This is a genomic window from Kribbella sp. NPDC051770 (assembly GCF_040681455.1).
Lineage (GTDB): Bacteria > Actinomycetota > Actinomycetes > Propionibacteriales > Kribbellaceae > Kribbella.
This window is the reverse complement of sequence record NZ_JBFAYT010000011.1, coordinates 234,891-287,157: the sequence shown is the minus strand read 5'-3', so window position 1 is coordinate 287,157 and position 52,267 is coordinate 234,891. Positions and strand designations below refer to the sequence as shown.

The 52,267-nt window shown below is 70.3% G+C and carries 41 protein-coding genes (1 of these 41 running past the window's edge); 19 read left to right on the top strand and 22 right to left on the bottom strand.

Annotation, left to right across the window (positions count from 1 at the left end):
* From AB0M01_RS31635 to AB0M01_RS31625, 3 genes are all read left to right on the top strand, one after another.
* The coding region (locus AB0M01_RS31635; RefSeq protein ID WP_363675999.1) for a hypothetical protein at positions 1-2,373 on the top strand (2,373 nt) is incomplete at its 5' end.
* Positions 2,374-2,406: 33 nt separating this feature from the next.
* Complete coding sequence (locus tag AB0M01_RS31630) at positions 2,407-3,366, top strand: hypothetical protein (RefSeq protein ID WP_363675997.1); 960 nt, start codon at positions 2,407-2,409, stop codon at positions 3,364-3,366.
* Between the two features lie 128 nt (positions 3,367-3,494).
* Positions 3,495-4,379: a winged helix-turn-helix domain-containing protein gene (locus tag AB0M01_RS31625; protein ID WP_363675995.1), complete on the top strand. Its 885-nt coding sequence runs from the start codon at positions 3,495-3,497 to the stop codon at positions 4,377-4,379.
* A gap of 4 nt (positions 4,380-4,383) precedes the next feature.
* Here AB0M01_RS31625 and AB0M01_RS31620 read toward each other — a convergent pair whose 3' ends face one another.
* A complete protein-coding gene (locus AB0M01_RS31620) occupies positions 4,384-5,673 on the bottom strand; it encodes an MFS transporter (protein WP_363675993.1) in 1,290 nt (429 codons plus the stop codon).
* A 160-nt stretch (positions 5,674-5,833) separates the two neighbouring features.
* Between AB0M01_RS31620 and AB0M01_RS31615 the strand changes: the two genes are divergently transcribed.
* Positions 5,834-6,634, top strand: a complete 801-nt coding sequence (locus tag AB0M01_RS31615; RefSeq protein ID WP_363675991.1) for a hypothetical protein — start codon at positions 5,834-5,836, stop codon at positions 6,632-6,634.
* On the opposite strand, the gene AB0M01_RS31610 is transcribed toward AB0M01_RS31615, so the two are convergent.
* Positions 6,631-6,966 carry a sterol carrier family protein gene (locus AB0M01_RS31610; protein WP_363675989.1) on the bottom strand — a complete coding sequence of 112 codons (336 nt, stop codon included), beginning with the start codon at positions 6,964-6,966 and terminating at the stop codon, positions 6,631-6,633. The genes AB0M01_RS31615 and AB0M01_RS31610 overlap by 4 nt on opposite strands.
* 85 nt (positions 6,967-7,051) lie before the next feature.
* Here AB0M01_RS31610 and AB0M01_RS31605 point away from each other — a divergent pair, with 85 nt between their 5' ends.
* Positions 7,052-7,672 (top strand): hypothetical protein, encoded by a 621-nt coding sequence (locus AB0M01_RS31605; protein ID WP_363675987.1) that lies wholly within the window; start codon positions 7,052-7,054, stop codon positions 7,670-7,672.
* 64 nt (positions 7,673-7,736) lie between these two features.
* Here AB0M01_RS31605 and AB0M01_RS31600 read toward each other — a convergent pair whose 3' ends face one another.
* The 7 genes from AB0M01_RS31600 to tmk all read right to left on the bottom strand — a co-directional run bounded on the left by AB0M01_RS31600 (position 7,737) and on the right by tmk (position 17,081).
* Positions 7,737-9,251, bottom strand: coding sequence for an alpha/beta hydrolase (locus tag AB0M01_RS31600; protein ID WP_363675985.1), 1,515 nt, complete (start codon positions 9,249-9,251; stop codon positions 7,737-7,739).
* Positions 9,252-9,265: 14 nt separating this feature from the next.
* Positions 9,266-10,345, bottom strand: coding sequence for a regulatory iron-sulfur-containing complex subunit RicT (gene ricT / locus AB0M01_RS31595; protein WP_363676015.1), 1,080 nt, complete (start codon positions 10,343-10,345; stop codon positions 9,266-9,268).
* A 46-nt stretch (positions 10,346-10,391) separates the two neighbouring features.
* Complete coding sequence (locus AB0M01_RS31590; protein ID WP_363675983.1) at positions 10,392-12,083, bottom strand: thiamine pyrophosphate-binding protein; 1,692 nt, start codon at positions 12,081-12,083, stop codon at positions 10,392-10,394.
* 111 nt (positions 12,084-12,194) lie between these two features.
* Positions 12,195-13,070 carry a DUF4190 domain-containing protein gene (locus AB0M01_RS31585; protein ID WP_363675981.1) on the bottom strand — a complete coding sequence of 292 codons (876 nt, stop codon included), beginning with the start codon at positions 13,068-13,070 and terminating at the stop codon, positions 12,195-12,197.
* A 17-nt stretch (positions 13,071-13,087) separates the two neighbouring features.
* Positions 13,088-13,747: a DUF4190 domain-containing protein gene (locus tag AB0M01_RS31580; protein WP_363675979.1), complete on the bottom strand. Its 660-nt coding sequence runs from the start codon at positions 13,745-13,747 to the stop codon at positions 13,088-13,090.
* Between the two features lie 130 nt (positions 13,748-13,877).
* Positions 13,878-15,047: a DNA polymerase III subunit delta' gene (locus AB0M01_RS31575; protein ID WP_363675977.1), complete on the bottom strand. Its 1,170-nt coding sequence runs from the start codon at positions 15,045-15,047 to the stop codon at positions 13,878-13,880.
* Between the two features lie 3 nt (positions 15,048-15,050).
* Complete coding sequence (gene tmk / locus AB0M01_RS31570; RefSeq protein WP_363675975.1) at positions 15,051-17,081, bottom strand: dTMP kinase; 2,031 nt, start codon at positions 17,079-17,081, stop codon at positions 15,051-15,053.
* 94 nt (positions 17,082-17,175) lie between these two features.
* On the opposite strand from tmk, the gene AB0M01_RS31565 reads away from it, so the two are divergent.
* From AB0M01_RS31565 to AB0M01_RS31555, 3 genes are all read left to right on the top strand, one after another.
* Complete coding sequence (locus AB0M01_RS31565) at positions 17,176-17,451, top strand: type II toxin-antitoxin system prevent-host-death family antitoxin (RefSeq protein WP_363675973.1); 276 nt, start codon at positions 17,176-17,178, stop codon at positions 17,449-17,451.
* A complete protein-coding gene (locus AB0M01_RS31560; protein ID WP_363675971.1) occupies positions 17,448-17,855 on the top strand; it encodes a type II toxin-antitoxin system VapC family toxin in 408 nt (135 codons plus the stop codon). The genes AB0M01_RS31565 and AB0M01_RS31560 overlap by 4 nt, the downstream gene beginning before the upstream one ends.
* A gap of 118 nt (positions 17,856-17,973) precedes the next feature.
* Positions 17,974-18,567, top strand: coding sequence for a biotin transporter BioY (locus AB0M01_RS31555; protein ID WP_363675969.1), 594 nt, complete (start codon positions 17,974-17,976; stop codon positions 18,565-18,567).
* On the opposite strand, the gene AB0M01_RS31550 is transcribed toward AB0M01_RS31555, so the two are convergent.
* The 6 genes from AB0M01_RS31550 to AB0M01_RS31525 all read right to left on the bottom strand — a co-directional run bounded on the left by AB0M01_RS31550 (position 18,564) and on the right by AB0M01_RS31525 (position 26,797).
* Positions 18,564-18,929 (bottom strand): DUF4913 domain-containing protein, encoded by a 366-nt coding sequence (locus AB0M01_RS31550; protein ID WP_363675967.1) that lies wholly within the window; start codon positions 18,927-18,929, stop codon positions 18,564-18,566. The genes AB0M01_RS31555 and AB0M01_RS31550 overlap by 4 nt on opposite strands.
* Before the next feature lie 59 nt (positions 18,930-18,988).
* The gene (locus AB0M01_RS31545; protein ID WP_363675965.1) at positions 18,989-19,156 is read right to left on the bottom strand and encodes a hypothetical protein; all 168 of its coding nucleotides are present in this window, start codon (positions 19,154-19,156) and stop codon (positions 18,989-18,991) included.
* An 89-nt stretch (positions 19,157-19,245) separates the two neighbouring features.
* Positions 19,246-22,047 carry a glycoside hydrolase family 2 TIM barrel-domain containing protein gene (locus AB0M01_RS31540; protein ID WP_363675963.1) on the bottom strand — a complete coding sequence of 934 codons (2,802 nt, stop codon included), beginning with the start codon at positions 22,045-22,047 and terminating at the stop codon, positions 19,246-19,248.
* Between the two features lie 64 nt (positions 22,048-22,111).
* The gene (locus AB0M01_RS31535; RefSeq protein ID WP_363675961.1) at positions 22,112-22,570 is read right to left on the bottom strand and encodes a Fur family transcriptional regulator; all 459 of its coding nucleotides are present in this window, start codon (positions 22,568-22,570) and stop codon (positions 22,112-22,114) included.
* 11 nt (positions 22,571-22,581) lie between these two features.
* Positions 22,582-25,323: a type I DNA topoisomerase gene (gene topA / locus AB0M01_RS31530; protein WP_363675959.1), complete on the bottom strand. Its 2,742-nt coding sequence runs from the start codon at positions 25,321-25,323 to the stop codon at positions 22,582-22,584.
* Between the two features lie 199 nt (positions 25,324-25,522).
* Positions 25,523-26,797 (bottom strand): alpha/beta hydrolase, encoded by a 1,275-nt coding sequence (locus tag AB0M01_RS31525; RefSeq protein WP_363675957.1) that lies wholly within the window; start codon positions 26,795-26,797, stop codon positions 25,523-25,525.
* A gap of 202 nt (positions 26,798-26,999) precedes the next feature.
* Here AB0M01_RS31525 and AB0M01_RS31520 point away from each other — a divergent pair, with 202 nt between their 5' ends.
* The 5 genes from AB0M01_RS31520 (at position 27,000) to AB0M01_RS31500 (ending at position 36,553) form a co-directional block, all read left to right on the top strand.
* Complete coding sequence (locus tag AB0M01_RS31520) at positions 27,000-30,689, top strand: NPCBM/NEW2 domain-containing protein (protein ID WP_363675955.1); 3,690 nt, start codon at positions 27,000-27,002, stop codon at positions 30,687-30,689.
* A 295-nt stretch (positions 30,690-30,984) separates the two neighbouring features.
* Entirely contained in the window at positions 30,985-32,289 is a 1,305-nt protein-coding gene (locus AB0M01_RS31515; protein WP_363675953.1) for a cytochrome P450, read from the top strand.
* 169 nt (positions 32,290-32,458) lie between these two features.
* Positions 32,459-34,012, top strand: a complete 1,554-nt coding sequence (locus AB0M01_RS31510) for a GGDEF domain-containing protein (protein ID WP_363675951.1) — start codon at positions 32,459-32,461, stop codon at positions 34,010-34,012.
* An 18-nt stretch (positions 34,013-34,030) separates the two neighbouring features.
* Positions 34,031-35,590 (top strand): GGDEF domain-containing protein, encoded by a 1,560-nt coding sequence (locus AB0M01_RS31505; RefSeq protein ID WP_363675949.1) that lies wholly within the window; start codon positions 34,031-34,033, stop codon positions 35,588-35,590.
* Between the two features lie 54 nt (positions 35,591-35,644).
* On the top strand, positions 35,645-36,553 hold the full coding sequence (locus tag AB0M01_RS31500; RefSeq protein ID WP_363675947.1) for a hypothetical protein: 909 nt from the start codon (positions 35,645-35,647) through the stop codon (positions 36,551-36,553).
* On the opposite strand, the gene AB0M01_RS31495 is transcribed toward AB0M01_RS31500, so the two are convergent.
* From AB0M01_RS31495 to AB0M01_RS31485, 3 genes are read right to left on the bottom strand one after another with little or no spacing between them, the layout of a single operon-like run.
* On the bottom strand, positions 36,547-37,983 hold the full coding sequence (locus AB0M01_RS31495) for a class I SAM-dependent methyltransferase (RefSeq protein WP_363675945.1): 1,437 nt from the start codon (positions 37,981-37,983) through the stop codon (positions 36,547-36,549). The genes AB0M01_RS31500 and AB0M01_RS31495 overlap by 7 nt on opposite strands.
* 14 nt (positions 37,984-37,997) lie before the next feature.
* Entirely contained in the window at positions 37,998-38,780 is a 783-nt protein-coding gene (locus AB0M01_RS31490; RefSeq protein WP_363675943.1) for a class I SAM-dependent methyltransferase, read from the bottom strand.
* On the bottom strand, positions 38,777-39,565 hold the full coding sequence (locus AB0M01_RS31485) for a DUF2785 domain-containing protein (RefSeq protein WP_363675941.1): 789 nt from the start codon (positions 39,563-39,565) through the stop codon (positions 38,777-38,779). The genes AB0M01_RS31490 and AB0M01_RS31485 overlap by 4 nt, the downstream gene beginning before the upstream one ends.
* Before the next feature lie 211 nt (positions 39,566-39,776).
* On the opposite strand from AB0M01_RS31485, the gene AB0M01_RS31480 reads away from it, so the two are divergent.
* Entirely contained in the window at positions 39,777-40,622 is an 846-nt protein-coding gene (locus tag AB0M01_RS31480; RefSeq protein WP_363675939.1) for a hypothetical protein, read from the top strand.
* A 128-nt stretch (positions 40,623-40,750) separates the two neighbouring features.
* Here the strand turns inward: AB0M01_RS31480 and AB0M01_RS31475 are convergent, their stop codons facing one another.
* From AB0M01_RS31475 to AB0M01_RS31460, 4 genes are all read right to left on the bottom strand, one after another.
* Positions 40,751-41,503 carry a hypothetical protein gene (locus AB0M01_RS31475; protein ID WP_363675937.1) on the bottom strand — a complete coding sequence of 251 codons (753 nt, stop codon included), beginning with the start codon at positions 41,501-41,503 and terminating at the stop codon, positions 40,751-40,753.
* 2 nt (positions 41,504-41,505) lie between these two features.
* Entirely contained in the window at positions 41,506-42,486 is a 981-nt protein-coding gene (locus AB0M01_RS31470; protein WP_363675935.1) for an ABC transporter ATP-binding protein, read from the bottom strand.
* 400 nt (positions 42,487-42,886) lie between these two features.
* Positions 42,887-45,193 (bottom strand): sodium-translocating pyrophosphatase, encoded by a 2,307-nt coding sequence (locus AB0M01_RS31465; protein WP_363675933.1) that lies wholly within the window; start codon positions 45,191-45,193, stop codon positions 42,887-42,889.
* Positions 45,194-45,358: 165 nt separating this feature from the next.
* Positions 45,359-45,688, bottom strand: coding sequence for an anti-sigma factor antagonist (locus AB0M01_RS31460; RefSeq protein WP_184806773.1), 330 nt, complete (start codon positions 45,686-45,688; stop codon positions 45,359-45,361).
* A gap of 171 nt (positions 45,689-45,859) precedes the next feature.
* On the opposite strand from AB0M01_RS31460, the gene AB0M01_RS31455 reads away from it, so the two are divergent.
* The 5 genes from AB0M01_RS31455 to AB0M01_RS31435 all read left to right on the top strand — a co-directional run.
* A complete protein-coding gene (locus AB0M01_RS31455) occupies positions 45,860-48,166 on the top strand; it encodes a DEAD/DEAH box helicase (protein WP_363675931.1) in 2,307 nt (768 codons plus the stop codon).
* A gap of 40 nt (positions 48,167-48,206) precedes the next feature.
* A complete protein-coding gene (locus tag AB0M01_RS31450) occupies positions 48,207-48,617 on the top strand; it encodes a hypothetical protein (protein WP_363675929.1) in 411 nt (136 codons plus the stop codon).
* A 373-nt stretch (positions 48,618-48,990) separates the two neighbouring features.
* Positions 48,991-49,758 (top strand): ricin-type beta-trefoil lectin domain protein, encoded by a 768-nt coding sequence (locus AB0M01_RS31445; RefSeq protein ID WP_363675927.1) that lies wholly within the window; start codon positions 48,991-48,993, stop codon positions 49,756-49,758.
* A gap of 549 nt (positions 49,759-50,307) precedes the next feature.
* Positions 50,308-51,735, top strand: a complete 1,428-nt coding sequence (locus tag AB0M01_RS31440) for an extracellular solute-binding protein (RefSeq protein ID WP_363675925.1) — start codon at positions 50,308-50,310, stop codon at positions 51,733-51,735.
* Positions 51,735-52,267: the 5' portion of a sugar ABC transporter permease gene (locus tag AB0M01_RS31435; RefSeq protein ID WP_363675923.1), read on the top strand. The gene runs 391 nt beyond the window's last position; the window shows 533 of its 924 coding nt (coding positions 1-533); it begins with the start codon at positions 51,735-51,737; the stop codon falls past the right edge of the window. Before AB0M01_RS31440 ends, AB0M01_RS31435 begins: the two co-directional genes overlap by 1 nt.

Here is a 52,267-nt window from a genome sequence, read left to right as displayed (position 1 = left end):
ACCCCCGCCCGGGCGGCGACCGCGGCCGAGGATGCCGCGGAGCACGCCGGCAACGCAGCCAACGCGGCAGCGCTGGCGAGGGAGCACGCACAGGCGGCGGAGGCCGCGGCCGTCGCCGCACAGACCGCGGCCGAGCAGGCGGGCGCGATCTACACCGCGGCGCGCGAGGCCGACCGGGCCCGCCTGGAGGTGGCGCACGAGCAGGGGCTGGAGGCTGCCCGTGAGGCAGCGCGAATCATCCAGACCGACGGTCTGGACGTGCCGTCGTACGACCAACCGCAGGCCGACTGGCACACCCCGGCGGTGAACACCGCGCTCGCTGTGATCGCGAACCCGGGCACATCGCGCGAGGTGGCGGTGGCGAAGGGACGCGAGGTGGCGCTGGCCCTGGTCCGGATGCCCGGAACCTGGACCAGCGAGGCGGCGCGCGACGCCCTGGCCGGCAACGACGAGCAGCTCCTGACCTTCGTCCGTGGCGGCCTGGCCGAGGCGGAGGGGATGGACGATCGCACCACGCTGGCCGGGCTGGGCAGTACCGGGACACCGGCCATGCAGGCGGCGATCAAGTCCGCCGCACGCGGTACCGATGTCGAGGTCGCCGCCTTCCTGCGCAACGTGACCTACCCCGAACGCATCGACGAGGACACGCTGGCCGTGAACCGGATCCTTGCGGCGGCCCGGAAGAACGGCGACCAGCACACCGTCGACGCGGCGACACACGTCCTCGACGACGGTTCCGCGCTCCCGTTGCGGGAGTTCGTCAAGACCGGTCAGCACGCGGCCCGGGAGGCCGACGAGGAGATCAAGGTCAACCAGGTACTGGCCCGTGCCCCGGAAGGCAGCGAACTGCGGATCGCGGCCGACATCGCGCTGCAGGGACCGCGCGCCTTCCGGACCAAGTTCATCGAGCAGGGGCAGTACCAGGCGGCGTTACGGGACCACGACACCGCGGCGCACGAGGAGGCCGTCGCATCCCTGGTGACCCAGGCGGAGGAAGCGGCAACCCGTGCCCTGGAGAACTCGATGCGGGCCTGGCAGTCCGCCGCGCTGGCGGCCGGTGCGGCCGCGGAAGCGGCCGAGCATGCCGCCGCTGCCGAACAGGCGGCGCTCGACGCAGGTGCTCATGCCGCGGCAGCGGTCGCGGCGGCAAGCCGTGCGCAGGCCTCGGCGACCCAAGCGGCGGCCTCGGCGCGGACGGCGATCAGCGCCGCCGCGTCCGCTCACCGGTCCGCGGAGTCCGCGGCCCAGTCGGCGACCTGGGCACGCATCTCCCTGTCCAAGGCGCAGCGGTTCGCGAACCAGGCGATCGACAGCGCGAACGACGCCCGGCGGCTCGCCGAGGAGGCAGGCCGCAGTGTCGTCGAGGCGGCGGCGGAGTACGACCGGGCTCTCGGCGCGGCCTACCGGCTGATGACCGACGAGCTGATCTCCGAGGCGGAGAAGGCGACAGCGACGTGCCGCAACCCCCTGCTGCCCGGCGAGTTCACACCTCAGGGGTACAACCTGGACTGCCTGAAGGACATCGCGGACAACACGGTCGAACTCGTCGAGGACGGCTTCGACCCGAGTCAGCTGGCCTACAAGCAAGGGGTCTTCTGCGAGAACCTGTACGGGCGCGGCGGTCCGCTGTTCGACCGTTGCCTGGCGCACGTACTGAGCCCGACCTTCGAGACCGACGTGCTGACCGACGGGATCGGTGACCTTCTCGACACCATCCACGCGATGGTCGCGGCCCTCAGCTCCGTCCTGGAAAGCGTCGCCGTCTGGCGGCTCTGCAAGGGTCCGTGCAAGAAGCTCTACCGAATCCTGACCGACGACGTGCTGGAGTACGACACCTTCTCCGAGTGGTTGTTCTGGAGACAGGTCGAGGCGCGCGAGGAGAGCATCTCGGTCTCGCAGTGGCGAGACCTCGCGATCGGCAACTGGAACATGGTCCAGTGGTACTTCGAGAACAGCTGCTTCGCCCCGCCCTCGGGGATGCGCATCGCCGCTGCCCCGAAGTACCACCAGTGCGCGACGCAGAAGGCGAGGGCCGCGCTGTCGCAGGCCGGGTGGACTCCGCGGGTCTACGACGTCGGCGGCGGATTCACGGCCAGTCTCTCGATCGAGCGCATGGTGCACGTCATGACCCGGCACATGTGGCAGTACTTCGGTACCGACACCAAGGCGACCCAGACGTACTTCGCGCCGACCGACTCGATCGCCAGCGTGACCGGGTACCTCGACCGCGTCGTACGCCAGAATGCTCTCGGTATCCGTGACTACCTGAACGGAACCCGGAGCAGCTCACAGTTCACGTTGGTGATCGACGGCTACACCTATGTGCTGGGCATGCGCCGGGACGGCTCGATCGGGCAGTTCTACCGGAAGTGACCGACCGGGCGGATGAAGTCTCGACGATTGGTGGTGAGCGTCCACGTGGCTGACGCGCGACTGACGCTCGCGGGCGTGCTGCAAGCCCCGGCGGGTCACGGGACGCTCGTGGCGGTCGGCATGGGACCGGACGGGCCGGCCGCGGTGTGGTCGAGCCCGTCCGGGGCCGCCGACATCCTGGGCCGGCAGACGAGCCCGGACGGTGCGTCGTACCCGGCGACCAGGACGGCGACGTCTCCGTCCGCTGTCCTGGTGCGCCATGCCGCGGACGGCTCGGTGCTGCCAGTGGTGACTGTCGTCGACCGGTTCCCGCTGGCGCACCCGCTGGTGCAGCCGATGCCGGGCGGTGGCTATCTGGTCGTGGGGGCACGCTGCCGATGGACCGACGGCACGCCGGAGCACAACGCGTTCGTGTACTCCGCCGACGGCACCGTCGAGCGGACCGGAACGCTCGGCGACGGCGTGGAGCATCTTCAGCTGGATGGCGAAGGGAGGATCTGGGCCGGCTACTCCGACGAAGGGGTGTTCGGCGCGTTCGGGTGGAACGGTCCAGGACCTCGACCGCTCGGAGCAGCAGGGATCGTCCAATGGTCCGGACGGTTCGAGAAGCAGTGGGAGTCACCGCCGGACGACGTGTGGATCGACGCCTGCTACGCACTGAACGTCTCCGGGGACGCCGTGCTGGCCTGCACGTACGCAGACTTTCCGGTGCTGCGGATCCGGCGCGGTGAGGTCGAGGTGAGCACGGCCGGCGCGCACGGCCCGAACGGGATCGTGTCCTCGGGCGACTCCGTCGGCCTGATCGGAAGCTACGACGATCCAGGGCACGTCCTGGTCGGGCGGCTGGCGGAGGGGCGGCTGGAGTCGCCGCGGACGTGGAGCCTGAGCATGCCCGACGGCAGCGCGGTGCCCCCGGTCCGCGTCATCTGCCGCGGGCCGGTCGCGAACTTCTTCGTGGGGACTTCATGGTTGCGGTTCACCCTCGCCGGGTGACCGCCGATCAGAGGCGTGCTGTCGCGTCCGGCCGGATCTGACAGCGCTTTGAAAGCGCCTGCGGGTGGAATGTGTGGTGGCGCCGGGCTCCGGTGCCACCACACGTTTGCGTGCACCGGAGGCTGCCGATGCTGCGGATCCACTTCACCTCGGAAGATCTGATGCGGGTCCGGCTCGCTCCCGGAGCGGACCCGTGGTGGGAGGCGATGCTGAGCGCTCGCCAGATCGATCTGCTCGGTGGGCCGTTGGTGTACGACGAGTGGCGGTCGCAGGTGCGGTCGGCGTTGTGCTCGGAGGCGCGTGAGTACCTGCGCGTCGCGCCGTCGGGGAGGCTGGGCCTTCGTACGTCCGCCGGTGGTGGCGCCGATCTGATCGAGGGGCGGGACGCGGCGCTGCGGGCCTATCACGAGCAGGCGATCGCGCCGTACTGGAGTGTGTTGCGCCGCGAGGTCGACGCCGACATCGCAACCCGGGCACGGATCCTCACCAGCGCCGGTACGGCGGCTCTGCTGGCGTCGACGCATCCGTCGATCACGTGGCGGGAGCCGGTGCTGAGCATCGACTCCAGTGTGGAGCGAGACGTGTACCTGGCGGGCCGGGGGCTGACGGTGCAGCCGGCCTTCTTCTGCTGGCGTTCGCCTCTCGCGCTGTCCGGTCCGGGGTTCGCACCGGTGCTCGTGTGTCCGATTCCGCATCGGATGTCGTCGCTGCGGTCGTCCGGCACCGACGAGCACGAGCGGGCGCTCGCCGCGCTGCTGGGCCGGACGCGCGGAGCCGTGCTGGTCGCGCTCACGTACGGCGCGAGCACGAGCGAACTGGCGAGACAGCTCGGCGTCTCCAGGCCGTCAGCCTCCGAGCATGTCGGCGTACTGCGCGAAGCCGGCCTGGTCACGTCGCGACGGGAACGGACCAGCGTGTGGCACACGCTGACCCCGCTCGGCCATGCCGTGCTGGATGCCGGTACGGCGCCGCCGGACGCCGGTCAGCGTTCGCGTGTCCGGGCGCGGGCCTGACCCACTAGCCCGCGGCGCCGCGCAGCTCTCGTTCTCGAACAGCGTGCTCGTCCGTGCGGGCGTCGTACCGCCAGAAGTCCTTCAGCCAGGCGGCAGTGCCGATCACGCCGGCCACGCAGAGGATGCCGCCGCTGACGATCGACGTCCGCACCGACGTCAGGTCGGCCACCAGGCCGGAGCGGGACTGGCCGCCCAGCGGGCCGAGGGAGTACGAGAGCATCTCGATCCCGGCCAGGCGGCCGCGCATCTCGTCGGGGATGGTCTGGTTCCAGATCACCGCGCGGAACAGGCCGGAGATCATGTCGGCCCCGCCCGCGACGGCGAAGAACGCGATCGCGAACCAGATGTTCGGCGCCAGCCCGGCGATGCCGACCGACGCACCCCAGGTGATGGTCGCGAGCACCACCGCGCGGCCGTGGTGGTGGACGCGGCGGGCCCAGCCGCTGGTCAGCGTCGCGAGCATCGCGCCGACCGCCTCGGCGCTGTAGAGGAGACCGAGCAGTTTCGGTTCCTTCAGCACCTCGGTCGCGAACGCCGGGAAGAGCACGATCGGCATCGCCAGGAACATGCCGACCATGTCCACGGCGTAGGTCCCGAGCAGGTCGCGGCGCCGTACGGCGTACTTGATGCCGTCGCCGATCGCGCGCAGGCTCGGTGGCGTGCTGTGCTCGCTCGGCTTGTACGAGCCGAGCATCGCGAACAGCCCGGTCGCCACCACGAGCCCGGCCAGCTCCACCGCGAACGCCCAGGTCACGCCGGCCGTGCCGACCAGTACGCCGCCGAGCGCGGGCCCGGCGAGCTGGCCGACCTGGAGCGTCAGCGAGTTGAGCGTGACCGCGGCCGGCATGTCCTCGTGCCGGACGACGCGCGGGAACAGCGCCTCGCGCGACGGGCGCTGCAGCGACGACGCGATCGCGTTCAGCGCGCCGGCGACGTAGATCACCCAGACCTGCGGGCTGGCCAGCAGCGTGTTCGCGAGCAGGACGGCGCAGATCACCACCTGCGCGATCCCGGTCAGGATCAGCATCTTGCGCCGGTCGACGTGGTCGGCCAGCGCGCCGCCGTACAGGCCGAAGATCACCAGCGGGGCGATCGTCACCAGGCCCATCGCACCGACCGCGAAGTTCGAGCCGGTCAGCTGGTAGAGCTGGAACGGCAGCGCGACGTACCCGACCATGCCGCCGAGGAAGAAGACCGAGCCCGAGATCACCAGGATCCGGAAGTCGCGGGACGCCCGCCACGGGGTCAGATCGACTTTCAGGCGGGCCAGGCGCTCGCGGAAACTAGGTGCCACTGGCACATAGTGGCACCCGGTCGCGCGCCTCGACGAACCCTTTACCGCTCTACCGTCGGCTCTGGACGCGGTCTGGACCGGAACCGATCCGCCGCGTCCGGCGTCAACTACGACGGCGCGGGGGACGGCCCGGCGCCCGGAGCACACGACGGAGAACCAGATGATCTCGACCACGACGGTCCGCACCCGGGCCATCGCCCTCGTCGCCGCGGGCGCGGCCGCACTCGGTACGGCGCTGCTCGCGCCGGTCGCCGCGGACGCGAGCGTGACGACCGCCACCGCACCGGCGGCGGTACAGAGCGGGGTGCCGTACACGCTGAAGCCCGGGGAGATCCTGCGACCGGGGCAGTACCGCCGCTCGTGGAACAACAAGTACCTGTTCATCATGCAGAAGGACGGCAACGCGGTCCTCTACCAGGGCAAGACCGCCCTGTGGGCCAGCGGCACCAACGTCAAGGGCGCCTCCATCTCGCTGCAGCGCGACGGCAACCTGGTCGTCTTCCTGAGCACCCGGGCGCTCTGGACGAGCAGCACGTACGGCAAGAAGCCGTCCGGCCTCCAGGTCCAGGACGACGGCAACCTGGTGATGTACGACACCGCCAAGCACGCCTACTGGTCACGCTGGACGGTCATCGAAACCCTGAACCCCGGCCGCACCCTGAAGACCGGCCAGCTGCTCTACTCCCGCAACGGCATGTACCGCCTGCAGATGCAGTCCGACGGCAACCTGGTCCTGGTCAAGGCCGGCAAGACCCCCCTGTGGTCCAGCAAGACCAACAAGAAGGGCGCCTTCGCCATCATGCAAACCGACGGCAACCTGGTCGTCTACGTCGGCAAGACCCCCCTCTGGTCCAGCCGCACGAACAAGAAGAGCTCCATCCTCCAGATGCAGGGCGACGGCAACCTGGTCATCTACTCCGGCAAGACCCCGGTCTGGTCTACCCGCACCAGCGGTCGCTAGGACTCGAGCAGCGGTAGGAGCGCACTGAGGTCGGTGCGCTCCCCGCTGGCTCTGAGGCGGCCGCTGTCGCGGGCTTCGGGCCACTCGATGCGGCCGAGGGCGAGGTCGATCCAGAGGTCTGGCGGCATCTCTACGACGGCGCCTGGAGTGCCGCGGGTGTGGCGCGGGCCCTCGATGCACTGCACTGCGCCGTACGGCGGGACGCGGACCTCGACCGCGTGGCCTGGGGCCTTGGCCACCAGGAGTTTCAGCAACTGTTTGACCAGAAGTTTCAGGTCGGACCGGTCCGCTTCACCGGCGAGGTAGCGGCGTACCGCGGCATCGAGCTCCACGACGGGTCAGCGTAGCCGCGGTTTCACTGACGCCCCCTTCGTGGTCGATAATCGAGGGCGACGACAAAGGGATGCGGAGGTCCGGATGCTCACGCCCAGGCACCAGGCGCTGCTGGCGACGCTGGCCGGGATGACCGTCGGTGTCGCCGTGTTCGGCACCGTGCTGGCAGTCAACAGCGCGACGGGGGACGACTCCGCGCAGACCGTCGTCACCAGTCCCACGCCGACGCCTTCGCCGAGTGTGGGTGACGGGCTCCGGCCGGACGCGTTGCAGTTCGTCGCGGAGACGTTCGGGAGCGAGCGGTCGCCGGTGACCGCCGAGGTTCCCGCGGGCTGGAAGAGTACCCAGAGCGGCACGAGGCCCCGGTACGTCGACCCGACCGGCGTCTGGCAGGTCCGGTTCGACGCGCGCGGCAGCAAGCAGACGCCGACGGCGCTGCTCTCGGCGCGGCAGGGCAGCATCGACGAGCCGGACTACAAGGTGCTGAGCACCGAGAACGCGACGCTGGTCTACACGTACACGGACAAGGCACGCGGGCCGCGGATGGGGTTGTCGCGCTGGATCTCCGCGGGTGACAGCGGGCGGTCGGCGATGGAGATCACCGTCGGCGGCCGTCCCCAGGACGAGGCCGGGCTGCGCGCGGTGCTGGAGCACGCGACCGAGACCCTGCAGCTGCCTGCGGGCGGCGACGACCGCCCGAGCTAGCCGAGGGCGGCGAGCCTTCCCGACGCAGCGAGGACGGCGGCCCGCCCGGCTCAGCGCCGTACCGTCAGCACTTCAGGTCTGCCGCAGGCGGTGAACCCTGCAGCAGATAGCTCTCCACCGCCGTGTCCACGCACTGGTTGCCGGCCTTGTAACCCGTGTGCCCGTCGCCGTCGCGCGTGATCAGCACACCGCTGTCCAGCTCCCCGGCCAGACCGACCGCCCACGCGTACGGCGTAGCCGGGTCGCGGGTGGTCCCGATCACGACGATCGGCTTCGCGCCGGTCGCCTTGATCGCGTGCGGCTTGCCGGTCGGCTTCACCGCCCAGTTCGCGCAGGCCAGCGAACCCCACAGCAGGTACGCCCCGAACCGCGGCGACTCGGCCAGGTACTTCGCCTGCAGCGTCTTGGCCTCCGCGACCGACTTGATGTCCTGCCGGTCCAGGCAGTTCACCGCGTAGATCGCCTCGTTGGCGTTGGTCGTGTAGCCGCGCGGCGTCCGGTCGGTGTTCTCGTCGACGATCGCCAGCAGCCGCGCGCCCTTGCCCTCGAGCCCGTCCGCGACGGCTTCTTCGAGCCGCGGCCACGCCTCCTGCGAGTACAGCGGGTAGATCACGCCGAGCACCGCCAGCGCCTGCGTCACCTCGCGGTCGCCGCCGGTCGGGATCGGCTTGGCGTCGGTCTCGGTGAGCAGCTTGTCGACCGCGGCCAGCACCTCCGCCTTCGTCGTACCGAGCTCGCAGTTGCGGCCGGCGCAGTCGGCGGCGAACGCGTCGAGCGCGGTGTCGAAACCCTTGGCCTGGGCGATGTTGTTCTCCTCGGCCGTCTTGGCCGGGTCGACCGCGCCGTCCAGGACCAGCCGGCCGACGTTCTTCGGGAACAGCTCGGCGTACGTCGCCCCGAGGAAGGTCCCGTACGAGTAGCCGATGTAGTTCAGCTCGACGTCGCCGACCAGCCCGCGCAGCACGTCCATGTCGCGGGCCGCGTCCTCGGTGGAGACGTGCGGCAGCAGCTTGCCCGAGCGCTCCTCGCAGGCGTCGGCGAAGCCCTTCGACACCGTGTTCAGCTCGGTGATCTCGGCGTCGTCGTCCGGGCTGCCGTCGGTCGCGATGAACTTGTCCTGCTCCTCGGTGTCCAGGCAGCGCACCGGCGTCGAGTCACCGACACCGCGCGGGTCCCAGCCGACCACGTCGAACTTGCGCAGCAGCGCCGGCCCGAGCACGAACGACGCCGCGGCCGCGAACTGGACGCCGGAGGCGCCGGGGCCGCCGGGGTTGATGAACAGGGTGCCGATCTTGCCGGTCCGGTCGCGCGCGGGGATCTTGCGGGCGCGCAGCTCGATGGTGTCGCCGGTGGGCTTGGTGTAGTCGAGCGGGACGGTGATCGTCGCGCACTGGCTGCCGGAGCCGCAGCGCTGCCAGGACGGCGTCTGCTGGTAGAACTTCTCCAGCCCCGCGGGGATCGGCCCGGCCGGCCCGTTGGTCGGGTTCCCGCTCGTCGTCCCGCCGTTGTCGGCGTCCTGGGCGCGGGTCGCGACCCCGCATCCTCCGACCAGCGCCAGCACCAGCAGCCCTGCAACCACCCTGCACGTCTTCACTACGAGCCGTCTCCCGAGTTGTCGTCCGGTTCAGCGCTGGTGGACCCGGTGTCCGTCGACGGGTCGCTCAAACGCCGGCGCCGCCGGGGCTTGCGGCGGCGAGCGGGCTCGGCGGCCGGGGGCTCGTCGGCCTGCGCCGGTACGTCGCCCGCGCGCGGCTCCGCCGCCGGGGGTCGCTGCCGAGCGGCCGGCTGGTCCGCGGCCGGCTCCCGGCGTACCGGGGTCGGCAACTCAGCAGGCGCGTCCGGCGTAGTCGTGCTGCTCGCCTCGTACTGCTGCCGCGGCGAGCACACGTCCGCCCGGCTGCACGCGCAGCGCCGACCCGAAGCAGCGAGCCGTACGACGACCGTGTCGCTCGGGACGTTGTGCCCGACCACGACGCCGTCGCCGGCGGGCGTCTCCACCGGCGTACCGACGCTCGGCGCCTTGGCGTTGAACTCCTGGTAGAGCGGGTGCTCGTACTTCAGGCAGCACATCAGCCGGCCGCACGCGCCGGAGATCTTGAGCGGGTTGAGCGGCAGGTCCTGGTCCTTGGCCATCCGGACGCTGACCGGCTCGAAGTCCTTCAGGAACGTCGCGCAGCACAGGTCGCGGCCGCACGGCCCGATCCCGCCCTGCAGGCGCGCCTCGTCGCGCGCACCGACCTGACGCAGCTCGATCCTCGCGCGCAGTCCACGGGCGAGGTCGCGGACGAGCTCGCGGAAGTCGACGCGGTGCGGCGCGGAGAAGTACACGATCACCAGCTGGTCGACGTCCGGGCGCCGGTCGACGAAGTCGATCCCGACCACCTTCATCGGCAGCCCGTGCTCGCGGATCAGCCGTTTCGCGGTCAGCCGGGCGTCGGCGCGCCGGTCACGGTTCTGCTCGTCCCGCTCCAGGTCGGCGTCGGTCGCGACGCCCTCGCACCGCGGCAGCCCACCGATCTCCTCGGTCACGTACTGCGGCGCCCACACACACTCGGCGACCTCGGGTCCGTCATCGGTCGGAACCAGCACCTTCTCCCCGACCCGCGGCCGGTGCGGACCGGGGTCCAGGTAGTACAGCCGTCCGTACCGCTCGAACGACACCGCCATCACCATACCCACGCGGCCAGAGTAGGGCATTCACGGTTGAGGGCTGTTGAGATCAGGCGGCGCGGCCTCCTGCGGCGGCGGCGATGCGGGCCAGCAGCGGTGGGATGTCGTCGATGCCGGTGTGGACCTCCAGGAACACCAGCCGGTCCGGCGCGGCGTCGGCCTCGGCCAGCGCTTCGTCCAGCTCCAATGCCGTGCGGGCGGTGAGGAGCAGCGCCTGGTCGGCGGTCATCGCGGCGGCGACCGTGTGCCAGTTCCACGGCGCGATGTCGTTGTACGCCGCCCGCGGGCCGTTGATCGCGCGCTCGATCGTGTAGCCCTGGTTGTTGACCAGGACGACGATCGGGCTGACGCCGTACCGGACCATGCTGCCGAGCTCCTGGACGGTCATCTGCGCGGCGCTGTCGCCGGTGAGCAGGATGCCGCGGCGGCGGTCGTCGGCGAGCTGGGCGCCGAGCAGCGCGGGGAGCGCGTACCCGATCGAGCCCCACAGCGGCTGGCCGATGAACCCGGCGCCGGCCGGCAGCGGCTGGCCGGACATCCCGAAGAACGCCGTGCCCTGGTCGGCGACGACGAAGTGGTCGCCGCGCAGGAACGTGGTCACGTGGCTCCACAGCTCGTCCTGCGAGAGCAACCCATCAGCAGAGCTCGTGCGGGCCGTCGCCGACAGCGTCGGCGCGTCCGCAGCGGCCCGCGCATCCCCAGCGACCGGCGCTTCGACCGCGAACGGAGGCAGGTCGACGAACAGCTTCGCCAGCCCGGCCAGCGCCGCCTTCAGCGGTACGCCGGCGTACAGCGCGCTCCCCACCTTCGCGGCCTCGGGCTGCAGATCGATCACCCGGGTCGCGTCGATCTGCTGGCTGAAGAACCCGCTCGTCGTGTCGGTGAACCGCACCCCGGCCTGGATCAGCACGTCCGCCGACTCGACGGCCTCCCGCGTCCCCGGCCGGCTGAACGCCCCGAAGTACGTGCCCGCGAACCGCGGGTCCGACTCGTCGACGAGCCCCTTGCCCATCGCCAGGTCGGCGTACGGGAGGTTGCTCTCGGCAAGCAACAGGTCGAGCTCGTGCTGCGCGCCGTACCGGTCGACCAGGTGGTCGGCGAGCACGACCGCCGTCCGCGCCCTCCCGAGCACCACCTGCGCATGCCGGAGGAACCCCTGCAGCGCATCCTCGTCCACCTCCGGCTCGGCAACGACCAGCGCACCCTCAGCCGAGTCGATCGGAGCAGTCGCCACGTCAGCCGGGATCCGCAGGTACACCGGCCGCCGCTCCCGCAGCGCCGCCAGCAGCACCCGGTCGATCTCACCAGCGGCGTTCTCCGGCGTCAGCGTCGCCAACGCGCAACTGACACTCTCCGCCGCCCGAGCGAACCGCTCGTAGTCCCCGTCCGCAGCCGTGTGGTGTACCGAAGCCCCGGTCCGCTCGAACGCCGACTTCGGGCTCCCAGTGATGTGTACGACGGGCAGCAGCTCGGCGTAGCTCCCGGCCAGCCCGTTGAGCGCGCTGAGCTCGCCCACCCCCGAGGTCGTGAGCAGCGCGCCGATCCCCCGCATCCGCGCGTACCCGTCGGCCGCGTACGCCGCCCCGAGCTCGTTCGCCGTCCCGACCCACTCGATCGCCGGGTGCGCGACGACCTCGTCGAGCAGTTGCAGGTTGTAGTCCCCCGGTACGCCGAACAGATGTCGTACCCCGAGCTCGGCCAGCCGGTCCAGCAGGTACCCGGTCACCGTCGTCGTCGCCACAACCCACACTCCCCGTGAATCATTCGTTTGACTCATTCAAGAGTAGCTCTTGAATCGTCAACTACCCACGGAGGGGCGGGCCGGTGGCGAAGACTTGCCACCGGCGGTCACTCAGCGCTTGCTGTCCTTCACGGTCCGGTCCAGCGGATCCCCGTCCGGCCCGTACGCCGTGCAGTAGATGTTGCGGTCGCCGCTGTTCCAGCCGGCCCGCTCGGGGTACCAGCTGACCGGGTCCAGCTCGGAGTCGGAGACGTCGATCCCGACGTACGGGCGGAACTTCTCGTTGCAGGCCTTCTCGCCGAGCTCGCCGACCTTCTCGTCACCGGGCCAGTCCTGGGCCGGCAGCGTCACCACGGCGTACAGCTCGCCGTCGTGGTCGACACTGCAGGCCGCCCGGGTGACCTCGTCCTCGTCGGAGGTGTCGTCGAAGCACTCGCCGACCACCAGCGCGTCGATGTAGACACCCGGGGCGCTGGTCGAGCTGACCGGCGTCCCGCCGCTGGAGTACTCGTCGTCGGGCAGCGAGGCGCCGATCGCGATCAGCGCGAGCACGATCGCGGCGGCCACCGTCACGACGGTGCCCGCGATCAGGCCGATCACCGCCTGCGCGGTGCCCTCCTCGTTGCGCTTCTTGATCTGGACCAGCGCGGCGATCCCGAGCCCGATCGCGACCGGCGCGGCGATCGTGAAGATGATGCTGCCCAGCCCGGTGGCCAGCGCGGCCGTGGCCAGGCTGTTGGTCCGGCGCACCTGCCCGGGGTAGCCGTAGCCGTACGGCACCGGCGGCTGCCCGTACGCCGGCGGGTACTGCACCGGCGGGTACTGCTGCTGCTGGAAGTGCGGCTGCTGAGGCGCCGAGTACGGCGGCACGAACGGCGCCGGCCCAGGCTGCTGCACGGGCGGCTGCTGGGGCTGACCGTACGACGGGAAGCTCCGCGGCCGGTCCTGCGGCCGGTTCGGGTCGTGCGGGTACGGCGGGTGTGTCATGGTCTTCTCCCCCAGGCCTAGCGCTGCGCCCCGCGCATGGATCCCACCAGGCGTTCCCCGCCCACCATGCACAGCACGTTGCCATCAGCAACAGCTTGATCTTCCAGCACCACGTAGTACATGTCCAGGTCCGAGCGCTCGTACGGCGTCCTGACGAACTCCTGGAAGGCGGTCGCGCAGTGCTGGGTCGCCGAGGTCTCCTTCTGCTCGGTCGACAGGCCGGTCATCGCCGCGGTCACCTTCGCGTACGCCTCGCCGGAGTGCGACGCGCCGCAGTCGGCGATGGTCACCATCCGCAGCGTCTCGGCCGACAGGTCGGCGTGGAAGCACTGCATCACCCGGACCTCGGCGATCGGGACCGACCGGCCGATACCGGCCTGGCGTTCGCCGTACAGGCCGAGCGCGGCGGCGACGCCGATCGCGATCACCCAGCAGCCCGAGAGCGCCAGCGCCGCCTGGGCAATCCGCCGGCCGCGGGTCCCGGCTCGGCGGGTCCGGCGCAGCGCCACGACCGCGAGCGGGACCGCCACCGGGATCAGCCCGGGCAGGCTGAAGGCCAGCGCCGCGACGGCGAAGCGGTCCAGCCGTCGTTGCGTCGGCGTCGGCACACCGTCCAGCCACGACTCAGCCGACGGCAGCGACCGCGCAGGCTCGACAGGCCGAGGCGGTTGGGTCATCCAGTTCCTTTAGCGAGGGCCAACGGCTGATTTCCCCAGCCAGCCAGCACATCGCCCGCACCCCTACCTTCGTTACACCGAGTCCGCAACCCAGACCCGTGTCTCACGCCTCGAACACGGTGCCCGGAAGTCAGCCTTCGAACAGGCTGATGGTCATCGCTTCCAAGGCCAGCAGCGGCGCCACGTTCGTTTCGATGGCCTCGCGGCAGGCGGCCAGGGCGCCGATCCGGCGGACCGTCTGCTCGGGCGTGGTCCGGTCGGCGAACTGGGTGATCGACTTGTGCAGCTCGGCGTTGATCAGGTCGCTGCCGGCCCGGGTCTGGACCACCAGGACGTCGCGGTAGAGCGCCATCAGGTCGACCAGCGACCGGTCGAGCACGTCGCGTTCCCAGCGCTTCGCGCGGGCCTTCTGCTGCTCCTCCAGATCCTTGACCGCGGCCGCGGCCTCGCGTGGCTTGGCGCCCTTGGTGCCGACGCCGAGCGCCTGCTCGAGCTCGGCGCGCTCCTTCTCGTCGACGGCCGCGGCGCTCGCCTTGGCCTCCTCCTTGGCGGCCTCGGCCAGCTGCTGGGCCGCCTTCAGGCAGGCCCCGAGGTCCCGCAGCGCGAACGGCACCTCGAGCACCTTCGTCCGCCGCTCGCGCACCGACTCGTCCCGCGCCAGCGCCCGGGCCCGGCCGATGTGGCCCTGCGCGGCCCGCGCCGCGAACCCGGCCAGCTCGGCATCCACCCCGAGCTTGCGGCTCAGCATCTCCGCGACGGCCGCGACCGGCGGCGTCCGCAGCACCAGCAGCCGGCAGCGCGACCGGATCGTCGGTACGACGTCCTCGACGGTCGGCGCGCACAGCACCCAGACCGTCCGCGGCGCCGGCTCCTCGATGCTCTTCAGCAGCGCGTCGGCCGCCTGCTCGGTGAGCCGGTCGGCGTCCTCGACGACCATCACCTGCCAGCGCCCCTGGGTCGGGCTCATCGCGGCCCGGCGGATCAGCTCGCGGATCTCACCGACACGGATCGAGAGCAGCTCTGTGCGGATCAGGGAGACGTCGGGGTGCGCGCCGCTGAGCGCCGTACGGCACTCGTTGCACTCGCCGCAGCCGTCGTTCGGGCACTGCAGGGCGGCGGCGAACGCGCGGCCCGCGTTGGACCGGCCGGAGCCGGGCGGGCCGGTGATCAGCCAGGCGTGGGTCATCCCGGCCGTCGCCGCGCCGCCCTCGCCGCGCAGTCGAGCCGCGGCACCCGCGACCGCCCGCTGCAGCACGTCCACCGCAGGCTCTTGACCGACCAGGTCGTCCCACACCGTCATCTGTCAGCTCTCCTGATCGGCGGCCGGTACATGGTCGGGCGTGGGGGTCGCTCCGACGTTCGGGAGCAGCGGCAGCAGGCGGGCCTGGATCTGCCGGGCGATCTGCTCGCGGTCCTGCGTGGCATCGAGGACCAGGTAGTGCTGCGGCTCGGCGGCCGCCAGCTCCAGGAACGCCGACCGGACCCGCTCGTGGAAGTCCGCGGACTGGGCCTCGATCCGGTCGCGTTCCTCGAAGCGGCCCAGGCCGCTGCGCGGGGGCAGGTCGAGCAGGATGGTCAGGTTCGGCCGGAGGTCGTCGGTGGCCCAGCGGTTCACCCGCTCGACGTCCGACAGGTCCAGGTCGCGCCCGGAGCCCTGGTAGGCCAGCGCGGAGTCGACGTACCGGTCGGTGATCACCACCGAGCCCGCCTTGAGCGCCGGCTTGATCACCGAGTCGACGTGCTCGGCCTTGTCGGCGGCGTAGATCAGCGCCTCGGCCCGGTGCGAGATGTCTCCCGTGGCCGGGTCGAGCACGATCTGCCGCAGCGTCTTCCCGAGCTCCGTCGCGCCGGGCTCGCGGGTGAGCAGCACGTGCTGCCCGCGCTCCTCGAGCCACTTCACCAGCAGCGCGGACTGCGTCGACTTCCCCGCGCCCTCGCCGCCCTCGAGCGCGACGAACAGCCCGGTGGTCGGGTAGACGCCCGGCGTCTTCCCGAAGCTCTTCCGGACGTCCCGCCAGAACGGTACGCCGGGCCGGTCGTCCATCTGCTTCCAGGCGACCAGCCCGATCACGCCCGCGAGCACCGCCGCGATCAGCATCGTCAGCGCGGCGCCGTTGTAGCTCACCGACCGGCCGCCGACGCTCCACGTCTGCCGCCCGATCGCCCCCGCGACGAACGGCGCCACCGCGAGCGTCAGCGCGAGCACGGTCCGAACCGCCGACTGCACGAACGCGAACGTCCGGCCGCGGACGTTGTCCGGGACCTCCAGGCCGAGCAGCGTGTACCCCGAGACCCAGGAGGCGCCGGCGCAGAAGCCGAGCACGATCGCGATCATGGTGGCGATCTCGAGCTGCTGGATCAGCGCCAGCCCGGCCAGCCCGATCCCGGACCCGACCAGCCCGGCCGCGAACAGCCGGCGCCGGGACAGCCCGGAGAAGATCCGCGGCGCGAACCCCATCCCGAGCGCGAGCCCGCCGAAGACGGCGCCGAACAGCACGCCGTACCCGGGATCACCGGCGTCCAGGTCCTCGACGTACGTGCGGCCGAGGCCGATCACCACCGCGCCGGCCGCGAAGGCGCCGGAGATGCCGACGACCAGGCCGCGGACCACCGGCGTACCGGTGACGTAGGACCAGCCCTCGACCATCGTCCGCCACAGCGTCGGGTGCTCCTCGTGGTCGTGCCGGCCGGCCCGGCCGATCTCGGCGACCGAGATGATCGCGAACCCGGAGACCGCGAAGGTCAGCGCGTTCACGTAGACGGCCAGGTCGATCGCGACGTCGCCCAGACCGCGGCCGACCAGCGTGATCGCGGTGAAGATCACCGCGGCCGGCAGGGCCGTCCCGTACGTCGTGACCAGGCTCAGCTGGTTGGCCGCCTCGAGCCGGTGCCGGGGCACCAGGTTCGGCACGCTGGCGTCCTTGGACGGACCCCAGATCAGGCTGACGATCTCGATCAGCACGGTCGCCACCAGCACCCAGGTCAGGGTGCCGACGATCGGGATGCTGACGAAGAACGCCGCCCGGATCATGTCGCCGAGGATCATCGTCCAGCGCCGGTCGAGCCGGTCGGCGACCCACCCGGCCACCGGCCCCATCACCAGCGCGGGCAGCACCCGCAGGAACAGCACCCCACCGATCGCGAAGTTGGCCGCCTGGTAGTCGTCACCGGCGAAGTTCTTGGCCATCGCGGTCAGCGCGAGCAGCCCGATCCAGTCCCCGAGGCTGGACAGCCCGAAGGCGATCCAGAGCCGCCGGAACGCCCGGATCCGCAGCACCGCCCGGACGTCGTGGGCCGGTGCAGGATCGGTCAGCGGGTCGTATACCTCCGGCACGACACAGAGCCTAGTCGGCCACACCGACGAGATGTTCGCTGAGGGGAGCGTGCGGGACTACCGAGTGTAGAACACCGTGTTCTACACTCGGTGCATGGACAGTATCCCCGTGCGCGAGCTCAATCAGCACACCAGCGCCGTACTGGCCCGGGTCGCCAACGGTGAGTCCGTGGAGATCACGGTCAGCGGCCGGCCCGCAGCCCGCCTGGTGCCGATCGATCACGCCACCAGCACCCGGAGCGAGCTGATCCGCCGTGGCCGGTTGATCCCCTCCACCATCTCGGCGCCGGTGGTCATGCCGCCGGGTGAGCCGGATCTGTCGACCGATTCCACCGACATCGTCTCGGACCTCCGCGAGGAGCGTCTGTGATCTTCCTGGACTCGGCCGCGATCGTGAAACTGATCCGCCCGGAGGCGGAGAGTGCGGCCCTGGTCGCGTGGCTGACCGCCCAGTCCGACACGCAACTGGTCGCGTCGTCACTGGTGCTGACCGAGGTCCCCCGGGCCCTCCGCCGCTCAGACCCCGGCCGGCTCGCCGCCGTTCCCACGGTGCTGGCCCGGCTCGACCGGGTGCCGATGGACGACACCGTGCTCGCCACCGCGGCCGCCTACGCGGACCCGATGCTGCGGACCCTCGATGCGATCCACCTCGCGAGCGCCCAGACCCTGGTCCTGGAAGGCCTGGCGCTGACAGCACTGGTCACGTACGACAAACGCCTGCTCGCGGCAGCCGCGGAGGTCGGGCTGGAGACAGCCGCTCCCGGCGCCTCCTAACCGGAGTGATCACCGACACAGGTGTGGTTGTCGCGGCAGGGAGCTGAGGCAGACTGAGGCGTCCGTTCTGTACCTGGCCGCCCGGTTCACCTGGGCGGCCGACCGATGTGGAGGCTTCGTGACCACCGCCGTACCCCTGCCCGCTCAGCGCCCGCTCGTGCTCGCCGACGTCCTGGGCCGGTCCCGGGCCCGTGACGTTGCGCTGGTCGTCACCGCGGCGCTGTTCACCGCCGCGCTGGCGCAGATCGCGATCCCGGTCCCGGGGTCGCCGGTGCCGATCACCGGGCAGACGCTGGCCGTCGTGCTGACCGCCGCCGCGCTCGGCCCGTACCGCGGGCTCGCCGGTCAGGCGCTCTACCTGGTGCTCGGCGCGATCGGGCTGCCGTTCTACAGCGAGGCGTCCGGCGGGTTCGAGGTGATCAGCGGCGCGACCGGCGGCTACATCGTCGGCTTCCTGCCGGCGGCGTACCTGATCGGCCTGGCCGCCAAGCACCAGCTCGACCGGGCGCTGTGGAAGGCGCTCCCGCTGTTCGTTGCCGGTCAGGCGATCATCTTCGCCGTCGGTGTGCCGTGGCTCGCCGTCACCGCGCACCTCAACGCGAGCCAGGCGATCGCCGCCGGTTTCACCCCGTTCATCGTGGGCGGCTTGATCAAGGCCGCCGTCGCCGGCGCGATCCTGCCCGGCCTCTGGAAGCTCACCAAGCAGAGCTAGGCCGAGACGGCGATCGGTTCCCGCTCGTCCTCGAACAGGCCCTCGGGTGGGTCGATCAGCGGCAGGTCCGCGATCGGGTACTCGCTGTGCTCGCGCCGGCACGGTCCGAACGGGCCGTCCGGGTCGAGCAGGAACGTCATGTGGTGGTCGGCGTGGTCGCGCCACCACATCGACATCCCGGTGTCGCCGTCCTGGCGCAGGTACTCCCAGGAACGCCACAGTGCGTCGAGGCGGCACATCGCCTCGAAGTGGCGGTACCACTCCGGGCACCACACGTGGGAATGCCCGAGCTTGCGGGCGTAGGCCTTCACCAGGAACTGCGACACGAAGGCCGCGAGATGCGGAAAATACTGCTCGGACATCGATCGCTCCAGGGGTTCCGCTCCCGCCGTCTCGCGACGGCGGGAGCGCGGCGGAAGAGTCAGCGGCCCTTTTCGAGCTTCTCGATCTTCTTGTTCAGCTTGCCGAGCTGGTTGGCGCTGTCCTTCATCTGCCGGCTGCTCGCCGACAGCCCGGACTGCCGCATCTCGGACTGGAACTCCTTGAGGTTCTTGTACTGCTCCTTCAGGTCTTCCAGCGACTCCGCCATGCTCGTTTTCCCTTCCCAGCAACGGTTCGTGCCGGTCGGCACGCCCACTCGGACGTGAGCACGACCGTTGCTGGTTCCAGGACTCCGAACTATTCAGTCTCAGTCGAAAAGCTGAACTTCAGCGACAGCGAAGCCGGTGCCGTCAGCAACTTGTACTTGTCCGCGAGCGCCGGGCCGCAGGAGTTCGACCCGATGCCGGCCTGGGCCAGGTCCAGCGTCACGTACGTCGTACCGCCGGGCTTCACGTCGACCGTGTGCTTGGCGTCGGCCAGGTCCTGGGTCGTCCAGTCGCGGACGGTCAGACCGAACAGCGTCGGTGCCGCCTCGACCCGAAGGGTGCCCTCGGCACCGTTCAGGACCGCCCAGCGGGTGTCGATCCGGTGCCCGTTCTCCTGCGGGCGCACGTACGGCGTCTGCAGCTCGGCCACGGTCGCCGAGTACCGCCCGACGGCGGCCGCGCTGCGGGTGTCGACGTACGCCTCGTTCGGTCCGGCGCCGAACCACTCGACGGACGCGACCGTCGGCAGCTCGAAGGTGACGCCGAGCCGCGGCAGCGTCGCCGGGAACTGACCCTCGGGCGTGACGCTGAGGTCGAGGTGCAGCCCGTCCTCGAGCTTGCTCCACACCCAGGTCGAGACCAGGCCCCACTGCAGCGCGGGCGGCGCGGTCCGGGTGACGACCTTCCAGCCGGTCTGGTGCGTGGTCGCCGAGACGACCCGGTGCTGCACGCGGTGCAGGCCCTGCTCGCGCCACGCCTCGGCGACGCCGGGGATCGTGTCGTTGTCGGTCGGCGCCCGCCAGACGTCGAGCCGCGCGTTGCGGATCGCGCCGACGGTGATCCCGGCGGCGGTCGCGACGCCTTCCGGAGCCGAGCACGAGCCGGACGCGGCCGGAGCGCTCGACGCGGCCGGCTCGTCCAGCCGCACCTGCCCCCACGCGACCCGGTGCCCGGCCTCGGCCCACGGCGTACCGTCGGTCAGCGTGGCGTTGACCGTCACCCAGGTCTCGGCCTGATCGGCCGACTCGGGCAGCTCCACCGTCACCGTCTCGCCGGGCGCGATCGCCGGCACCGGCAACGAACCCTCGGCGACCTGCGTGCCCTCGACCTCGACGACGTACCGGAACGTCAGGTGGCTGGTGTCCAGCACCTCGTACCGGTTGGTGATCGCCACGTTCTTGCCGTCAGCAACGATCCGGAGCGGCTCGATCACCTTGACGTACTCGAGCATGCCCGGCGACGGCGTCCGGTCCGGGAAGAGCAGCCCGTCGCAGACGAAGTTGCCGTCGTGGATGGTCTCGCCGAAGTCGCCGCCGTAGGCGTAGAACTCCTGCCCGTCCTCGGTCTTGCGCAGCCCGTGGTCGATGAACTCCCAGATGAAGCCACCCTGGCAGCGCGGGTACTTCTCGAACAGCTCCCGGTAGTCCAGCAGCCCGCCCGGCCCGTTGCCCATCGCGTGCCCGTACTCGCAGAGGATGAACGGCAGCCCCCGGTACGACGAGGTGTCCGCGCCGATCTTCGCGACGTCCTCCGGCGAGGTGTACATCTGCGAGTAGATGTCGACGAACTCCGCGTGCGTGTCGCGCTCGTAGTGCACCGGCCGCGACGGGTCGAGCTCCTTGGCCGCGTCATACATGGCCTTGAGGTTGTCGCCCATCCCGCACTCGTTGCCGAGCGACCAGATCACGATGCTGGCGTGGTTCTTGTCGCGCTGGATCATCCGCTGCATCCGCGCGACCAGGTCGGGGCGGAAGCGCTCGTCCATCACCGGGTTCGGCAGGTTCGGCGGCTGCGGCTCGTAGCCGAAGCCGTGCGTCTCCAGGTCGCACTCGTCGACGACGTACAGGCCGTACTCGTCGCACAGCGACAGGAAGTGCGGGTGCGGCGGGTAGTGGCTGGTCCGGACCGCGTTGATACCGGCCCGCTTCATGATCAGCACGTCGTCGAGCATGTCCTGCTCGGTCAGCGCGCGGCCGCGGTCGGGGTGCGTCTCGTGCCGGTTCACGCCGTTGAACAGGACCCGGTTGCCGTTCACGGTCAGGACTCCGTCGGCGATCGCGACGGTCCGGAAACCGATCCGGATCCGGACCTCGCCGCCCTCGGTGCGCACGACGCCGTCGTACAGCTTGGGGCTCTCGGCGCTCCACGGCTCGACCTGCGCGACCACGGTCTGCTCGCCGGTCGCCAGCTCCAGCCCGAGCTCCGGTACGACGACCGTCCCGGCCACGTCGGAGTCGACCTTCAGCGTCCCGCCCGGTCCCTCGTACGACGCGTGCACGAACACGTCGGTCGGCGCGGTCGGCTTCAGCGCCAGCAGGTTGACCTCGCGGAAGATCCCGGACAGCCACCACATGTCCTGGTCCTCGACGTAGCTGCCGGCCGACCACTGGTGCACGCGGACGGCGATCCGCGCCTCCGCACCCGGCGTCACCAGCTCGGTGACGTCGAACTCGCTGGGCAGCCGGGAGCCGGACGACCAGCCGACCAGCTCACCGTTGACGTGCAGCGCGAACCGCGAGTCGACTCCCTCGAAGCGGAGCACGATCCGCGTCCCGGCGAAGTCGGCCGGCACCGCGACGGTCCGGACGTAGTCACCGGTCGGGTTGTCGGTCGGCACGTACGGCGGGTCCAGCGGGAACGGGTAGTCGATGTTCGTGTACGCCGGGGCGCCGTAGCCCTGCAGCTGCCAGTGACCCGGGACGCTGATCGTGTCCCAGCCGCTGGTGTCGGGGTCCTTCAGGTCGTCGGGGGCCTCGGCCACGCTCGGCGAGAGCCGGAAGCTCCAGTCACCGGTCAGCGCGACCCGGGCGGAGTCGTCGTCCAGCCAGGCCCGCGGGGGCAGGACACCGGCGGCCGGGGCGAAGTCTTCGACATAACTGTGGTCGTAGGTCACGAACGACGAGCCTACGACCGATCTGTTCACGAATCCACACCGATGAACAGATATGGACAGGAAATCAGCCCGCGCAGTCCTGACAAACCCCGACCAGCGCGACCTGCTCGGGCGCGAGCTGGAAACCCAGGTCGCGCTGGAGCTTGCGGCGGGCCGGGTCGAGGGTGTCGCCGGGCGCGTCCAGCACCGTGCCGCACTCGGAGCAGCGCAGGTGCAGGTGCCGCGGGGCGAGCTCGCCGGACAGGTGGTACGTCGTACCGGCGCGGCCCAGGTGCACGTGCGTGACCAGGCCGAACTCGCCGAGCGCGTCCAGCGCCCGGTACACGGTCGCGCGGTGGATGCCCGGCCGGAGCTCCTCGGCCCGCTCGCCGATCTGCTCGGCGCTCAGGTGCTCGTCGGTCCCGGCCAGCACCTCGACGACCGCCAGCCGGGCCGGGGTCACCCGCTCACCGCGCTCGCGCAGCCGTCGCGCGGTGACCTCGGCCGGCCCCTGCGGGCCGCTGTCTTCTCGGGTTGGCGCCATGGTCCAGTCTCTCAGGACTTCTTGGCGGCGGCCTTCTTCGTGGTCTTCTTGGCCGCGGCCTTCTTGGTGGTGGTCTTCTTGGCCGCCGTCTTCTTGGCGGTGGTCTTCTTCGCCGCCTTCTTGGCCGTCTTCTTCACCGGGCCCCGGGCCCGCTTGTCGGCCAGCAGCTCGGCCGCCCGGAGCAGCGAGATGCTGTCCACCGAGTCGTCCTTGCGCAGCGTCGCGTTGGTCTCACCGTCGGTGACGTAGGGACCGAAGCGGCCCTCCTTGACCACCACCGGCTTGCCCGACTCCGGGTCCTCGCCGAGCTCCTTCAGCGGCGGCGCGGCGGCCCGCCGGCCACGCTGCTTGGGCTCGGCGTAGATCTTCAGCGCCTCCTCGAGGGTGATCTCGAAGATCTGGTCCTCGGTCTGCAGCGACCGCGAGTCGGTGCCCTTCTTCAGGTACGGCCCGTAGCGGCCGTTCTGCGCGGTGATCTCGTCACCGGACTCCGGGTCCTTGCCGACCACCCGCGGCAGCGACAGCAGCTTCAGCGCGTCGTCGAGCGTGACCGTGTCCAGCGTCATCGACTTGAGCAGCGAACCGGTCCGCGGCTTGGCGCTCTTCGGCGCGTCGTCGGGCAGCACCTCGGTCACGTACGGGCCGAACCGGCCCGCCTTCGCGACCACCTGCAGCCCGCTGTCCGGGACCGCGCCCAGCTCGATCTCGACCCCGGACGGCTGACTCAGCAGCTCCTTGGCCTTGTCGACGGTGAGCTCGTCCGGCGGCAGGTCCTCCGGCACGTTCGCCCGGGTCTCGTCCGGACCCTCGACGTACGGGCCGTAGCGGCCGACGCGGACCACGATGCCGCTGTCCGGCGGGCCGACCGGGAAGGTGGACATCTCCCGGGCGTCGATGTCACCGAGGTCGCTGACCATCGACTGCAGGCCCTCGAGGTCGTCGTCGCCGAAGTAGAACCTGCCGAGCACGCCCTCACGCTGCAGGTTCCCGGCGGCGACGTCGTCCAGCACGTCCTCCATCGAGGCGGTGAACGCGTAGTCGACCAGGCGGGTGAAGTGCTCCTCGAGCAGCCGGACCACGGCGAAGGCCAGCCAGGCCGGAACCAGCGCGTTGCCCTTCTTGTACACGTAGCCGCGGGCCTGGATGGTGCCCAGGATCGAGGCGTACGTCGACGGCCGGCCGATCTCACGCTCTTCCAGCTGGGCGATCAGCGTCGCCTCGGTGAACCGCGACGGCGGCTTGGTCTCGTGCCCGGAGGCGAGGACCTCGGTGGCCGGGAGCACGTCGCCCTCGGACACGTCGGGGATCTGGGTCTCCCGGTCGTCGGTCTCGTGCGACGGGTCGTCCGCACCCTCGACGTAGGCCTTCAGGAAGCCGTGGAACGTGATCACCCGGCCGGACGAGGTGAACTCGCACTTCTCCCCGGTCGAGGCGGTCGCGTCGATCTTGATCGAGACGCTGTTGCCGGCCGCGTCCTTCATCTGGGACGCGATCGTGCGCATCCAGATCAGCTCGTACAGCCGGTACTCCGCGCCGGACAGCCCGGTCTGCGCCGGGGTCTGGAACTGCTCACCGGCCGGGCGGATCGCCTCGTGCGCCTCCTGGGCGTTCTTCACCTTGGAGGTGTAGACCCGCGGCTTGTCCGGCAGGTACGTCGCGCCGTACAGCTCGCGGACCTGGGCCCGGGCCGCGGTGATCGCGGTGTCCGACAGCGTGACGCTGTCGGTACGCATGTAGGTGATGTTGCCGTTCTCGTAGAGCCGCTGCGCGATCTGCATCGTCTGCGAGGCGGACATGCCGAGCTTGCGGCCGGCCTCCTGCTGCAGCGTGGTGGTCCGGAACGGCGCGTACGGCTTGCGGGTGTACGGCTTGGACTCGATCGAGCGCACGGTGAACTGCGACTCGCGCAGCGCCGCGGCCAGCGCGGTCGCGGTCGGCTCGTCGAGGTGGACCGTGTTCTGGCTCTTCAGCTCACCGGTCGACGCGAAGTCGCGGCCCTGCGCCACCCGCCGGCTGTCCACCGAGACGAGCCGCGAGGGGAACAGCCGGGGCGTCTTGCCCTCACCGGCGTCGAGCGTCGCGTCCAGGTCCCAGTACGACGCCGAGCGGAACGCGATCCGCTCCCGCTCGCGGTCGACCACCATCCGGATCGCGACCGACTGGACCCGGCCCGCCGACAGCTTCGGCATGACCTTCTTCCACAGCACCGGGGAGACCTCGTAGCCGTAGAGCCGGTCCAGGATCCGGCGCGCCTCCTGGGCGTCGACCAGCGCGTCGTTGATCTGCCGGGCGCTGCCGACCGCGTCCTGGATCGCCTTCGGGGTGATCTCGTGGAAGACCATCCGCTTGACCGGGACCTTCGGCTTCAGCTCGTCGAGCAGGTGCCACGCGATGGCCTCGCCCTCGCGGTCCTCATCTGTCGCGAGGTAGAGCTCGTCGGCCTCCTTGAGCAGGTCCTTGAGCTTGCGGATCTGCTGCTTCTTGTCCGCCGGTACGACGTACAGCGGGTCGAAGTGGTCGTCGATGTTCACGCCGAGCCGGGCCCACGGCAGCCCCTTGTACTTGGCGGGGATCTCGTCGGCCCCCTTCGGCAGGTCCCGGATGTGGCCGAAGCTGGACTCCACCACGTACCCGGACCCCAGGAAACCGGCGATCATCCGCGCCTTCTTCGGCGACTCGACGATCACCAGCCGGCGCCCGGTGCCCGCCGAAGCGGTTCCGGACGATGTCTTGGTTCCTGCTGCCCCTGCCACTGCGCTCCTTGCTGTCCACGTCCTCTAGGACCGACCAACGTCTGCGGCCGGACTGCTCATTCCCCGTGAGCACAACCCCGAGCACCGACCCTGCCCGAAGACAGAGTACGGCCGACAGCAACGCATTTCTCAACGCACGGTAACCGGTCGCGCCGCCACGCGCCGCATTCAGGTGACCGAAAGCACGGCCGGGAGCGGCTCAGCGGACGAATCCCACGGCGGGGAACTGACCCGATTCCTTCCGCAGCAGCGACTGCGGGCGACCGCGCAGACTCTGGTCGAAAAAGGCCGCGAGGTAGTCCCGCTGAGCGGACACCGCCTCGGTCTCGTCACCCTTGCCGACCAGCTTGCCGACGGCGATCGGGATCAGTTCGTCGTCGCCGTACACGTGGTGGAAGAGCTGCGCGAAGACGAACCGGAAGTCGCAGAACGCGAAGTGCTCCGACCCCTTCAGCTGCAGGTTCAGCTTCCAGCCCTGCTGCGCCTTCCAGAACGCCGCCCAGGAGGCGTCGTAGTTCGGCGCCTTCGGGTCGAGCCGCTGGCTGGTGTCGGAGCCGAAGAGCAGGAACGGCCGCTTCAGGCCCTTGCGCGCGACCTCGCCGACCAGCTGGTCGTCCTTGCTGTCCGACAGCGTGCCGTCCAGGTCCGCGCCGGCCAGCACGCGCCGGTCCTGCAGCATCGTGTTGGCGGTGGTGTAGCCGCCGAGCGAGTACCCGAACATCCCGGTACGCCGCAGGTCGAGGCTGTTCCTGAGCCCGTGCGGCAGCTTGCGCTGCTCGGCGTCCGGGTTCCGGCCGGCGGTCAGCTGCTCGAGCTGGTTCAGCACGAACCGCGTGTCGGCGGTCCGGGTGTCGACCACGTCGTGGATCAGCTCGGCGGTCGGCGCCTGGTCCGGGTCGTGGCCGGGCACGAACCGGCCGTCGGGGAACTCGACCGGCGTCTCGCCGGTGTGGTCCATGCTGACCACCACGTAGCCGCGGCTGGCCAGGTCCTCGGCCTGCGAGGTGTTGAGGAACCGGCTGAACGGGTATCCCGGCGAGAAGACGACAACCGGGTGCTTGCCGGACCGGGCCGGTACGCCGACCTTGGCGTGCGTCTGCGTGTTGGCGAAGTCGAGCACGGTGCCGGGCAGCCAGAACGCCTCGGACCACTGGCGGCCGACGTACTCGGCGGTCTTCTTCGGCATGTACTTCGCGAGCGGCGCGTCGCGGCCGATGCCGGCCGCCGGGTACCAGACGCTGACCATCAGTTCGCGCTTGCCGCTCGGCGCTGTCGAGTCGGCCCGGGCCCGGTCGACCAGGTGCAACTCGGTGGTGCCCAGGTCGTAGCGGCCGGTCGGCTCGGGCAGGTCGAAGGTCGTCGGGGTGTAGACGGGGTCCTGGGCGGTCCGGGCCTGCGCGGTCAGCGGGACGGAGAGCAGAGCGAGAGCCAGGACGCCGAGCACCGCGTGGTTGATCCTTCGACAGTTCGCCATGCGCAACATCGTCGCCTCACGCACAGTCACCGAGGATCCACCGTCCGATGGAGGACCTGTCTCAACTTCATGACAGCCGAGCTAGTGACAGCGCGACGGTGATCGGTTATCAATGGCAAGACTGTTCATAGTTGCTTGAAGTGAGGCCATCTTGAGCATCTTTTCAAACCTTAAACGTTCAGCACTGCTGACGGCGACGAGCTTGGCTTTGGTCGCCGGCGCGCTGGTCAGCACACCAGCGGTCGCTCGGGAGGCCGGGACGTCGCTGGGCACGGTGACCGCCTTCGCCGCCGACAACGCGACGTACACGCTGACCGCGGGCACCGCGAAGGTGCGCGTGGTCTTCGTGAAGGACGACGTGTTCCGGCTCTGGCTCGCGCCGGACGGCGAGTTCACGGACCCGGCCAACACCCCGCCCACCGACCCGGCCGCACCCGCGTCGAACATCGTCGCGAAGACCGACTACGCGAAGGCGAGGACCAGTTGGCGTGACCGCGGCAGCTACTACTCGCTGACCACCGGCAAGATCGAGGTCCGGGCGAACAAGTCGCCGCTGCGCTTCTCGCTCTACCGGTCGAACGGCCAGCAGGTCTGGTCCGAGACCGCGCCGCTCTCGTGGACCGACACCGCGGCCAGCCAGTCGCTGAGCCGCGGCGCCACCGAGCAGTTCTTCGGCGGCGGCATGCAGAACGGCCGCTTCTCGCACCGCGACCAGACGATCACCGTCTCCCGCGACTTCAACTGGGAGGACGGCGGCAACCCGAACGCCTCTCCCTACTACATGAGCACCGCCGGGTACGGCGTACTGCGCAACACCTTCTCCCCCGGCAGCTACTCGTTCACCGAACCAGTGGTCACCCGGCACGACGAGAAGCGGTTCGACGCGTACTACTTCGTCGGCGACCTCAAGACCTCGCTGGACCGCTACACCGAGCTGACCGGCCGGCCCTTCATGCCACCGGTCTACGGCCTCGAGTACGGCGACTCCGACTGCTACAACCGCGGCCACTACGCGACCGACCCGGACACCAGCAACGACTGGAAGGTGCACCCGGACAAGACCACCACGCTGGACGCGGTGAAGGTCGCCCAGAAGTTCCGCGACGAGGACATTCCCGGCGGCTGGATGCTGGTCAACGACGACTACGGCTGCGGCTACTCCGACGACACCGACTCCGAGCAGGTCGACGGCACCTGGTGGGGCAAGCGGGAGATCGCTCCGCTGAAGCAGACCAGCGAGGAGCTGAACAAGCGCGGCATCCAGATGGGCCTGTGGACGCAGTCCTCGCTGGACCGGCAGCCGGCCGAGGTCGGCGAGGCAGGCGTCCGGGTGCGCAAGCTGGACGTCGCCTGGGTCGGACCGGGCTACCGGTACGCGCTGAGCGCCTGCGACACCGCGCACGACGGCATCGAGCAGTACAGCAACGCCCGCGGCTTCGCCTGGATGGTCGAGGGCTGGGCCGGTGCCCAGCGCTGCGCGGTGCAGTGGACCGGTGACCACAGCGGCTCGCTCGACGCGATCAAGTGGCAGATCCCCGCCATCACCGGTTCCGGCAACTCCGGGATCGCCTACAGCGCGGGCGACATCGACGGCATCTTCGGCGGCTCGCCGACCAGCTACACGCGCGACCTGCAGTGGAAGGCGTTCACGCCCGCGCTGATGACGATGTCCGGCTGGGCGACCCCGGCGTACAAGCAGCCGTGGACGTACGGCGAGCCGTACACGAGCATCAACCGCAAGTACCTGAAGCTGCGCGAGCGGCTGTTGCCCTACTTCTACTCGTACGCCGCGGAGGCGCACCGCACCGGCGCACCGCTGAACCGCTCGCTGGTGCTGGAGTACCCGACCGACCCGAACACCTGGGGCGACGCGGCGAAGTACGAGTTCCTGGCCGGCAAGGAGTTCCTGGTCGCGCCGATGTGGAACGCCGACGAGGTCAAGAGCGGTATCTACCTGCCCAAGGGCCGCTGGATCGACTACTGGACGGGCAAGGTCTACCAGGGCCCGACGACGGTCAACGGCTACCACGCGCCGCTCGACACGCTGCCGCTGTTCGTGAAGGCGGGCGCCGTCGTACCGATGTGGAAGGCCGGGATCAACACCGCCACCGAGCAGGGCTTCGGCGACCGGCTCACGGTCGACGTCTACCCGGAGGGCAAGTCGTCGTTCGACCTGTACGAGGACGACCGCGTCACCCGCAACTACAAGGAGAACAAGTCGGCCACCCAGAAGCTCGAGGTGACCGCACCGACCGCCGCCCGCGGTGACGTGACGGTGAAGATCGGCGAGAGCCGCGGCTCGTACGCCGGCAAGCCGAGCGCACGTCCGTACGAGCTGACCGTGCACACCGGCACCGCGCCGCGGGACGTCACGCTCGACAACCGCAAGCTCACCAAGCTGGTCAGCAAGAACGCCTACCTCGCGGCCTCGTCGGGCTGGTACTACGAGAACGGCGTCGTGCTGGTGAAGACCACGTCGATCTCCACCGGCAAGTCCGCGACGGTCCGGCTCGCGCAGACCACGTCGGTCGGCGGCGGCAAGGTCGTCACCGACACCTTCGGTACGCCGGAGCTGAGCAGCCCGTCGCTGTGGAACGCGCCCGGCCAGGCCACCGAGGTCACCGCTTCCTTCACGAACGCCGGTACGGCGACCATGCGCGACGTGCGACTGGTCCCGAACCTCCCGGCGGGCTGGACCGCCACCGGCACCAGCACGTTCGCCAAGGTGGACCCGGGCAAGACCGTCACCACCAAGCTCCAGGTGACGCCGGCCGCGTCGGTGCAACCGGCGAGCTTCACCCTCCGGCTCGACGCGACCTACCGGGTGCACGACGCGTCGTACCACAACAGCACGGTCGCCACCGCGCAGTTGCCGTACGCATCGTTGTCGCAGGCCGCCAACGTCGTCGGTGTCAGCGACGCGAACACCTACGCCCAAGGCAACTTCGACGGCTCCGGCAACAGCTTCAACGGAGAAGCACTCGCCGCCGCCGGCTTCACGCCGGGCGCCAAGGTCACCGTCCAGGGCGCCGAGTTCACCTGGCCGACCGGAGCTCCCGGTACGGCGAACCTGGTGAAGAACCAGCCCGCGCCGATCCTGGTCAGCGGCACCGGTTCGCACCTGGCGCTGCTCGGCGCGGGTGCCAGCTTGAATGCCAAGGGCAACGTCACCGTCATCTACACCGACGGCACCGAGTCCCAGGCACCGCTCCAGCTACCCAACTGGTGCTGTCAGGACCCGACCACCGGCGGCGCCAAGCAGGCAGTGTCCGTGAAGGGCCGGTACACGGCGAGTGGTCTGGCGAACACGACCACCGACTACCGGGTCTTCTACACCGCTGTACCGCTGACCGCCGGCAAGACCGTCAAGGCGATCAAGCTGCCCGGCGGTGGCCTCGGCTTCTTCGCGGCGACGCTGGCCGACAAGCCTTTGCCTCCGGCACCGACCGGGCAGCCGTGGATCAGCGATCTGGAGTGGACCGACTCCACCAACGGCTGGGGACCGGTCGAGCGCGACAGGAGCAACGGTGAGGACGGCGCCGGCGACGGCGGTCCGCTCACGCTGGCCGGGACGCAGTATGCAAAGGGCCTCGGGACGCACGCGCCGTCGTCGGTCAGCGTCCGGCTCGGCGGCAACTGCAGCAGCTTCAGCGCGCAGCTCGGGATCGACGACGAGATGGAGGACCGTGGCAAGGTGAGCTTCAAGGTCGCCGTCGACGGTGTGGTGAAGTACACATCGGACCTGCTCACCGGAAACTCGCCGACGGTACCGGTCACCGTCGACGTGACCGGCGGCCAGAACCTGACACTGCAGGTGACCGACGCGGGTGACGGTGTCACCAGCGACCACGCCGACTGGGCCGACGCCCGGCTGACCTGCAAGGACTCCTGACCGAAGGGGCAACCGCCCCGAGCGCAACCGACTTTCGGCTGGACTTTCCCTGAGACCACCCCCGGAACCCACCTGCCCGCCAGTAAGGGGGAACAACAGGTGGGTTCCGGTGGCAACAGGGCCCTCCGGCATGACACGCTTCGTGCTGGCACGGCCGTGGCCCCCTCCCATGGTGGTGCCAACGCCACCATCCGAGTGGTGCCAACACCATCAGTTCTGGTCCTGGTGACGGCTACTTTCGAGACAGACGAAAGCCGTTGCCGGGCAGCTGTTCCAGAGAGGGCGCGTGGGAGTCATGGTTGCGACATACCTGAAGAAGTGGGTCGGCAGCCGGCTGCTGAGCAGGACCAGCCGCAGGGGTGGTCTGGACCTGTCGAAGATGAAGATGTTCCCCCGCCAGGTGTCGTTGCCGCTGCGTCGCGAAGGGCTCGACCCGGCGCCCGAGATGGAACGGATCCGCGAGACCGAGCCGGTGCACAAGCTGGCCCACCTGTTCGGGATGAACGTCTGGATGGTCAGCGGGTACGCCGAGGCCAAGGCGGTGCTGGCCGACAGCACGAACTTCAGCAACGACATCCGGCCGCTGATCGCCTCGGACCCGAACAAACCGTCCGAGGGCATCGGCGGCCTGGGCTTCACCGACCCGCCGGACCACACCCGGCTGCGCAAGCTGCTGACGCCGGAGTTCACCAAGCGCCGGCTGGCCCGGCTGGAACCGGCGATCGAGAAGATCGTCAACGACCAGCTCGACCTGATGGAGGCCAAGGGCCCGGTCGCCGACATCGTCGCCGACTTCGCCTTCAACGTGCCGTTCCTGCTGATCGCCGACCTGCTCGGCGTCGAGGAGGACGACCGCGACCGGTTCCGCGCCCTCGGCCCGGCCCGGTTCGACCTGTCCGGCGGCGGCATCGGCGTCTTCGGCTCGGCCAGCGAGTCGCGCGACTTCCTGTTCGAGATCGTCCGCAAGCAGCGCAAGGACCCCGGCGACGGGCTGATCGGCTCGATCATCCGCGAGCAGGGCGACACCATCGACGACATCGAGCTCGGCGGCCTGGCCGACGGTGTCTTCCTCGGCGGCTACGAGACCTCGGCCAGCATGCTCGCGCTCGGCACGCTGGTGCTGCTGCGCGACCCCGACAACTTCGCCCGGATCCGCAACGAGCCGGGCGCCGTCGACACGATCGTCGAGGAGCTGCTGCGCTACCTGACCGTCGTCCAGGTCGCGTTCCCGCGGTTCGCGCGGCACGACCAGGAGCTGTTCGGGCACCAGGTGAAGAAGGGCGACCTGGTCGCGGTGTCGCTGTCCGGCGCCGACCGGGACAAGGAGATCTTCGGCCCGAACGCCGAGAGCTTCTGGCCCGAACGGGTCCCGGCCGCGCACCTCGCGTTCGGCCACGGCATGCACCGCTGCGTCGGCGCCGAGCTGGCCCGGATGGAGCTGCGGGCCGCGTTCACCGCGCTGGCGCACCGCTTTCCCGACCTGTCGCTGGCGGTCGCCGAGGAGCAGCTGCGGTTCCGCGACTTCTCGATCGTCTACGGCGTCGAGTCGCTGCCGGTGCAGCTGCACGCCACGGCCGGCGCCCAGCAGGCCGCCGGCTGACGTAACGTTTCACTTCTCGCGGTGACACACCGGATTCGTAAGACTGCGTCAAGTCAGGTGCGGGTAATCGGCTGACCTCGTGACAGCGCGCTGACTCGGGACCACAATGGGCGGTCCGGCTCGACCCTGCGAGCTGGTCCAGACCAGGAGGGCCTGCAGCACCATGGGGATGGACGGGGGTCCACACACAGCCCGGATCGCGGCGGCGATGACGCTGGCGCAGTCCGGCGGCCACCACGCCGCGGCCGTCGAGATCGAGGCGATCCGGGCCGGTCTCGGCCCGGAGCCCAGCTACGCGCTGGCCGCCGCGGAGTACGTCCGCGGCGTCACCGCCCACCACGCCAGCGACGCCGACGAGGCGCTGGCCGCGGTCGAGGCCTGCCTGCAGGTCGCCCGCGCGATCGACGAGCCCGGCTGGGAGGCAAACGCCTTCCCGATCAGGATCATCAACCTGGCCCGCAGCGGCCGCGGCGGCGACACCGTCGCCGACCTGGTCGCGGCCGAAGCAGCACTCAGCCGTACGACGGACGCCGGGCTCGCCGCGTGGGCGCACACCGGCCTCGGGTACGCCTACGACGTGCTGCGGCTGTTCGAGCTGTGCATCCCGCACTTCGAGGCCGCGACGCAGACCGACGCCGACGTGTTCGAGCTGGCCGAGTCCGAGGCGATCGACCGGCTGAACCTCGCCGAGACCTACCTGCGCTGGGCGCACGAGCTGGAGCGGCTCGGCGATCCGTCGTACCAGCAGGAGATCCAGGAGCGGCTGGCCTCGGCGGCCTACTGGGCAAGGGATGCAGAGCGCGTCATCGTCGACGACGAGAACCAGGAGTACTGGCGGCTCAGCGCCCGGCTCTGGCTGGCGGCTGCGGTGACAGCGGACGACCCGGCGGCGGCTGCGGTGGAGCTGGCCGACTGCCGCGACCAGATTTGCAAGCTGGGCGAGACAGAGCGGCTGGCGATCGCCGGGGCCTACCTGGCAAGGGCTTTCGAGCTTGCGGGCGAGCTGGAGAAGGCGCAGGCGGCTGCTGCTCGTGCTGTCGACGACCTGATCCCGCTGGCCGACCCGGCGACCCAGATGCTCGTGCTGCAGACCAGATCGGAGCTGGCGGCGGTCGCTGGTGACCCGGGAGCCCTTGCAGGGTTGGATTACGCGCACTCGGTCGCCCGGGCCTGGTGGAAGGAACGGCGCCGCGCGCTGAACGCCGTACGGTATGCACTCGACGCGCACGACCTGTCCGCGCGGCACGACGCCGAGTGGCACGCGGCCCGGCAGGACCCGCTGACCGGGATCGGCAACCGCCGGGCGATGGACGAGCGACTCACCGCGGCCCGCGACTCGCAACGCGCGGTCACCCTGCTGGCCATCGACGTGGACCGGCTGAAGATCGTCAACGACACCTTCGGGCACGCCTGCGGGGACGAATTGCTGCAGGTTGTGGCAAACCTGCTGGTAGAACAGGCCCGGTCGACCGACGCCGTGATTCGATCGGGCGGCGACGAGTTCTTCGTGGTGCTCGACCAGCCGGACGCGAAGGGCGGCTACCAGCTGGCCGAACGGATCCGGGCGGCGGTGGCCGGCATCGTGGCCGGGACCGGCAAGCCCTGGCTGGCCGAGCTCGGCCTGAGTATCGGGTACGCGGCGACCGCCGAGGGAGTACCCGTGGACCGGCTGGTCCCGCTGGCCGACAGCCGGCTGTACGAGGACAAACGCCGTAACCGGTAGCTGAGAGTGGAGGGGTGGGTGCGGGAGACGTCGGGGGTGACGGCCCGGATCGCAGCGGCGATGGCGCGGGCCCAGTCGGGCAGCCCGGCCGAGGCGATGCAGGACATCCGCCGGCTGCTGACCGAGCTCGGACCGGAGCCGACGCCGGAGCGGGCCGCCGCGGAGTACGTCCGCGCGGTCGCCGCGCACCACGGCACCGACGCCGAGGAGGCGCTGGACGCGGTCGACGGCTGCATCCGGATCGCCCGCACCATCGACGAACCCGGCTGGGAGGCGAACGCGCTGGCGCTGCGGATCGTCACGCTGATCCGGACCGGCGAGGGCGGGGACTCGGTCACCGACCTGGTCGCGGCCGAGAACGCCCTGTCTCGCACCCACGACGCCGGACTCGCCAGCTGGGCGCACACCGGCCTCGGCTACGCCTACGACCTGCTCCGCCTGTTCGAGCTGTGCATCCCGCACTTCGAGGAGGCCGCGGCGACCATGAGCGACCCGCTCGGGCTGCCGGAGGCCCCGGTGATCGACCGGCTCAACCTGGCCGAGTCGAACCTGCGCTGGGCCCACGAGATGGAGCGACTCGGCGACCCGTCGTACGACGAGCAGATCGCGCTGCGGCACTCCGAGGCACGGCGCTGGGCCGCCGACGCGAACCAGGCGATCGTCAGCGCCGACCTGCTCGGCTACTGGCCGATGGCCGGGCGGATGTGGCTGGCCGCGAGCAGCTGGGACGCCGAGCCAGCCGAGGCCGCGGTGATCCTCAAGGACTGCCGCGACCAGCTCGCCAAGCTCGGCGACCTGGAGCTGACCGCGATCGCGGGCGCCTACCTGGCCAAGACGTACGCCGCGCTCGGCCGGCTCGACGACGCGATCGAGGCGGCCGCACAGGCCGGCGTGGACCTGCCGCCGACGTCGGACCCGCCGGTCGAGGCGCTGGTCCGGCACACCGCCGTACAGATCGTGGCGGACTCCGGTGACTCCGGTGCGGCCGCTGGTCTGCAGTACGCGCGGGCGATCACCAGAGGCTGGTGGGCCGAACGCCTCCGCGGCCTGTACGCCGTACGAAGTGCTCTGGCGACGCACGAGCTGTCGATCCGGCACGACGCCGAGTGGCGCGCGGCCCGCGAGGATCCCCTGACCGGCGTGGGAAACCGGCGCGCGCTCGACGAGCGGATGAGCGCCGCGCTCGACTCCGGCCGCTCGATCGCCGTGATCGCGATCGACGTCGACAACCTCAAGGTGGTCAACGACAGCCACGGCCACGCCTCCGGCGACGAGGTCCTGCGCCGCGTCGCCCAGCTGCTCACCGAGCAGTCCCGCGCCGAGGACGTGGTGGTCCGGGCCGGCGGCGACGAGTTCGTCGTCGTGCTCGACAACCCCGACGAACGCGGCGCCCGCGAGCTGGTCGAACGCATCCGCACCGCCGCCGAACGGATCGCCGCGGGCGCCGCCGAGCCGTGGTTCGCGATGCTCCGGCTCAGCATCGGCCAGGCCTCCAGCACCGACGGCGTCGCGATCACCGACCTGCTCCCCGAGGCCGACCGCCGGATGTACGCCGAGAAGCGCAACCGCCGCCGCTGACCGTTAGCTGTCAGGCCCCACCGGCTCGCGTGCGCGAGACCTAGCGTGGTGGACATGCCGCTGCCCGCCCGCCTCGCCGCCGACGTGCTCGAGGAGTTCCGGCTGGTCGCGTACTTGCTGCACCGCCACCCCCAGTCGCCCGACTACGTCCGGTGGCTCGCTGACCGCGTCTGCTCGAACGTGTCCGGCTTGTACGAGTGGGCGGAGGTGAAGGACGCGCTGGACGAGGTCGTCCCGCTGACGGCGGCCGTGCAGGCGTTCCTCGACCGCGGGCTGCTGCCGTCCCAGATCTCGACCGCCGCCGAGGCGTTCGCCGAGGCGGCCGCCCGGATCGAGCGCATCGAGTCGTCGGGCCGCACCGAGTTCGCCCAGGGCCGGCAGGCCGGACTGAAGGCAGCGGCGATCCGGGTCCGGGACTGGCACCAGGACGACCTCCGCCGGGACCCGTTCTCGACCGTGGGCCCGCTGCTCGACAAGCCCGCCGTCCCGCGCACCCCGGTGACCGCGACCTGGACCAAGGCGGCACGCCACGCGATCCGTACCGACCGCGACCCGGTCGAGAGGATCCGGCGGATCCTGTCCACGACGCTGGATCACGGTGGCTCCGCGGACAGAGGCCTCGCCCGCCGGATCGCGTGGCGGCTACCGACCGGCCCCCAGATGGTCGCCGACCGCGACGCACTGCGCCGGCAGCTGCTGCGGCTGCGGAAGCTCGAGCAGACGATCCGGCTGGACTGGGACCCGACGCCCGAGCGGCTGCGGACCCGGGCCGAGGTCGCTGCCGGGCTGCACCAACTGGCCACTTCGCTGGCGCCGACCGGAGCGCACGGCAGCAGCTACGGAATGGGGTTCGCCGCCGGCTTCGGCCGGGCGCAGGCGGTGGTGCTGGAGGTGGCGGACGAGGTCCGTGGCGTCTGGCTGCCGGGACTGACTGCGAAGGACGTGGCCTTCCCCGGTCAGTAGTCCAGAAACCCTTCCACCACGAGGTTTCTGATCTGCGGCAGGTAGTCGGCGTGCAGGTCGTCGCGGTCGAGGATGGTGGCCAGCGCGTCGAGGATCTGGCCGGTGGACAGGTCACCGTCGCAGGCGCCGACGAAGCCGGCCAGGACGGTGTCGGCCTGCTCCGCGCGGCGCATCCCGCGCTGGCGGCGCAGGACGATCGTGGCCGGGTCGTCGGCACCGGGTGGTCCGGCGGTCTCCTGGACGACGTCGTCGGCGACCTTCAGGTGCAGGCCGGTCAGGTCGGCGGGCAGCCCCTCCTGGCGCTCGAAGCGGTGCAGGACGTGCGGGCCGATCGGCTGCTCGATCTCGTACGGCCAGGGCTCGGCGTCCGTCGTACCGGGGACGTTGTGCAGGTTGATCCAGCCCATGCCGATCGCCTCGACCTGCTGGTCGTCCAGCCAGGCCAGCCACTCGTCGTACCGCTGCGTGTACTCCGGCCGGCCGTGCAGGCCCGCGTCGCGCAGCCACAGCTCGACGTACTCGGCCGGGTCGAGCTGCTCGCGCTGCACGGCCCAGCTGGACCGGTCGCCGGTCCAGCTCGCGATGCGGTCCTGCCAGTCCTGGCCGCGGACACAGGTCCAGTTGGCCAGCAGCTGGCACCAGCCGCCGTCGGTGAGATGCTGCGGCGCCTGCCGGACCAGCTGCTCCACGACAGCGTCACCAGCAAACCCGGTCTCCCGATAGGTCAGCTTGCCGTCGCTCGGCGGTGCGATCACGTACGGCGGGTTGCTGACGATCAGGTCGAACCGCTGACCCGCCACCGGCTCGTACAGCGACCCGTCCCGCACGTCCAGCTCGACCCGGTTGAGCGCAGCCGTCCAGCGGGTCAGCTGCAACGCCCGTGGGTTCACGTCGGTCGCGACGATGTGGTTCGCCCGGTCGGACAGGTGCAGTGCCTGGATGCCGCAGCCGGTGCCCAGGTCGAGCGCGCTCTCCACCTTCAGCGGCACGGTGAGCTTCACCAGGCTGAGGCTGGCCGGGGCGATGCCCAGCACGTAGTCGGACCGCATCGGCGCTCGCCGGCCGTCCAGCCCGGGGGTCGGGTCGGCGACGACCCACCAGGCGCGGTCGTCCTCGGCGTACGGACGGATGTCGATCGCGGCGAGCACGTCCTCGCCCTGCGCGATCACGATGCCCAGGGCAAGCAGTTCGGCCAGGATCGCCTTGTCCAGCAGGGCTCCTGGCACCGGGCGCTGCAGCAGGAACAGCCGGATCAGCGTGTCGAGCGCGTCGCCGCCACTGGTCTGCCGGAACGCCAGGGTGGTCTCGTTGCGGGCCAGCGCCTGGTTGGCCCGGGCACCGAGCCGCTCCGCGACTCCCTCGACGGTGTAGTCCGCCGCCTCGAACAGTCCACGCAGCCGGTCCACCAGACCACTCGACAGGTCACTCATGGTCCCATCCTCGCTCAAGCGGCGCGGGCGGTGCTGAACAGGAGGGTGCCCGACTCGACGAAGTCCTCCGGTTCCAGCTCGGCCAGAGCGCGCTCGGCCGCCGCCACACACGCCGTACGGCGCTCGGCCGGCAGCAGGTCGAGCCGCCTTGCCATCGACCCGATCACCAGCGAGTGGGCCAGGAACTGCTCGGCGGTGACCTCGCGGCGGAAGCGCTCGACGGTGACGTCGACCTCGGCGAACCGGGAGGCGGTCAGCGCCTTCGCCAGCTGCTCCGGGTCCGATGTCACGCCGTTCGACGGCAGCTGCGGCGACGGGTCCTCCGGAGCGTCGTGCTGGTTGATGACTCGCACCCACACGTCGTACGCCGGGTGCGGGTCGCGCGCGGACCAGGTGACCGCGCCGAACGAGCCGCTGGTCGCCAGCGCTCGCCGTACGGCGCCTAACGCGAGCGGCAGGTCAGGCAGGTGGAACAGCACGAACGGCATCACCACCGCGTCCAGCGAGCCGTCAGCGAACGGCAGCGCCTGGACGTCGGCCACCACGCGCCCGTAGCGGGCCGGGGCGCGCCGGATCATCGCCTCGGTGACGTCTGCGCCCAGCACCTGCGCCTGCGGCGCCAGCGTGGCCAGGTGGTCGAGCAGGCGGCCCGGACCGCAGCCCAGCTCGGCCACACGGCGCGCACTGGTCAGCGGCAGCCTGTCGGCCAGCTCCCGGGCGTGGACGGCGAGCACGTCGGCCCAGCGGCCGTCGTACGCCTCCGCGATCCGGGCGTAGTTGCTCTGGACCGCGGTCACAGGAAGTACGGCGTCGCCGTGCGGAGGACCTCGGCGAGCTTGGCGCGGACCAGCTCGCGGTGCGGGACCTGGTGCACCGTGTCGCCGATCCGTACACCCTGGTCGACCAGGACGTACAGGGCCCGCAGCGTGCGCATCGTGTTGGTGATCTCCGGGCGGACGCCGTCCGGCGGCGGGTTGCCCAACGCGCGGGCCGCCGGGTCGAGCCAGGCCGTCACGTCCGTCTCGACCAGGTCGGGGCGGGTCAGCGTGGCGGCGAGGGCGTAGCCGAGGCGGTCGTCCTCCAGGTCGCGCAGCACGAAGTCGGTCGGCGTCAGCAGCCGCCCGATCCCGAGCCGGAGCATCTCCACCGGCTCGACCGCCGGGACCCGCCCGAGCGTGCCGAGCAGGTCGGCGCCGTGCGCGATGGCGTGCAGCCAGCCGAGCTTCGCGTCGTACCCGCGCAGGTCCTCCTCCGCGACGTACCAGCGCTCGAACGGCGGCACCCAGCTCGGCTCGAACACCCCGACCGACACGATCGAGTCCAGGATCAGCGGCGCGAACGTGCGCGCCTGGATCTCCGGGTCGCCGAACCGCCCGGCCATCTCGTCACCGAGCTCCCGGAGCAGCTCCGGCGCCAGCACGCCCTTCCCGATCCAGGTCGCCAGCACCGAGTACGCCTGGCCGTCCCGGACGGTCGCGTCCGGTGAGCGCAGCATCCCGGACAGCTCCGCGACCAGCTTGTCCACCGGCCGGTCGGCCGGCACCTCGAAACCCTCAGCACGCACCCGCGCCCAGTCGGTCATGACGCAGAACCTAACGGCTCAGCAACCGCGCCGCCACCCGCGCCATCCGGACCCCGGACTGTCTCGATCGCAAGGCCGCCGGCGTTGCCGTCGGATCGCGAACACGTTGCGTCGATCTCGGTCTCTGCAGCTAGCTGCAGAGACCCTGGCGGCCGCCCGGGGGCAGCTGCCTACCGTCCAAAGACCAGTCAACGAGACGAAGGAGCAGCTCATGAGGATCATTGCCCGGACGACACTCGTCGCCGTTCTCGCCGCCGCGGTGGCGCTGTCGGCCACGCAGGCGTCCGCCGTACCGGCCAGTGACACCGGCGCGGTCGTGGAACGCGCACTGGCCGCCCGCGGACCTGATCAGGCCGGCCCGGCGAGACCCGCGGTCGACGCGCGGTCCGACGCCAAGAGCGTGACCGTCTCCGGCGACGGCGTCAGCCACACCGTCACCGCGGTCGACCGGCGTAACTCGGAGGTACGCCGGCTGGCCGACGGCGGCCAGGTCATCACCGTCCTGCGGCACGGCACCACCGCCCGGTACGACGTCACGCCGCAACCCGGCTGGACCCTCCAGCCCTCCGGCGCCGGCTTCCTGATCACCCACCCCGGCACCGACGAGACCGGCGTCATCGAGGCCCCCTGGGCGATCGATGCCAACGGCAAGCAGATCCGGACCTGGTACACCGCCGAGGGCAACCAGCTGGTCCAGCACGTCGACGCCACCGGCGCCCGCTACCCGCTGACGCTGGACCCGAAGCTCACCTACGGCCGCGGCGTCTACCTGAACATGTGGGGGCACGAGGTCCAGGCCGCGCTGGCCGCGCTGATCGCGATGGGCGGCGGCGCGGCCTACATCACCTGCCAAGGCCTGAGCAAGCTGCCGGGCGGCGTGAAGAAGGTGCTCGACGTCGTCTGCAAGGTCTCCGGCGCGGCCGCGGCGGTGACGATCCGGAACATCCTGCAGACCCTGAAGAGCCTGAAGGACATCAAGGCCTGGGACTGCTACCAGAAGCGGATCGTCCCCAACCAAGGCAGCTGGAAGATCGTCAACGGCAAGAACTGCAGCTGACGCACGAAGCGGCCCGTGGGACGTCCGCCGAAACGGAAACCCCACGGGCCGCGGCGGCCAGGACCCCTCAGCCCGGCCGGGTGTCCGACCACCGGGTCCCCTGATCCGGTGGTCGTCTGTGTTCCCCCTCAGGCGTCGCGTTTCTTCGTCACGACCAGACCGATCAGCAGCAGGCCGAAGGTCCAGGCGGCGAAGACCAGCAGGGCCGCCCACGGGCCGTGCCCGACGTCGTACCCCTGACCGCCCGGCAGACCGGCAGCGTTGAACCAGTCACCGTTGCTCAGCGGCAGCCAGTTCTTGATGTCGTCGCCGACCCGCGGGATCACCGTGATCAGGATCCGCTCGACCAGCAGCGCCCAGATCAGCACGATTGCGATCGCCCCGGCGCTCTGCCGGATCAGGATGCCGACCGCCAGCGCGAAGATCGCGGTCAGCGCGGAGTTCAGGCCGATCCCGAGCACCGCACGAAGATCGGCACCGGAGTTCAGCGCGAGATCGGCGTCCGAGGCCAGAACGTTGCTCAGGCCCCACGAGGCGAACGCCAGCACCAGGCCGACCAGTCCGCCGGCGATCGCCACTACGACAGTCTTGGCGAGCAGCGCCTTGACCCGGTTGGGCGCCGCCAGGAAGGTGGTCTTGATCGTGTTGAACCGGTACTCGGTGGTGGCCGCCAGCGCTGCCATCACCATGATGATCATCTGGCCCCACAGGTAGCCCACCTGCGTGGACGCGGTGTCGATCGGCGCCCCCATCTCCTCGGCCGGGATCAGGCCGACGAACAGCGCGGTGAACCCGACGCTCATCAGGACGGCCAGCCCCATGCACCACCAGGGGGACCGGGTGGAGAAGAACTTGATGCGTTCCATCGCCACTAGAGACATGGTCACTTCTCCTGTTCGGCCGCGACGACGGTCTCGACCATCGGCACCGGAGGTGCCTGGTCGTCGCCGTGCGCGTGGTACTGGACCGAGTCGCCGGTCATCTGCATGAACGCCTGCTCGAGCGAGCCGCGCTGCAGGGTGAGCTCGTGCAGGACGATGCCCTGGGCCGCGGCGGTCTCACCGATCTGGTCGGTGGTTACCTGCCCGTCGATGAACAGGACCTTGCCCTCGTCCTCGACATCCTCGATCCGGGTCGCCAGGTTGCCCTGCGCCAGGACGGTCTGCAGCTGGTCGAGCTGAGGGCTGCGCACCTTGATGCTGTTGCCGGTGGCCTGGTCGACGAAGTCCTTCGTGCTGGACTGCGAGATCAGCCGCCCGCGGCCGATCACCAGCAGTTCCTCGGCGGTCAGCGCCATCTCCGAGAGCAGGTGGCTGGAGACGAAGACCGTCCGGCCCTCGTCCGCGAGCCGGTGCATGAACTTCCGGATCCAGACGATGCCCTCAGGGTCCAGACCGTTGACCGGCTCGTCGAAGAGCAGGATCTCCGGGTCGCCGAGCAGCGCGCCGGCGATGCCGAGGCGCTGGGACATGCCGAGCGAGTACGCGCCGGCCCGCTTGCCGGCCACCTCGGTCAGCCCGACGATGTCCAGGACCTCCTCGACCCGCTGCTTCGGCAGCTTGTTCGAGGCAGCCATCCAGCTGAGGTGCGCCCGCGCCGAGCGGTTCGGGTGCACCCACTTGGCGTCCAGCAGCGCGCCGACCTTGCGCAGCGGCTGCTTGAGGTCGACGTAGTGCTGGCCGTCGATCCGGACGTCGCCGGAGGTCGGGGTGTCGAGGCCGAGGATCATCCGCATGGTGGTGGACTTGCCGGCGCCGTTCGGGCCGAGGAAGCCGGTCACCGTGCCGGGTTTCACCTCGAAGGACAGGTTGTCAACGGCAACGGTCTCGCCGTATCGCTTGGTGAGGCTCTGTGCCTCGATCATCGCCGTACTCCTCGTTCGGTAGCGCGCCGGATGTCAGGGCGGGCGGTCGTCTCCAGTATCGAGTGGCGACCCCCTGGTCGCATCGGACCCGGGACGGATCCGGTGTGTCCACCTGGGGATGGAGTCTTCCGTTCCCACCCACCGGGCGGCCATCGGGCAAGTCCCTGACCGTCCCCCTGAGCATCCCGTACGACGGGGTCGCGGGGCATCAGCCGAAAGTCGACGCGCCGGAGACGAAAGACCGGCAGTCACTGCCAGTTGACGGCGCATCCCGTCTAGCGATGCCCTTTCGGGCAAGGCGCCGGGCTGCCGCGGGCAGCTCCGGCCGGGCGGCGCCGGCTCCCCACACGCACAACAGCCCGCCGGGAGACCCGGCGGGCTGTTGTTTGTCGCAGGTGGATCAGGCGGCGACGTTCGCCTCGGCCGGGGTGTCGGAGATGACCGACTCCCGGCGCTTGGAGACGATCACCGCGACCGCGATCACGACGAGCGCCACGACGGCGATCACGACGCGCAGCACGGTGTTGGTGTCCTCGCCGATGCTGGACAGCCCGACGACGGCCGGGGCGATCAGCACCGAGACCAGGTTCATCACCTTGATCAGCGGGTTGATGGCCGGGCCGGCGGTGTCCTTGAACGGGTCGCCCACGGTGTCACCGATGATGGTGGCCTCGTGCGCCGGCGAACCCTTGCCGCCGTGGTTGCCGTCCTCGACCAGCTTCTTCGCGTTGTCCCAGGCGCCACCGGAGTTGGCCAGGAACACCGCCATCAGCGTGCCGGCCGCGATCGCACCGGCCAGGTAGCCGGCCAGCGCCGAGGCGCCGAGACCGAAGCCGACCGCGATCGGCGCGGCGATCGCCAGCAGACCCGGGGTGGCCAGCTCACGCAGCGAGTCCCGGGTGCAGATGTCGACGACCTTGCCGTACTCCGGCTTGCCGGTGCCCTCCATGATCCCGGGGATGTCGCGGAACTGGCGACGGACCTCGTAGACGACCGCACCGGCGGCGCGGCCGACGGCGTTGATCGCCAGCCCGGAGAACATGAACACGACCGCGGCACCGATGATCAGGCCGACCAGGGTGGACGGGTCGAAGACCAGCGCGTCGGCGTTGAACGCGGCGTCGCCGGCGTCGTTCAGGACCGAGTAGATCGAGTCCGTGTACGAACCGAACAGCGCGGTCGCGGCCAGGACGGCGGTGGCGATCGCGATGCCCTTGGTGATCGCCTTGGTGGTGTTGCCGACGGCGTCCAGCTCGGTCAGGATCTGGGCCGCCTCGCCGTCCACGTCACCGGACATCTCGGCGATGCCCTGGGCGTTGTCCGAGACCGGGCCGAAGGTGTCCATCGCGACGATGACGCCGACGGTGGTGAGCAGACCACAACCGGCCAGCGCGATCGCGAACAGCGCGACGACGCCGCCGCCACCGACCAGGAACGCGCCGTACACGGCGGCGGCGATCACCAGCGCGGTGTAGACCGCCGACTCGAAGCCGACCGAGATGCCGGACAGGATCACCGTGGCGGCACCGGTCAGCGACGTCTTGCCGACGTCCTTGACCGGCTTGTCCTCGGTACCGGTGTAGTAGCCGGTGATGGCCAGGATGATCGCGGCCAGCACGATGCCGATGATCACCGAGACGGTGGCGATGACCCGCGGGTCGCCGTCGTTGGCGGCGATCGCCTCGGTGGCGCCGGTCAGGTCGCCGAACGAGCCCGGCAGGTAGACGAACGCGGCGATCGCACAGAGCACCGCGGAGACCAGGGCCGAGATGTAGAAGGCCCGGTTGATCGTGCGCAGACCGTTCTCACCGGTCCGCGGCCGGGTCAGGAAGACACCCAGGACGGCGGTGACGGCACCGATGGCCGGCACGATCAGCGGGAAGATCAGGCCCTGCTCGCCGAAGGCGGCCTTGCCCAGGATCAGCGACGCGACCAGCATCACGGCGTACGACTCGAACAGGTCCGCGGCCATGCCGGCGCAGTCACCGACGTTGTCGCCCACGTTGTCGGCGATGGTCGCCGCGTTGCGGGGGTCGTCCTCGGGGATGTTCTGCTCGACCTTGCCGACCAGGTCGGCGCCGACGTCGGCGGCCTTGGTGAAGATACCGCCGCCGACCCGCATGAACATGGCGAGCATGGCGGCACCGAAGCCGAAGCCCTCGAGCACGGTCGGGGCGTCACCCTTGAAGACCAGGACGACGACGGCCGCGCCGAGCAGGCCGAGGCCCACCGTCGCCATGCCGACCGTGCCACCGGTCCGGAAGGCGACCCGCATCGCGGGCTCGCGGCCCTCGTCGCGGGCGGCCGCGGCGACCCGGACGTTGGCGCGCGTGGCCAGCCACATGCCCAGGTAACCGATGGTGGCCGAGAAGCCCGCACCGACCAGGAAGAAGATGGAGCGCCACACCTTCAGCCAGGTCTCGTTGTCACCGTCGCTGTGCGCCGGCAGCAGGAACAGCAGCAGGAAGGCCGCCAGGGCGAACCCGCCGAGCGTCTTGAACTGGCGGTTCAGATAGGCTTGGGCTCCTTCCTGGACCGCCTGGGCGATCGTCTTCATGTTCTCGGTGCCGTCGTTCGCGGCAAGCACCTGGCTGCGGAACACCATCGCGATGATGACCGCAAGAACTGCGATCACTCCGACGACGACCACCAACATGGTGTTGCTCGACGACAGATCCACCGCTTGTACAGCAAGCTGCGCGGACATCCGTCCTCCTTGTAGGCAACCCCTCTGGGCAACCGAAGGGGTCGGGAAATACGAAAAAGACGCCAACTCTCCTGGCGCGGTGGGTCACTCTAACGGGTCAGGTACCAGACCTGACGGCGGGGTGGTCTGGCTCACACCACCGACCGTAGTGACAGGGACACCTTTTCAGATCGCCGATGCGACGTCCGGGTGGATCTCGAAGACCTTGGTCAGGCCGGTGATCCGGAAGATCTTCAGCAGCCGTTCCTGCGTGCAGACCAGCGACAGCGACCCGTCGTGGGTGCGCACCCGTTTGAGTCCTCCGACCAGGACCCCGAGTCCGGTGGAGTCCAGGAACTCCACCCGTTCGAGGTCGACGACGAGGTCGTACTGCCCCGCGTCGACCAGCGAGACGATCGTCTCGCGCAGCTTCGGCGCGGTGTAGACGTCGATCTCCCCACCCACCTCGACGACGGTGCGCCCGCCCTCCGGACGCGTCGTCAGCGACAGATCCACTTCGGCCTCCGATCCCGTGAACCGTTGCATTCAACCATGTACGGACCGTGAAGAGGACCGCCTTGTAAAACTCTTTCATCCCGGTACCGGCCACGTCGACCTACCTGGGCGAAATGCTGCGTGCAGGTGCAATTGCATCCGCCTGTGCAGCGCGAGCTAGTGTCTTGCTTCATGGGTGAGGCGGCACAACTACTGCGCACCCTCACGTCTGGTCCAGACCGCTCCGAGCGGTTGACCCATGTCGAAGAGGTTGCGGCCCGCGCGGGCCGGACGGCCGAGTGGCCGCGATGGGTCCCGCCGGAGGTGCTCGCGCAGCTGGCCGATGCCGGCGTCACCAGTCCGTGGATCCACCAGGTCGCAACAGCCGAAGCGGCGTACAGCGGCAAGCACGTGGTCGTTGCCACCGGTACGGCGTCCGGCAAGTCGCTCGGGTACCTGCTGCCGTCGCTGGCGACGCTGAGCATCGCGCACGCCGCGTCACCGCACCGGCGGGCCGCGTCGGTGCTCTACCTGTCGCCGACGAAGGCGCTGGCCCACGACCAGTTGCGCGCGCTGTCGCAGTACAAGGTGGACGGGCTGCGCGCGACGACACTGGACGGCGACTCCGAGCGGACCGAACGCGACTGGGCGCGCGACCACGCGACGTACGTGCTGAGCAACCCGGACATGCTGCACCGGTCGGTGCTGCCGAATCACCAGCGCTGGGCCAGGTTCCTGGGCTGCCTGCAGTACGTCGTGGTCGACGAGTGTCATCACTACCGCGGCGTCTTCGGCGCGCACGTTGCCGGCGTACTGCGACGGTTGCGGCGGATCTGTGCGCAGTACGGCGCGCACCCGATCTTCATCTGCGCTTCGGCCACTGTTGCCGAGCCGGCGGTGTCCGGCGAGCGGCTGACCGGGCTGCCGATGGTCGAGGTGACCAACGACGGCTCACCGCGCGGCGGGATCTCCTTCGGCTTGTGGGAGCCGCCACTGACCTCGCTGCGTGGCGAGAACGGCGCACCGGTACGACGATCCGCTCCGGCCGAGGTGGCGGAGCTGCTGACCGACCTGGTCGTGTCGGGCGTTCGCACTGTCGCCTTCGTTCGTTCGCGGCGTGGAGCTGAACAGGTTGCGATGACTGCTCGCGACAACCTGGCCGAGGTGGACCCGGCGCTGGCCGAGCAGGTGTCGGCGTACCGGGCGGGGTACTTGCCGGAGGAGCGTCGGCGGCTGGAGAGCATGCTGCAGAGCGGCGAGCTCACCGGCGTCGCAGCAACGAACGCACTCGAGCTGGGGATCGACATCGCCGGGCTGGACGCCGTACTGCTGTCTGGTTGGCCGGGGACTCGCGCCTCGCTCTGGCAACAAGCAGGTCGGGCCGGTCGGGCCGGCGGTGATGCACTGGCGTTGCTGGTCGCTCGGGACGACCCACTGGATACCTATCTGGTCCGGCACCCGCAGGCGATCTTCGGGCGACCGGTCGAGGCGACTGTGTTCAACCCGGAGAACCCGTACGTGCTCGGCCCGCAGCTGTGTGCCGCTGCGCAGGAGCTGCCGCTGACCGAGGCGGACTACGAGGTGTTCGGCGCCACCACCCCGTCAGTGATCGCTCAGCTCGTCCGGCAGGGCCTGCTGCGCGAGCGGCCGCACGGCTGGTTCTGGACCCGGCGGGACCGCGCTGTCGACGCCATCGACATCCGGTCGGCCGGTGGCAAGACGGTGCAGATCGTCGAGGACCAGACCGGCCGCCTGCTCGGTACGGTCGACGGCGGTTCGGCCCACGCCTCGGTGCACGAGGGCGCGGTCTACGTGCACGCCGGTGAGTCGTACCTGGTCCAGACGCTCGACCTGGAGAACCACGCCGCGATCGTCGAGCAGGCGTCACCGGACTACACGACGTTCGCGCGGGACGTCACCGAGATCAGCATCCTGGCGACGGAGTCGACCGAGCAGTGGGGGCAGGCCGAGCTGTCCCGCGGCTGGGTGCAGGTGACGAACCAGGTGGTGTCGTTCCAGCGCAAGCAGCTGGTCACCGGCGACGTGCTGGACGAGCAGCCGCTGGACCTGCCCGAGCGGACGCTGCGGACCAAGGCGGTCTGGTGGACGATGCCGGACACCGCCGTCGCCGCCCTCGGGCTGGACGACGTACCGGGGGCGGCGCACGCGGCCGAGCACGCCTCGATCGGACTGCTCCCGCTGTTCGCGACCTGCGACCGCTGGGACATCGGCGGGGTGTCGACCGAGCGGCACGCGGACACCGGGCAGCTGACCGTCTTCGTGTACGACGGCCACCCGGGCGGCGCCGGGTTCGCCGAGCACGGGTACGCCGCCGCCCGCGAGTGGTTGACCGCGACACGGGAGGCGATTGCACACTGTGAGTGCACGGACGGGTGCCCGTCGTGCGTACAGTCGCCCAAATGTGGGAACGGGAACAACCCACTCGACAAGGGCGGCGCCGTGGCGCTGCTCACCGCATTACTCGGTAGTGAGGCCTGAAGGCTCCAGCAGGTGGCTGCTGGGAGAGAGGCAGCGAACCATGGCCGTACTCGGAATCGTCCTGATCGTGCTCGCCGTCCTGCTCGGACTGGGCGTGGCGGTGTCCTCCGGTGCCTCGACCACGATGGAGGTGTTCGGCGTCGACTTCGGAGTCATGGTGACGACCGTGTTCTTCCTCGGGGCCGCCGCCGGGGCGGTACTGATCCTCGGGCTGTGGCTGACGAAGAAGGGACTCGGGCGCGGGTACCGCCGGCACAAGGAGGTCCGGGAGCTGCGGCAGCAGGTCGCGACGGCTCCTGACAGCGCAACGACCGTCGGGGAGCCTGCCGCCGCTCCGGTCGACGCCGACTCCGACGTCGACACCGAGCCGGTCGGGAAGCACGCGGCCGACGTACCGGTGGACGAGCCGCACACTGTTGCCGAGGGCCCCGAAACCCGGCAGCCGCGGTGAACGATCCTCAGCACTGAAGCGGTTTGTCTCGATCCGGACCCGGCGGCCTCACGGCCGCCGCACGGTCCGGGCGCAACCAGGTTTCGGTGCCCTATGCAACGACCTCGATCTGGCAGCTAGTTGCCATTGGCATCAAATAACGCCGGTTGTCCGTAACCACGATCCAGCGGTCTGTGCCTTACTGGTCGTGGCGTCAACGTCGCGTTGAGTCACCGTCGGCCTTCCGGGCCACACCGCCTCCTCACGGGGGACAGACCCGCCGCACCACCCCACGCGCAAGGGGTGCTGCCGCGGTTCCCGGAGCCGGCCCGCTCCGCGCCTCGGGGTCCCGACGACCTGACGCCGCGAGATGGCACGACCTCTGGAGGTTGTCTTGATCGTCCGTAGCATTCTCAGTCGCACCGGCGTGGCCGTCCTGGCCGTCAGCGTCGCGCTGGCCACCGCCGTACCGGCCCGGGCCGCGGCCCCGGAACCGGCCACCGCCGCCCCGGGCATCGTCGAGGTCGGCGCGGTGAAGCAGATCACCAGCAGCGCCGACACCCGGTACTGCCTGACCTTCGTCGCCGCCGAGAAGATCCCGATGGCGGTGATGATGGCCTGCGCCCCGGGCAAGGAGGGCAAGACCCAGGAGTGGGTCTACACCGGTAAGGGCCAGCTGCAGGTCGCGATGAGCAAGAGCGTCGGTGGCGCCCTGGCCAAGAGCGGCGCCTGCCTGGACACGGGGGCCGACCTGGTCACCGTCCCGAAGAACGCACCGGTGCTGGTGCTGCCCTGCCGTGACGGCGACGGGCAGAAGTGGAACTACGACGAGACCAGCGGGTCGTTCGTCAACGCGGCGAGCGGACTGGCACTGAGCTCGCTGATGGGTCAGGGCAAGGAGAAGCAGGCCCAGCCGACCGGTACGTCGGCCTCGGTGGGCGCTGCGAACCAGGGCTGGAAGGCCCTGCCGCTGCCCGGTCTCGACATCCTGGGTGCGGTCCTGGCACTCGTGAACGCGCTGCTGGCGTCCCTGGGCCTGGCCCTGCCGCTGCCGATCGCGAACGCCGCGTCCAGCCTGCTCGAACTGGTCCGGGGCAAGACCCCGGTACCGGCCGAGATGTCGGTGATGCCGAAGCAGATGATGCAGCTGGCCCAGAAGTAACCGGCTCCCTGGCCTCCGCGAGGAGGCCAGGGAGTTTTCTTCGGCCACCACGAGGAGGGCGGCCCCGACGATGTCGGGGCCGCCCTTTCCTTTCGGCTCGAGATGTTTGGCCTGGAGAATCGCGGTGGCGGTGCCGGAGGTTTCCGCTGCTTGCGCGTCAGCGGAGGTTTCCGTCACCGCCGGCGCGTCACCACCAGCAGTCGTGCCAGTGGTGCCAGTGGTGCCAGTGGTGACCCCCGAGAAGGTCGTACAGCAGTCCGCTGAGCATGTCCTTCACCTCCGTTTCCAGTGATCCGAACGCTGAAGACGCTACCTCCCGCCATCACGGTCTGTATCTAGCCAGCTACCCTTTGAGATCGAACCGCGAGCGAGCTTTAACTCTTCCGCAATGCGTCCCGGTGCTACCGGATTTGACGAGATCGGTCTTGACCTGGGATAGCCACCCGAAGTAGCCGAAGGCAACCAGGTAAAAGTCTTCACAAAGTCATCTGCGGGTGTAAAGGTGTTCCGGCGTACCTGCTCCGCAAGCCCCTGCAAGGAGTCCTCCTGATGCGACCCATCGCGCGCCTGATCCCACCGACCGCCCTCGGCGCGGCCGCTCTGCTGCTGCTCACCGGCTGTCTGGGGTCGTCGGACTCCGGCAGCGGCGACCAGGACACCAACCGCAACGCCGACGCCAAGAAGGTCGAGCTGGTGATCGGCGCCAACTCGGTCAAGGGCGGCAAGAACAGCGCCGGCGCCACCTTCACCTCCGACGTGCTGATCCCGAAGTTCGTCGAGGCGCAGAAGGCCAAGGGCGTCGACGTCACGGTCCGGTTCGAGGGCGACGGTTCCGACGACGAGGTCTACAAGCAGAAGCTCGCGCTCAGCCTGTCCAACAAGGCCGGGCCGGACCTGATGAACATGGACGGCATCTGGGTCGGCGAGTTCGCCCAGGCCGGGTACGTGAAGCCGCTCACCGACACCGTCGGTGACGCCGCGAAGGTCGACGGCTGGGACGGCTGGGGGCAGATCCCGGAGTCGGTGCAGCAGCTCGGCAGCTTCGAGGGCAAGCGGTACGGCGTACCGGCGGGGACCGACGGGCGGGTGCTCTACTTCAACAAGAAGCTGTTCGCCCAGGCCGGGCTGCCGGCCGACTGGCAGCCGAAGTCGTGGGACGAGATCACCGCCGCCGGCCAGAAGCTGAAGGCGCTGCCCGGTGTCACGCCGATCCAGATCAACGGCGGCACCGCGATGGGCGAGGCCACCTCGATGCAGGGCGTGCTGCCGCTGCTGGTCGGGACCGGCGCGTCGATCAACACCGACGGCAAGTGGCTGGGCAACACCTCTGCCGTGCGTGACGTGCTCGGCTTCTACCAGAAGATCTACACCGGCGGCCTGGGTGACCCGGTGCTGCAGCGCGAGGCCAAGGGCCGCGACAAGTCGTTCGCCGAGTTCGCCGCGAACAAGATCGGCATCCTGCTCGAGGGCGACTACTTCTGGCGCAGCGTCGTCGAGCCGAAGGAGGGCGTCGCCAAGATGGCCGACCGCGACACCGCCGTCGGCTACGCGCTGATCCCGGCGTCGAAGCCGGGCGCCGGCGTCAAGGGCCAGGACTTCGTCTCGATGTCCGGTGGTGGCGTGGTCGCGATCAACCCGAACACCAAGTTCCCCCAGCAGGCCTGGGAGCTGCTGCAGTTCATGAACTCGGCCGAGATGGTCGAGGCCGGCCTGAACGGCGCCGCGAAGATCACCCAGCGCACCGACGTCAACGCCAAGGTGCTGGCCGGTGACCCGATGCTGAACTTCGTCGCCACCAAGGTGCTGCCGCTCACGCAGTACCGGCCGGGCCTGGCCGAGTACCCGAAGATCTCCGCCGCGCTCCAGCAGGCGACGGCCGACGTGATCGGCGGCAAGTCCCCCGACGCCGCGGCCAAGGCGTACCAGACCGCAGTGGAGTCCGCCGCCGGCGGCAAGGACAAGGTCACCAGCAACTGATGGCAGCCACCACCGAACCCGCGCCGGGTCGTCCGGCGCGGGTCCGCGGGCCGGCTCAGGACGTCGCCGGGCTGGGGATCGGGCGGGCTCTCGGGTTCGTCGCACCGGCCTTGCTCCTCATCGGCGCCTTCCTGGTCTTTCCCGCGGTCTGGACGATCTACATCGGCATCACCAACTACCGGCTGACCGGTGTCGAGGCCGTCTCGCCGTCCATCGTCGGGCTGGAGAACTACACCAAGGCCCTGAACGACGCCCTGTTCCACAACGCGCTCTGGCTGACGCTGCTGTTCGTGCTCGGCTCGGCGATCATCGGCCAGAACGTGCTCGGCTTCGCGCTGGCCTGGACGATGCGGAAGGCGCGGCCGGCGGTACGGCGTACGGTCGAGGGCCTGGTCCTGCTGGCCTGGATCCTCCCGTCGACCGTCGTCGCCTACCTGTGGATCGCGTTCTTCGACCGCGACACCGGCACCCTGAACAGCATCCTCGGCGAGCAGGGCACCGCATGGCTGATCGAGTACCCGATGGTCTGCCT

Excerpts from the sequence above, each read along its gene's own strand:
- AB0M01_RS31625 (WP_363675995.1), top strand. The coding sequence starts at position 3,495 with ATGCTGCGGATCCACTTCACCTCGGAAGATCTGATGCGGGTCCGGCTC.
- AB0M01_RS31615 (WP_363675991.1), top strand. The coding sequence starts at position 5,834 with ATGATCTCGACCACGACGGTCCGCACCCGGGCCATCGCCCTCGTCGCC.
- AB0M01_RS31605 (WP_363675987.1), top strand. The coding sequence starts at position 7,052 with ATGCTCACGCCCAGGCACCAGGCGCTGCTGGCGACGCTGGCCGGGATG.
- ricT (WP_363676015.1), bottom strand. The coding sequence starts at position 10,345 with ATGGTGATGGCGGTGTCGTTCGAGCGGTACGGACGGCTGTACTACCTG.
- AB0M01_RS31585 (WP_363675981.1), bottom strand. The coding sequence starts at position 13,070 with ATGACACACCCGCCGTACCCGCACGACCCGAACCGGCCGCAGGACCGG.
- AB0M01_RS31580 (WP_363675979.1), bottom strand. The coding sequence starts at position 13,747 with ATGACCCAACCGCCTCGGCCTGTCGAGCCTGCGCGGTCGCTGCCGTCG.
- AB0M01_RS31575 (WP_363675977.1), bottom strand. The coding sequence starts at position 15,047 with ATGACGGTGTGGGACGACCTGGTCGGTCAAGAGCCTGCGGTGGACGTG.
- AB0M01_RS31565 (WP_363675973.1), top strand. The coding sequence starts at position 17,176 with ATGGACAGTATCCCCGTGCGCGAGCTCAATCAGCACACCAGCGCCGTA.
- AB0M01_RS31550 (WP_363675967.1), bottom strand. The coding sequence starts at position 18,929 with ATGTCCGAGCAGTATTTTCCGCATCTCGCGGCCTTCGTGTCGCAGTTC.
- AB0M01_RS31545 (WP_363675965.1), bottom strand. The coding sequence starts at position 19,156 with ATGGCGGAGTCGCTGGAAGACCTGAAGGAGCAGTACAAGAACCTCAAG.
- AB0M01_RS31535 (WP_363675961.1), bottom strand. The coding sequence starts at position 22,570 with ATGGCGCCAACCCGAGAAGACAGCGGCCCGCAGGGGCCGGCCGAGGTC.
- AB0M01_RS31525 (WP_363675957.1), bottom strand. The coding sequence starts at position 26,797 with ATGGCGAACTGTCGAAGGATCAACCACGCGGTGCTCGGCGTCCTGGCT.
- AB0M01_RS31515 (WP_363675953.1), top strand. The coding sequence starts at position 30,985 with ATGGTTGCGACATACCTGAAGAAGTGGGTCGGCAGCCGGCTGCTGAGC.
- AB0M01_RS31510 (WP_363675951.1), top strand. The coding sequence starts at position 32,459 with ATGGACGGGGGTCCACACACAGCCCGGATCGCGGCGGCGATGACGCTG.
- AB0M01_RS31500 (WP_363675947.1), top strand. The coding sequence starts at position 35,645 with ATGCCGCTGCCCGCCCGCCTCGCCGCCGACGTGCTCGAGGAGTTCCGG.
- AB0M01_RS31495 (WP_363675945.1), bottom strand. The coding sequence starts at position 37,983 with ATGAGTGACCTGTCGAGTGGTCTGGTGGACCGGCTGCGTGGACTGTTC.
- AB0M01_RS31485 (WP_363675941.1), bottom strand. The coding sequence starts at position 39,565 with ATGACCGACTGGGCGCGGGTGCGTGCTGAGGGTTTCGAGGTGCCGGCC.
- AB0M01_RS31480 (WP_363675939.1), top strand. The coding sequence starts at position 39,777 with ATGAGGATCATTGCCCGGACGACACTCGTCGCCGTTCTCGCCGCCGCG.
- AB0M01_RS31475 (WP_363675937.1), bottom strand. The coding sequence starts at position 41,503 with ATGTCTCTAGTGGCGATGGAACGCATCAAGTTCTTCTCCACCCGGTCC.
- AB0M01_RS31470 (WP_363675935.1), bottom strand. The coding sequence starts at position 42,486 with ATGATCGAGGCACAGAGCCTCACCAAGCGATACGGCGAGACCGTTGCC.
- AB0M01_RS31465 (WP_363675933.1), bottom strand. The coding sequence starts at position 45,193 with ATGTCCGCGCAGCTTGCTGTACAAGCGGTGGATCTGTCGTCGAGCAAC.
- AB0M01_RS31455 (WP_363675931.1), top strand. The coding sequence starts at position 45,860 with ATGGGTGAGGCGGCACAACTACTGCGCACCCTCACGTCTGGTCCAGAC.
- AB0M01_RS31450 (WP_363675929.1), top strand. The coding sequence starts at position 48,207 with ATGGCCGTACTCGGAATCGTCCTGATCGTGCTCGCCGTCCTGCTCGGA.
- AB0M01_RS31440 (WP_363675925.1), top strand. The coding sequence starts at position 50,308 with ATGCGACCCATCGCGCGCCTGATCCCACCGACCGCCCTCGGCGCGGCC.